Origin of the sequence: Pseudomonas linyingensis (assembly GCF_900109175.1) — a bacterium.
Classification (GTDB): Bacteria; Pseudomonadota; Gammaproteobacteria; order Pseudomonadales; family Pseudomonadaceae; genus Geopseudomonas; species Geopseudomonas linyingensis.
Genome location: NZ_FNZE01000023.1, coordinates 1 through 52824, shown reverse-complemented (window position 1 = coordinate 52824; position 52824 = coordinate 1). Strand labels below are relative to the sequence as shown.

Below are 52824 nucleotides of genomic sequence, written 5' to 3'. Positions count from 1 at the left end.
TGCCGTAGAGGCCGGCGATCTGCGAGTCGCCGGCACCGATGGTGGTGCTGCTGGCGGCGCTGGTGCTGCGTGCGCCGACGATGGTGTTGCTGCCGCTGGGCGTCGTGTCGTTGCTGAGCAGGTTGCCGCTGGGATCGACCCCGGGAGTGGCGTTGGCCACGCCGCCCTGCTCGCTGGCGGTGATGCTGTCGGCCACGGCATTGGGGTCGTTGGCGCCCGAACCCAGCACGGTGATGAACAGGCTGGCGGAGCTGGTCGCGCCCGCGCCATCGTGCATCGTGTAGTCGAAGCGCTCGAGCCCCGACTGGCCGGCGGCGAGGGCCGGATTGTTGGCTGTCGGCGTGTAGGTGTAGCTGCCGTCGGCATTCAGCAGCAGGGTGCCGTACTGGCCGATAAGCGTGGCGCCGGCGTCGGCCCCGGCGCTGAAGGTCAGCGCCTGGTCGCTGAGGGCGACCGCGCTGCTCAGGGTGACGGAGCTGACATTGCCGCTGCCATCGTAGTTGACCGCGGTTACCGTCGGCGCCGTGCCCAGGCCGGTGCCGCCAACGCTCATGCCGACGGCGATGGTGCCCTGTGGGGCACTGATGCTGATCTGGGTGCCGGCCGCATTGGTGCTGGACTGGATGTACGCGTCCTTGTATGCAGCGCTACCGCCGCTGTTGTTGGCGAAGCCGAGCAGTTGGCTGCCGTTCTGCGACAGGGTGACGTTGGCCACCGTGCCGCTCAGAGTGAAGGTCTTGGCCGTGGTGTCGATCGAGGCGATGGTGATCTGATTACCGTTGGCATCCAGCAGCGCGGTGCCTGCGTTCTTGTCGTTGTCGAGGCTGTCGCCGTCTAGGAACACGTAGTAGCCGACGCTGACGTTGCTGGGCAGCGTGGTGAAGGAAAGAATGGTCTGGGTCGCGGTGGTCGTGCCCGTGGCCGCACCCTCGATCCCCACGCCAGTGACCGCCTGGCTCTCTCCGTAGCGATCCGGGTCCGTATCGTTGCTCAGCACATTGCCGGTGGCCTGGCTGCCCAGCGGATCGCTGACGCCGTAGGCACCGGTCGTGAGCAGTGACTCCTTGGCCACGTTGTAGTCGTCGCTGGCCGTCGGGTTGTCGTTGGCGCCCTGGATGGTCACGGTCAGGGTGGTGGTCGCGCTGCCGCCGCTGCCATCCGTAATCCGGTAGGTGAAGGTGTCGCTCAGGGTGTTGGCGCTGCTGAGCAGGGCCTGCACGGCGGCATTGGCATTATCGACTACATAGGTGTAGGCGCCGTTGGCGCCGAGGGTCAGTTGGCCATACTGGCCGCTCACCACGGCGCTGCTGCCGCTGGCGATGGTGCTGGAACTGGCGGTGGCGTTGCTGGTGACGGCGGTGACCGACAGGGTGTCGCCGTTGGCATCGCTGTCGTTGTTCAGCACGTTGCCGGTGGCATCGCTGCCCGGGGTGGCATTGTCCGGGCCTCCGGCCTCGACGGCGATGGCCACGTCGGCGACCGCGACGGGGGCTACCGGGCCGGGGATCAGTGCGTTGAGCGCGCTATCGACGCGGTCGGAGGACGAGCCGACGTTCTTCAGGTTGGCGGCTTGGTCTTTCCAACCGATGTTGTCGAACCAGGCCTGGTCCACCACCAGCAGGAAGCCGAGGTTGTCGGCCACGTTGCGGTCGCCGTCCGCATTGCCGTCGGCTTGCGCGGTGGCGAGGTCGACAAAATCGGTGTCGGTCCAGAAGTAGAAACCGCGGACCACCCCGTTGCTCTTGATTGGCCGGCTGATCCAGCCGAAATACTCCTCACCGCCGATGCTGATGCCGATGGCGGCGACATCGTTGCCGCTGAACAGGTTGCTGTTGGTGTCGTCGCTGATGCTGGCGATGCCCAGGCCCGTGGCAATGAAGTCGTGGCTGTTCGACTCCTTGCCGGCCGGAGTGGTGGCGGCATTGATAGCGTAGGCGTTGCTGAAGCTGAGATTCGCCAGCTCGACCTCGATCGACTCGCCTTCGATCTGCAGCGTGGTGTGGTCATTGTCGGTCGCAAAACCCGCTGCGCTGGTGTCGGCTCCGGTGACTACGGCAGCAAAGCGTTGGCCTTCGTCTCCTGCGGTGTCCACCCCTTGGTTCAATACGTGGTCGATGTGGTGACCGTACTCCTCGATCAGAAGGCTCGATACCTTCTGTACATCCAGCACATTCAGCCAGTCACTGTTGATGAAAATGGTCGCTGCACCTTGCGGCCCTTCCGGGGTGTAGGCAGCCAACGCACCGTTCAATTGCGCGTTGTCGAGCAGCGTCAGGCTGATGTCGAGTGTGCCGCTGGCAACGGCATCGCGCAGTTGCGCGAGGTTGGCGCTCCATTGGGCGTCGGGACTGCTTTGCTCGCCGCGGAACAGGGCGAACAGTTGCTCGTCGCTCGCTTCGGCCAGATAGTTCTGGATCAGCTGCGTTGCCGTGGTTGCAGCCTCGCTCAGGGCCGCGTTGTCCTCACCCTGATGGAACAGGTTGCCGTCATCTGCCGGCAATTCGGAGGTCGCCGCTACGGGCGCGTTGCTTTCGACGGAAATCGACTGCGGTTCTGCCGCAGGTCCGTAGGCCGCCAATAGCAGGTTTTCAGACAGGGGCTCGGCCGCCTGCGGGGCCGGCTCGGCAACGGCGGTCGCGGTATCGACCACATCGGCTGCTGCGGCACCATCGAACACGAAGCGCTGCTCCAGAGCCATCGGCGTGGGGCTGCGACGAACCAGGCGATTGCCCGGGGTGGGAGCCGAAGGTTCCGAGCTGGAGGCGGTGATTGGAGTCTTGTTGTCGCCCATGTCTGAGTCCTCTTCCGTGTGTGCTACTACAGCCTGTGGCTGCCTGAGATCTGTCTGATGCCAGGCGGAGGGCCTGGCGGATCTTGAATGTGTTTCAGAGCTGGCTTGGCGGGAGAATGCGTACCCGTCCGCTCATGCCGGTGAGCAGCTCCGGAAAGCTGCCGTCGATGGCGGCAGCGACCTTGACTGACTGGCTGACCGGGTCGATGCGTGCGCCCAGGCGGGTGAAGCGGGCCGGGTAGAGCTTGCCGGTTTCGTCGATTTCGATCTCGAAGCCCAGGCCGGGCTTCAGCCAGCCCAGCCACGCGGAAGGGGCCAGAAACTCCAGCTCCAGCACGCTGTCGTCGATGATCTCCAGCAGGGCTTGGCCAGGCTGCACGTATTGCTGGTTGCGCACCTTTTGCTCGGCAATGCGGCCGGTGAATGGGGCCGGGATGCTGCACTTGGCCAGTACGGCCTGCTGGGCACCGACTTCTGCTGCGGCCTTTTCCACGGCAGATTGCGACAGGTTGAGTTCGAGCTGGCCAATCGAGTCCAATTCGGCCAGCCGACGGTTGGCTTTGTGGGTGTGTTCTGCGCCGTTCAGCTCGGCGCGCGCCTTCTGCAGCATGGCTTGCTGCATTGAACAGTCGAAGCGCACCAGCAGCTGCCCGGCCTTGAAGGGCTCGCCTTCGCGCAACGGTAGTTGGCTGATTTTGGCGCCTATCTCGGCGGCTATGGTGGTGAACTGACGGGGCATGAGCTGGGCGCGGATTTCCTGGCGCTCGATGCCCGCCCGCGCCGGCGAGAGGGCAGCATCCTCGCCGGCGCTCGCATTGGAGAGTGCCAGCAGAAGCGGCAGCAGCGACAGCATACGGTTAGAGCGTGTGCTCACGGTCACTCTCCGTCGACAGTCGGCTGGCCGAAATCACTCCAGGTGTGCTGGCTACGGATGATGTCCTGGGTCAGCTGCGCCAGCGACAGGTCATCCACACTGGCGATCTGCGGCTCTACACCGAGTGTCGATTGCAGGCGCGCTTCGGCCGCCTGGACCTGGGCCAGTGCCTGGTAGCGGCGCAGCAGGCTGAGGATGGCGGTGGTCTGATTGGCGACGGTGTCCAGCTTGCTCTGCATGTGGCTGTTCTGGCGATTCTGCATGTGCCCATTGATGCGCTGGTCGGTGCTCCAGATGGCATCGGCTCGCTCGAACTGGTTCAGCGCGTTGGCGAGGTGCTGGCGGGCCAGGTGGGTTTGCGCCAGGGTTGCCATCTGTACGGCAACGCGGCGCTGATCGGCCAGCTTGACACCGGCCTCGGCCAGCTTCAGTTGGCCGGGACCGGTGAACAGGTTGAACAGGTTGAAGGACAGTTGCAGGCCGGCCTCGTTCCAGTTGCTGTTCACCAGATACTTGTCGGTGTCGTAGTTGATGCTGTAGTTGAAGCTGAGATTGGGGAACAGGCGGACCAAGGTCTTGCGGGTTTCCTCCCGCGCAATCCGGGCGTTGTAGTGCTGCTCGCGGATGTCGGCGTTGGCGGCCATCGCCGTTTCTTCCAAGCGTGCGACCGGGATGTCCAGGGTCTGGCGGCTGACCTTGAACTCCGGCTCGGCGAGCTGCAGTCGCTGGCCGATGGGAGCGTTGATCAGGGCGGCCAGTTCGATCTGGGCGGTCGACAGTTCCTGGTCGATCGCCTCGAGCAGGCGCAGGTTTTCCAGTACCTGACGTTGGTAGCGCAGGGCATCGAGAGGGTTGCGCAGGCGCTCGGTTTCCGCCGTGCGCGAGTCGGCCAGGGCCTGTTCGGCCAGGACGAGGGTGTTCTGCACCTCGACACGCAGTTTCTGGGCGCTGGCGGCACGCCAGAAGGCGGTGCGCACGTCCTGCATCAGCACGTGCATGGCCTTGCGGCGCTTCTCGACGGCGATCAGTACGCGGTCGGCCTGCTGCCGGGTGTTGTAGTAGCCGACACCGAGATCGATGAGGTTCCAGCTGACCCCCAGGCTGCTCAGGGTGTGCGTGCGTTCTTGGGAAATGAACTGCGATGGCGACAGTTCGCCGGTTTCGTCGTTGCGGCTCTGGCTGATCTTGTCGTTGTCGCGCCAGCTGTAGCCGCTCTGGGCCAGCAGCTTGGGCAGCATGTCGTAGTGGCTGACCTCCAGCTGGCGGAAGGCCATCGCCTCTTCCATCAGGCGCGTGCGGCGCTCGAGGTTGTATTTCAGCGCGCGGGCGATGGCCTGCTCGATGGTCAGCATCCCGCTGATCGGCTCGGCTTCGGCGAGCGCTGCGCCCCGGTCGGCATTCCCCTGTTTGGCCAGTGCTTGCTCGGAGAGCTGCTGGGGACTGATGGTTGTGCATGCGGAGAGCGCGAGCGCGACCAGGATGGCAAGACTGTTTTTCTTATGGGGGGTGCCGGGCATGGCTGTAGTCCTTGGCTGCTGCGACGATCCTGTACAGGGGAGCGGCAAAATGAGCGGGTGAGTGGATTGTTCGGGGGAAAGGTGGCCAGTGTTGTGTTCAAAAAAATGACGCAGCCCCGCAGACGAGCGGTTGCTTCCAGTGCTGGCAAATTGATGCATGCCAAATATTTGGCGAAATTCTGCCAAGAAATGTGCTTCATGTCACCTGGAATGACTTGCGATTTTTCGGTGCCATTGTGTGGATTGACACGAGTTAAAAAGTGGACGTTTTAGCGCGGTGGAGTAGAGGTCGTGGCGAGCAGTTTGCAGTCGCCGAGCACCTGCCGCACCTGTTCGAGCGCTTCTACCGCTGCGATCCCTCGCGCGCCCTGCCTGGCGATACCGGCGGTCTCGGCCTGGCCATCGTGCGTTCGATCATGCAGCTGCATGGGGGCAGCGTGCGGGTCGAAAGCGGCGAGCAGGGCACCCGCTTTATTCTGGTTTTTCCGCTCGCCGAACGCTCGCATCGTAAACGGTAATTGTACAAATATTTATTTATCGTATAGGTTTTTGAGGTGACCTTACGGCTCGCCCTGCCTGTGGCAAGGCGACGAGGAGCCTGCGATGAATGATTCCACGTACCGCCAGGGGACCAGCAAAGCCTGGCTGGTTCTGCTCTGCCTGCTCAGCTCCGGCGCCCTGGCCAACTGGCAGGAGAGCCTGCCCGAGGCCCGGGTGGTCGGTGCCGGCGAGCTGCGGCTGTTCGGCCTACGCATCTACAGCGCACGGCTGTGGAGCCCCGCGCAGCCCCTGGGCGTCGATAGCCCCATCGCCCTGGAACTGACCTACCACCGTGCGATCAGCCGCGAGCAGCTGGTCGACGCCAGCGTCAGGGAGATCCGCCGCCTGTACGGCGATGCCGTGAGCGCGGTGCAGCTGGCCGGCTGGCGGGGGCAGATGCTGCAGGCGTTCGTCGACGTCGAGCCCGGCTCGCGAATCACCGGCGTGTACCTGCCGGGGCAGGGCGCGCGCTTCTATGTCGGTCGCGAGCTCAAGCACGAGGTGCGCGACCAGGACTTCGCCCGTGCCTTCTTCGCCATCTGGCTCGACCCGCGCACCCGCAATCCGGAGCTGCGCGCGCAACTGCTGGGCGCCGACGCCCGCTGAGGTAATCGCCATGCTGAAGCAACTCCTGCTGCCGCTGTGCCTGCTGCTCGCCAGTTGCGGGCAGATCGAGGTGGAGCACTATCGCGACCAGCAGCCGCAGCTCGACCTGCGCCAATACTTCAACGGCCGGGTGGATGCCTGGGGCATGTTCCAGAAACGCTCGGGGGAGGTGATCAAGCGCTTCCATGTGGTGATCAACGGTTATCCGCAGGGCGACAAGCTGATCCTCGACGAGGACTTCACCTACAGCGACGGCAGTAAGCAGAAGCGGGTGTGGACCCTGCATCCCGACGGCCCCGGTCGCTGGCGCGGCACCGCCGACGACGTGGTCGGCGAAGCGCGTGGCGAGGTGGCCGGCAACGCGCTGCGCTGGCGTTACGTGCTGAGCCTGCCGGTGGACGGCAAGGTCTATCAGGTCGACTTCGACGACTGGATGTACCTGCTCGACGAACGCACCATGGCCAACCGCTCGTTCATGACTAAGTTCGGCTTCGAGCTGGGCCAGGTGACCCTGTTCTTTCGCAAGCAGTCCGAGTGATGGACTCCTTTCCCGACGGCTATCGGGCTCTGGTGATCGGTTGCTCCGGGGCCATCGGCGGGGCGCTGCTCGACGCGCTGTGCAGCGATCCGCGTTGCGCCCTGGCGCTCGGCCTGTCGCGGCATTCGCAGCCGGCCATCGACTTTGCCGACGAGCAGAGCATCGAGGCCGCGGCCGAGGTGCTGGCAGAGCAGGGGCCGTTCCACCTGATCATCAATGCCGCCGGCATCCTGCATGGCGAGGCGTTCATGCCGGAGAAGAAGCTCGCCGACCTCAACTACGCCCAGTTGCTGGCGACCTTCCAGATCAACACCTTCGGCCCGGCGCTGGTGCTGCGCCATTTCAGCCGTCTGCTCGATCGCCGGCGCGGCGTGCTGGCCGTGCTCTCGGCCAAGGTCGGCAGCATCGAAGACAACCGGCTGGGTGGCTGGTACAGCTACCGGGCCTCGAAGGCGGCGCTCAACATGCTGCTGAAGACCGCAGCGATCGAGGTGCGGCGCAACAATCCCGGCGCGGTGCTGCTGGCCCTGCATCCAGGAACGGTGAACTCGCGGCTGTCGCAGCCGTTTCGCGGCGCCGAGATCGGTCGCGCGCCGGCGCTGGCGGCACGGCAGATGCTGGCGGTGATCGACGGCCTGGATCCGCAGGCCAGCGGGCAGTTCCATTCGTGGAGCGGCGAGCGTCTGCCCTGGTAGGCGTCCGGCCGCCTTGCGCGCCTGGCCGGGCTGCGGGGCAAGAGAGGGAGGGGCTCAAGACAGCAAGCCCCGCCGAGTGATGCGGGGCTTATGCATTGCGGAGGAGGATTACAGGTCGAAGTCGTACTCGGCGAGCTGCTTCTTCAGGCGCTTTTCTTCCAGCAGGTTGTCGATCACCCGGCGCTTGGCCAGGTTGGTCTTGCTGGTCGGCGCATCCTTGGCTTCGGCGTCTTCCGGTTCGGCATCGACGACGAAGTCTTCTTCCAGGTCGAGGTCGGTCTTGGCTTGTGCCATGTCTTGCTGCTCCACTACAGATAGAGGGCGTTTCGCGCACCTTATAGCGGCAAAGCAGAAGCGGGTAAAAGAGAATTTTTCTATCGTTCGATAGGAATTATTTTTATCTGCTCAATCGTCGGAAGTCTTGTGCTTGTACTCGCACAGATCCTCGATTCGGCAGCTGCCGCACTGCGGCTTGCGCGCCTTGCACACGTAGCGGCCATGCAGGATCAACCAGTGGTGGGCGTCGAGCAGATATTCCTTGGGCACGAACTTGACCAGCTTCTTTTCCACCTCGAGCACGGTCTTGCCCGGCGCGATGCCTGTGCGGTTGCTGACCCGGAAAATGTGGGTGTCCACCGCCATGGCCGGCTGGCGGAAGGCGGTATTGAGCACCACGTTGGCGGTCTTGCGGCCGACGCCGGGCAGCGCCTCCAGCTCCTCGCGCGTGCTCGGTACCACGCTGTCGTGCCTTTCGATCAGCAGGCGGCAGGCCTCGATGACGTTCTTCGCCTTGCTGCGGTACAGGCCGATGGTCTTGATGTACTCCTCGAGCCCCGCGACGCCCAGGGCGTGGATCGCTTCCGGAGTGTTGGCCGCCGGGAACAGCTTGGCGGTGGCCTTGTTGACGCCGACATCGGTGGCCTGGGCGGAGAGGATCACTGCCACCAGCAGCTCGAAGACGCTCTGGTACTCCAGCTCGGTGCTCGGCTCGGGGTTGTCCTCCTTCAGGCGGCGGAAGATCTCCGCACGCTTGGCGGCATTCATGGGCTTACTCCACCACGCCGGTGACGCGCACGCGGCGGCTGGGCACGGGCTCCGGCGCCGGCTGGCGTGCCTTGGCGCGGGCTTCGGCACGCTGGTCGACGATGTTCTTGCCGGCGATCATCAGGCCGAGGACGAGGAAGGCGCCCGGCGGCAGGATGGCCAGCAGGAAACCCTTGTAGTCGCTGCCCAGCAGGCTGAGCTGCCAGTTCTCGGCCAGCGGGCCGAACAGCAGCTGCATGTTGGCGAACAGTACGCCGGTGCCGAGCAGCTCGCGTGCGGCGCCGAGCACCACCAGCACCAGGCCGAAGCCGATGCCCATCATCAGGCCGTCGAACGCCGAGCGGGCGATGCCGTTCTTCGCCGCGAAGCCGTCGGCGCGGCCGAGGATCACGCAGTTGGTGGTGATCAGCGGGATGAAGATGCCGAGGATCTGGTACAGCTCGTAGGTGAACGCCTGCATCAGCAGCTCGATGCAGGTAGTCAGCGCAGCGATGATCATCACGAAGGCCGGCAGGCGCACGGCGGTCTGGGTAACCCCGCGGATCAGCGACACCGCGGCGTTGGAGCAGACCAGCACCAGCATGGTGGCCAGTGCCAGGCCGAGGGCGTTGACCGTCGAGTTGCTGGTGCCGAGCAGAGGGCACAGGCCGAGCAGCTGGACCAGGCCGGGGTTGTTCTTCCACAGGCCATTGATGGCGATCTCGCGGTAGCTCTGGCTCATTGCTCGGGCTCCTGTTCTGCGGCCGCCTGGGCGGCGGCGGGCTGACCGAGCAGCTCGGCGCGGTGGGCATCGAAGTATTGCAGGGCGTGGTGTACGGCCTTGACCACCGCGCGCGGGGTGATGGTGGCGCCGGCGAACTGGTCGAACGCGCCCTGATCCTTCTTCACGGCCCAGCCGGCCTGGTCCGGATCGGTCAGCGACTTGCCGGTGAACGCCAGCACCCAGGGACTCTTGGCCAGATCGATCTTGTCACCGAGGCCCGGGGTTTCCTTGTGGGCGAGCACGCGCACGCCGGCCAGGCGACCGTCGGCATGGATGCCGACCAGCAGGCGGATGCTGCCGCTGTAGCCGTCCGGAGCGATGGCCTGGAGGATGATGGCGCTGGGCTGGCCACCCTTGAGGGCCAGATAGGCCGGCAGCGGACGGGCGCTGCCGAGCAGCGGGTCGCTGAGCTGCAGGCTGTTGTCCAGCAGGTGGTTGTCGTAGCTGTCCGCGGGCAGGATCTCGGCCAGCGCGCGCACCTGGGCTTCGCGCTCGGCGACCTGGATGCGCTCGGCGGTGCCCTGCTGGGTGACGGCGACCACGCCGACGGTGGCGATGGCGAACAGGCCGAGGAGCAGGCTGTTCTTCAGCATCGAGCGGGGGATTTCCGGCAGCATGTCCTTACTCTCCCAGCTTGAAGCCGCGTTCCGGCTTGCGGTGGCCATAGGTGCGCGGGCGGGTGTAATAGTCGATGGTCGGCGCGGCCAGGTTCATCAGCAGCACGGCGAAGGCCACGCCGTCGGGGTAGCCGCCCCAGGCACGGATCACGTAGGCCAGCACGCCGACGCCAGCGCCGAACAGCAGGCGACCGAGCACGCTGGTGGCGCCGGACACCGGATCGGTGACGATGAAGAAGGCGCCGAGCATGGTCGCGCCGGTGAGCAGGTGGAACAACGGCGAGCCGTTGGAGTCGGAGCCGGCACCGTTCCAGAACAGCAGGCTCATCAGCGCCAGGGCGGCGAGCATGCCCGCCGGCGCGTGCCAGGTGAACACGCGCTTGTAGAGCAGGAACAGGCCGCCGGCGAGGAAGGCCAGGTTGACCGCCTCGCTGCCATAGCCGCCCACGCTGCCGAACGAGGGGTTGCTTTCCCACAGTTCGGCGATGGTCAGGCTCTTGTTGACCTTGAGCGCGTCCAGCGCGGTGGCCTGGGTCCAGGCATCCGGCAGGTTGTCGGTCAGGCCGAGGATGCGCTGCAGGCCGTCGAGCAGGCCGAGGGTCGGGTTGGCCGCCTCGAAGCCGCGCGGCGCCGGCCAGCTGGTCATTTCCACCGGGAAGGAGATCAGCGCCACCACGTAGCCGAGCATCGCCGGGTTGAACGGGTTCTGGCCGAGGCCGCCGAACAGCTGCTTGCCGAACACGATGGCGAAGCCGGTGGCCGTCAGGGTCAGCCACCAGGGCGAGTAGGGCGGCAGCGCCAGGGCCAGCAGCACGGCGGTGAGCACCGCGCTGTAGTCGCGCAGGAAGAAGCCGATCGGACGCTGGCGCAGGCGCAGCACGGCGGCTTCGCAGCCGAGGGCGACGGCGATTGCCCAGCACAGGTTGATCAGGGTGCCGAAACCGTACAGCCAGGTCAGCACCAGCACGCCGGGCAAGGTGGCCAGCAGCACCAGCTGCATGACCTGCTGGGTACGGTTGCGGCCCGTGGCGTGGGGCGAGGTGATGCGGGGCAGGGCCATTGGTGCTCCGTTGTGTGTCTTGGCTGGAGAGGGATAGGCTCCCTGGCTCCGGAATTCTGTGCACCCTCTCCCGCTGGCGGGAGAGGGTGGGGATCGGTCAGCTGCTCTGCTGCTCCGCGAGCTTGAGCTCGGCCTCGGCCAGCCGTGTGCGGGCGGCCTCCAGGGCTTCGGCAGCGGCGGATTCGTCGCGCTCCAGCTTGCGCAGGTCGGCACGGGCGAAGGCCACTTCGGTCTTCAGTGCGCGGGTGGCTTCGTCGACCGGGCGCTTGTCGGTGCGCACCAGCTCCGGCGCCGGTTTGTTCGAGGCCTCCTCGGCGCCGTGCAGGGTCTGCTCGGCGGCGGCCAGCGCGTCGCGCAGCCTGCTCAGCTCGCCCTCGTCGGCACCGGCCTTCTCGGCCTTCTTCAGTTCGGCGCGCTTCATCGCCAGTTCGACCTTGGCCTTCTTCAGCGGATCGATCTCGGCCTTGACCGGCTCGTCGGCCGGCACCGGGACGGCGGACTGCTGCTCCAGCGTGGCCAGGGCCTGCTCGGCGGCGGTCAGTTGCTCGCGCAGCTTGGCCAGTTCGGCCTGTTGGGCGTCGTCCGGCGTCTCGAGCTTCTCCAGCTTGCGGATCTGCGCCTTGAGCATGGCGGCTTCGATTTTGGCCTTCTTCAAGGCCTCGTCGCCGGCCGGCTTTGTGGTGGCTGCGGCGGCAGCCGGCGCGCTGCTCTCGGCAGCGGCCAGGGCTTTTTCCGCCTTAGCCTGCTGCTCGCGCAGCTTGGCCAGTTCGGCCTGCTGGGCGTCGTCCGGCGTCTCGACCTTCTCCAGCTTTCGGATCTTCGCCTTGAGCATGGCGGCTTCGATCTTGGCCTTCTTCAGCGCCTCGTCGCCGGCCGGCTTGGCAGCGGGGGCGGGGGCGCTGACCGGGGCGGCAGCCTGGGCATCGGCCAGCGCCTTCTGTGCGGTTTCCAGCGTGGTGCGCAGTTCGCCGACCTGGGCCTGCAGCTCCGGCGTGTCGTGCTGGGCCAGTTGCTTCTCGGCCTTCTTCAGCGCCACCTGGGCCATGCTGGCCTCAATCTTCAGGCGCTTGAGGTCCTCGTTGACGGCTGGCGCTGCGCTGGCGACGGGGGCTGCCGCGGCGGCTTCGGCCTGGGCGGCCTTGGCGCGGGCGGCCTTCTCGGCGCGGGCCTTGCGTTCCGCTTCCTTGCGTTCCTCTTCGCGGCGCAGGCGTTCCTGGCGCAGCTCGAAGCGCTGCTTGGAGTGTTCGGCCTTCTGCTGCTTCTGCTCCAGCTCGCGGATTTCCGCCTTGGCGGCACGGTAGTACTGCACCAGCGGAATGCTCGACGGACAGACATAGGCGCAGGCGCCGCACTCGATGCAGTCGAACAGGTTGTGCGCCTTGAGCTGCTCGTGTTCCTGGCCCAAGGCAAAGAAGTGCAATTGCTGCGGCAGCAGGCTGGCCGGGCAGGCCAGGGCGCAGTCGCCGCAGCGGATGCACGGCAGCGCCGGCTGCGGTGGCGGCAACTCGCTGCGGGTCGGTGCCAGCAGGCAGTTGCTGGTCTTGATCAGCGGCACGTCGAGCGCGGGCAGGGTGACGCCCATCATCGGCCCGCCCATGATCAGGCGATCGAGCTTCTGCTCGTCGAGGCCGGCGAAGGCTAGCAGGTCCTGCACCGGGGTGCCGATCAGCGCCTCGACGTTCATAGGCCGCGCCAGCGCCTCGCCGGTGAGGGTGGTGATCCGCGCGATCAACGGCTTGCCGAGCACCACGGCATCGTGGATGGCCACCGCGGTGCCGACGTTCTGGCAGAGGATGCCGATGTCCGCCGGCAGGCCACCGGCCGGTACTTCGCGGCCGGTAAGGATCTGGATCAGCTGCTTCTCGCCGCCGGACGGGTACTTGGTGGGGAACACCCGCAGCTGATAGGCGCGTTCGCTCAGGGCGGCCCTGAGTGCGGCGATGGCCTCGGGCTTGTTGTCCTCGATGCCGATCAGCACCTCGTCCGGCTGGATCAGCTGGGCGAGGATGTCGATGCCGCTGACCAGTTCGCTGGCCCTCTCGCGCATCAGCATATCGTCGGCGGTGATGTACGGCTCACACTCGGTGCCGTTGAGGATCAGGGTGTGGATCTTCTGCAGCGGCCGCGCGGTGAGCTTGACCGCGGTAGGGAAGCCGGCGCCGCCGAGGCCGTTGATGCCGGCGTCGCGGATCTTCGCCAGCAGCGCTTGCGGCGCCAGGCTGCGGAAGTCGGCGCAGGGTTCCAGCGCGCACCACTGGTCCAGGCCATCGGCCTCGATGACGATGGCCGGAGCGAGCATGCCGGAGGCGTGCGGGTAGGGCTGCGGGCCGATGAAGGTCACGGTGCCGGAGGTCGGCGCGTGCACGGCGACGCTGACGAAGCCGGCGGCGTCGGCGATCTTCTGGCCCTTAAGCACGCGCTCGCCGACCGCCACACAGGGTTCGGCGGGGGCGCCGATATGCTGGGCGAGCGGCAGGATCAGCCGCTTGGGCAGCGGCGCGACCTGGATCGGCGTGCGGTTGGAGAGCGTCTTGCGCTCCGGCGGATGGATGCCGCCGGGGATGTCCCAGGTCTTCACTGCGGCAGTCATGCGGCCTGCTCCCGGTCGGTGGCGATCAACTGGCCGGGCGGGAGCGGCAGCTCCCACTTCCAGCTCTGCACATTGCTGCCGATCTCGATCATGTCGATGCAATCCACCGGGCAGGGTTCGACGCACAGGTCGCAGCCGGTGCACTCGTCGACGATTACGGTGTGCATCTGCCGCGCGGCGCCGACGATGGCGTCCACCGGGCAGGCCTGGATGCACTTGGTGCAGCCGATGCACTCGGCCTCGCGGATGAAGGCGACCATGCGCGGCTTCTCGCCGCCGGCGGCGTCCAGCGGCTCGACCTCGACGTCGAGCAGGTCGGCCAGCGCCTGCACGGTGGCCTGGCCGCCGGGCGGGCACTTGTTGATCTTGTCGCCGTTGGCGATGGCCTCGGCGTAGGGCTTGCAGCCCGGGTAGCCGCACTGGCCGCACTGGGTCTGCGGCAGCAGGCCGTTGATCTGTTCGACGATGGGGTCGCCTTCGACCCGGAAGCGCACCGCGGCGTAGCCGAGGATGGCGCCGGCGACCAGGCAGATCGCCGCCAGGGCAACGACGGCAATGAGGACCAGACTCATAGCTTGATCAATCCGGTGAAGCCCATGAACGCCAGCGACATCAGCCCGGCGGTGATCATGCCGATGGCGGCGCCGCGAAACGGCAGCGGCACGTCGGCGATGGCGATGCGCTCGCGCAGGGCGGCGAACAGCACCAGCACCAGGGAGAAGCCCAGGCCCGCGGCGAAGCCGTTGGCGGTGGCGGTGAGGAAGGTGAACTCGGCCTTGTTGGCGTTGACCAGGGCGACGCCGAGGACGATGCAGTTGGTGGTGATCAGCGGCAGGAAGATGCCGAGCACCCGATAGAGGATCGGACTGGTCTTGTTCACCACCATCTCGGTGAACTGCACCACCACGGCGATCACCAGGATGAAGCTGATGGTCCTGAGGAACTCAAGATCCAGCGGCTTGAGCACGTACTGGTGGATCAGGTAGCTGCACATGGCGGCCAGGGTCAACACGAAGGTGGTGGCCAGCGACAGGCCGATGGCGGTTTCGATCTTCTTCGAAACCCCCATGAACGGGCAAAGGCCAAGGAACTGCACCAACACGAAGTTGTTGACCAGAATGGCGCTGACCAGGATGAGGGCGAATTCGGTCATGGGCAGAAGCGGGCTCGCGCCGTCGATGAATGAGGGGGTCTATTATCGTGGAGCGGGTTATAGCGTACAAGTCGAGCGCGTCCGAGCTTGTAATTCCTTTTGGGAATAAAGACTGCGGATCCGGCTATTTGTGCGGCTTGCAGCGTGGGCAGCGTCCGCTGCGGCCCATTGTCGCGAGCGCTGGCGCGGGCTGTACGCCAGGGCGCAAACACAAGACCCCGCCGCGGCGGGGTCTTGTTCACGGTGCGCTTATCAGTGCACGCGTTGGCCTGGCTTGGCGCCGTTGTCCGGGCTGAGCAGGAAGATCTCCTCGCCGCCCGGGCCGGCGGCCAGCACCATGCCCTCGGACAGGCCGAACTTCATCTTGCGCGGCGCCAGGTTGGCGACATACAGGGTCAGGCGGCCCTCCAGCTGGCTCGGGTCCGGGTAGGCGCTCTTGATGCCGGAGAACACGTTGCGCTTGGCGTCGCCGATGTCCAGGGTCAGGCGCAGCAGCTTGTCGGCGCCCTCGACGAACTCGCACTTCTCGATCAGTGCGATGCGCAGGTCCACCGCGGCGAAGGCGTCGAAGTTGATTTCCGCGGCCAGCGGCTCCTTGGTCAGCTCGCCGTTGCCGGTCGGGGCGGCGGCTTCGGTGGACTGGGCGGCGAGGTCTTCCTTGGAGGCTTCGATCATGGCGTCAATCTTCGCGGGTTCGATGCGGGTCATCAGTGGGGTGAACGGGTTGAGCTGATGGTCGGCCAGACGCAGCGCGTGGTCCTGCCAGCTCAGCGGGGCGACGTTGAGGAAGGCCTCGGCGGCGGTGGAGAGGTTCGGCAGCACCGGCTTGAGGAAGATCACCAGCTGGCGGAACAGGTTGACGCCGAAGGCGCAGATTTCCTGGACCTCGGCCTGCTTGCCGTCGACCTTGTTCAGCGCCCAGGGCGCCTTGTCGGCGATCCAGGCGTTGGCGCGGTCGGCCAGGTGCATGATCTCGCGCATGGCACGGCCGAAGTCGCGGTGCTCGTAGGCCTCGGCGATGCTCGGCGCGGCGGCCTGGAAGGCCTCCCACAGGGCCGGCTCGGGGTTGGCGTCGACCATCACGCCGGCGTTGCCCTTGTGGACGAAGCCGGCGCAGCGGCTAGCGATGTTGACCACCTTGCCGACCAGGTCGGAGTTGACCTTCTGCACGAAGTCCTCGAGGTTGAGGTCGAGGTCGTCCACGCCGCGCGACAGCTTGCTGGCGTAGTAGTAGCGCAGGTACTCGGGATTCAGGTGGTCCAGGTAGGTGCGCGCCTTGATGAAGGTGCCACGCGACTTGGACATCTTCTGGCCGTTGACGGTCAGGTAGCCGTGCACGCAAACCTGGGTCGGCTTGCGGTAGCCCGCGCCTTCGAGCATCGCCGGCCAGAACAGGGTGTGGAAGTTGACGATGTCCTTGCCGATGAAGTGGTACAGCTCGGCGCTGGAATCCTTGTTCCAGAAGGCGTCGAAGTCCAGCTCCGGGCGGCGCTTGCAGAGGTTCTTGAAGCTGGCCATGTAGCCGATCGGTGCGTCCAGCCAGACGTAGAAGTACTTGCCCGGCTCGTCGGGGATCTCGAAGCCGAAGTAGGGCGCGTCGCGGGAGATGTCCCACTCCTGCAGGCCGCCGTCCAGCCACTCGGCGATCTTGTTGGCCACCGCGTCCTGCAGGCTGCCGCTGCGGGTCCACTGCTTGAGCATGGCCTCGAAGTCCGGCAGCTTGAAGAAGAAGTGCTTGGAGTCGCGCAGCACCGGGGTGGCGCCGGAAATCGCCGAGCGCGGGTCCTTCAGCTCGGTCGGCTCGTAGGTGGCGCCGCACTTCTCGCAGTTGTCGCCGTACTGGTCCTCGGCGCCGCACTTCGGGCAGGTGCCCTTGATGAAGCGGTCGGCGAGGAACATGCCCTTGTCCGGGTCGAAGTACTGGGTCACCGAGCGGGTGGCGATATGCCCGGCATCGCGCAGCTTCAGGTAGATGGCGGTGGCCAGCTCGCGGTTCTCTTCTGCGTGGGTCGAGTGGAAGTTGTCGAAGTCGACCAGGAAGTCGGCGAAGTCGCCGCTGTGCTCGGCCTGCACGCCAGCGATCAGCTGTTCCGGGGTGATGCCTTCCTTCTCGGCGCGCAGCATGATCGCCGAGCCGTGGGCGTCGTCGGCGCACACGTAGATGCACTGGTTGCCGCGCAGCTTCTGGAAGCGCACCCACATGTCGGTCTGGATGTACTCGAGCATGTGACCCAGGTGGATCGAGCCGTTGGCGTAGGGCAGGGCGCTGGTGACGAGAATCTGGCGGGCTTCGGACATGATGATCGGCTGCACTGGCAAAACGAGGGAAGTCGGCAACTATATAGCCCCGGGCGGTTTTTTTCATCCGTGGGGCGGCGACGGTGCGCGGCCCGCTCAGCCCATCCCTGTAGAGGAGGCCCGACCTCGGGACGATGCTCTTGCCCAACTGGCGGGCCTGCGGCCCGCATCGCGCCTCCTACTGGAGCCAGAGCGTTTCTCCATCGCGTCGATGGTCGGTTAGGATAGCCGCCTGTTTCGCTCAACCATTTGCCCGGGAGTCACCCATGAGTGCAGTCACCCGCGCCGCCGTCGAGGCGGTCCTGCGTCAGTACATCGATCCGCATCTCGATCAGGACCCGGTCAGCGCCGGCTGTCTGCGTGACGTCAGCATCGACGGTGGCCGCGTACGCGTGCGCCTGGAACTGGGCTATGCCGCCGGGCTGTTCAAGAATGGCTGGGCCGAGCTGCTCAAGTCCGGCCTGGAAAACCTCGCCGGCGTGAGCGAGGCCTCGGTGCAGGTCGACTGTGTGATCCCGGCCCACCAGGTGCCGGCGCAGACCCCGGCGCTGGCCGGGGTGAAGAACGTCATCGCCGTGGCCTCGGGCAAGGGCGGCGTCGGCAAGTCGACCACCGCCGCCAACCTGGCGCTGGCGCTGGCCCGCGAGGGCGCGCGGGTCGGCATCCTCGACGCCGACGTCTACGGCCCCAGTCAAGGCCTGATGCTCGGCATTGCGGACGGCACCCGCCCGCAGATCAAGGACCAGCAGTGGTTCGTGCCGCTGCAGGCCCACGGCGTGCAGGTGATGTCGATGGCCTTCCTCGCCGACGAGCGCACGCCGATGGTCTGGCGCGGGCCGATGGCCTCCGGCGCGCTGCTGCAGCTGATCACCCAGAGCGCCTGGGACAATCTCGACTACCTGGTGGTGGACATGCCGCCGGGCACCGGCGACATCCAGCTGACTCTGGCGCAGAAGGTGCCGGTGGCCGGCGCGGTGATCGTCACCACCCCGCAGGACCTGGCCCTGCTGGACGCCAAGAAGGGGGTGGAGATGTTCGCCAAGGTCAACATCCCGGTGCTCGGCGTGGTGGAGAACATGGCCGTGCACATCTGCTCCAACTGCGGGCACGCCGAGCACCTGTTCGGCGAGGGCGGCGGCGCCAAGCTGGCCGAGCAGTACGGTGTCGAGGTGCTGGCATCCTTGCCGCTGGCGATGGCTATCCGCGAGCAGGCCGACAACGGCAAGCCCACCGTGGTCGCCGAGCCGGACGGTCCGATCGCCATGCTCTACCAGCAGCTGGCGCGCAAGGTCGGCGCGCGTCTGGCGCGCCAGGCCGCCAGCGCCACGGCGATGCCGAGCATCAGCATCAGCGAGGATTGATGTTCTGGCGGGCCGCTGGCCCGCATCGCCGCGAGGTCGCGCCTCCTACAGGTCCGGCGCCGCTCCTGCTCTTGTGGGAGGCCCGACCTCGGGGCGAAGCAGTTGATCTATCTGGTGGCACAGTTCCAGCGCCGGGGCCGACGTCTCCGGTCGCCCGGCCCTTTGCCCGCTGCAGGCCAGCCGGTAAGATACGCGCTCGTTTTTCGCCATATCCCCGTGTTTACCCACCCAGGCAGGACAGTCGCATGAGCATCAAATCGGACAAGTGGATTCGCCGCATGGCCCTCGAGCACGGCATGATCGAGCCCTTTGTCGAGCGTCAGGTGCGCGGTGCGGATTCCGACCGGGTGATCTCCTACGGGGTGTCCAGCTACGGCTACGACGTGCGCTGCGCCGACGAATTCAAGGTGTTCACCAACATCCACTCGGCCACCGTCGACCCGAAGAACTTCGACGAGAAGAGCTTCGTCGACGTCAAGGGCGACGTCTGCATCATCCCGCCGAACTCCTTTGCCCTGGCGCGTACCGTCGAGTACTTCCGCATCCCCCGCGACGTGCTGACCATCTGCCTGGGCAAGAGCACCTACGCGCGCTGCGGCATCATCGTCAACGTCACCCCGCTCGAGCCCGAGTGGGAAGGCCACGTGACCCTGGAGTTCTCCAACACCACCACCCTGCCAGCGAAGATCTACGCCAACGAGGGCGTGGCGCAGATGCTGTTCCTGCAGTCGGATGAAGCCTGCGAGGTGTCCTACAAGGACCGCGGCGGCAAGTACCAGGGGCAAGTTGGCGTGACCCTGCCCAAGGCCTGAGAACCTGCTCACGATCTGCTGCGCGTCGGCCATGCTGCGTTGAAATCGGTTTCGGAATGCTCATTTACTGCCAGCAAATTCCGCTTCCTCAACCGATTTCGCCTTGCCTGGCTCTAGCTCGCGAGATCGTGAACAGGTTCTGATCCGCTGCGTGCACATGAAAAAGCCGGACCTTAGCGTCCGGCTTTTTCACGTCTGCGGGTGCCTCACTCGCCGAACGGCCAGGTTTCGTCCTCGCCGAGATGGGGCTCCTGCCTGCCCAGCGCGGTGACGGCGTGGGTTTCCTCCAGCCAGATCCAGGCGTCGAACTGCTCGGCCAGCACGGCCTCGAAGTAGTGGCTTTGCCGCTCGGTCTCCGGGCGGTAGATCACCCCGATGGCGCGCTCCAGCAGGGTCGCGGACAGCGCTTCGCGTAGCTCCCCGCTCTCGTCGCCGCGCCAGTCGGTGAAGGAGGCGGGCAACCCGACCTGGAGGAACACCTGCTCCCAGCTGTCGCTGCGCGAGGGGCGTACCCGCTTGATCTGCGCCGGTTCGTCCCAGTTGCTGGCCGCCGCCACCTCGCCGCGGTCGGTGCCCATGCCGATCAGCACCGCCTCGCGCCCCCAGGCGCTGCGGCACAGCTCGCCGATGTTGAACTCGCCGGCCCAGCCCATGGCGGTGGCGGCGGCATTGCCGATGTGCGAGTTGTGCGCCCAAACCACCGCCCGGGCCTGCGGGCCGCGATGCTCCAGCAGGCGCTCCAGGGTGTCGAACATGTGCTGGTCTCGCAGGTTCCACGAGGCCGTCGAGCCGTGGTACATGGTCCGGTAGTACTGCTCGGCGGCCTGCACCACGCGGGCGTTCTGGGTGGCGTCGAAGAGGGCTTCGCCGTCGCGGCCGAGGCGCTCCAGGCGGCGTTCGAGCAGGGCGCGCAACTGCTCGACCACGGCGTCCTCGCAGGACTGCTGGCCGTGCAGGACGTTGCGCCCATACAGGGTGGGGGCGTCCTGCCAGGGCTCCAGGCAATCGTAGCGCTGGCGCGCGGCCTGGGCGGCCGGCGGGTCGGTGCGGTCCAGATAGGCCAGCACCGCGCCGATCGAGGCACCGAGGCTGTAGACGTCGAGGCCGCGGAACTCGACGCGGCGCTCGGCGGGCAGGCTGCGGTTGTAGCCGGTCAGCCACTCGCAGAAGCCGGCGACCTCGCGGTTGCGCCACATCCAGGTGGGGAAGCGCTGGAAGGCGTGCTGGTGCCAGGTCGGCGGCTGTTGCCGGCGCACCTGATGGTCGATCTGCGCCGCGTCCGGCCAGTCCGCCTCGACGGCGACGATGTTGAATCCGTGTTTTTCGATCAGCCGGCGGGTGATCGCCGCGCGGGTCCGGTAGAACTCGGAGGTGCCGTGGCTGGCCTCGCCGATCAGCACCACGCGGGCGTCGGCGTAGCGGTCGAACAGCGCGCCGAACGCGCCGCTGTCCAGCGACGGCAGCGGTTGGGCGTGGCGGCGCAGCAGGGCGATGCGCTCGTTGCCGGCGGCTGGGTTGGAATGCTCTTTCATGCGGCCTCCCGATACGCAGGCGGATCGCTGACGCATCAGGGAAAGCCTAGACGCTGTTGGACCGCTGGCGAGCTGCAGCCTTCGCGCCGACCGTCAGGCGCCTGGCGCGCCTGCCGGTCGAGCGGGCTGGTCGTGGTCAGGCGGCGCTGCTGCGGGTCTTGACCACCACCTCTACCGGCAGCGAGTGGGACACGATGTCGTACACCGGCGAAAACTGCGCCAGTTCGCGCAACACGGCGGGCGAGGCGTCCGAGTCCACCAGCATCTCGACCCGCACGCTGCGGTATCCCTTGCGCACGTTCGGGTCGAGACCGAGGAAACCGCGCAGGTCCAGGTCGCCTTGCAGTTTCGATTCGACGCCGCGGATCTCGATGCCGCGCGCGGCGGCGTGATAGACCATGGTGGTGGTCAGACAGGCGGCCAGGGCATGCAGCACGTATTCGACCGGGTTGGCGCCGCGGTCCTGGCCGAGGAGTACCGGTGGCTCGTCGGCGTCCAGCACGAAGGGCTGGGTACGGGTGCTGTCCTCCTCGCGGCAGCCGTGGAAAGCCAGGATGTTCGAGCGGTTGTAGCCGCCGTCGATCCAGCGGTTGCTGGCGCGGAACTGAAACTCGGCCAGGCCGGGGTCCTGCTTGACTGCAGCGATGGTATCGAACAGGGCGCCGACATCGACGCCGTTGACTGGCCGGGCTTGCTGCTTGGCGGTGGTTTGGCTGTTCATAACCGTCTACCTTGTTCAGGCGGCGACGGGTTGTCGTCGCTCTGCAGTCCAAGGTAGGCCTTGAGCGGGGAGCGAATAAGCGGGATTCAGGTCGTAAACGGTTCATTCGTGCCACTATCGCGAGGTCGAGTCCGTGTCGCTGGTCCAGCCACTCGAGGTGTTGATCGTCGCCCTGCCGGAAACGGCCGGCTCGGCGCTCTACGGCATGGTTGACGTGCTCTCGGCCGCCGGCACCCTGTGGCAGGAGCTGACCCGCGAGGCGGTGGGCAAGGCGGCATTTCGCGTGCGCATCCTGGGGCTGACCCGCGAACCCTTCACCTGCGGCAACGGCATCCCGGTGTGCCCGGCTGCCGCGCTGGCCGAGAATCCCGCGGCGGACATCGTGATCGTGCCGGAGATCTGGCTGGGGCCGGACGACTCCGTCGCTGGCCGCCACCCCGAGCTGATGATCTGGCTGCGCGAGCGCTTCCGCGCTGGCGCTAGCCTCTATTCGGCCTGCTCGGGGTCGATCCTGCTGGCCGAGAGTGGCCTGCTCGACGGCTGCGAAGCCACCTCGCACTGGGGCTACCAGGAGCTGTTCCGACGCCACTACCCGCAGGTGCACTTCCAGGCCGCGCCGAACCTGGCTTTCGCCGACCCTGCGGGGCGGGTGGTCACCGCCGGCGGTAGCACCTCCTGGCACGACCTGGCCCTGCACATCATCGCCCGCCATGTCGGCCCGGCCGAGGCCCTGCGTATCGCCAAGGTCTACCTGCTCAAGTGGCATGCCGAGGAGCAACTGCCCTTCGCCGCGCTGGTGCGTCGCAGCCCCCATGCCGACGCCCGTGTACGTGCCTGCGAGGAGTGGCTGGCCGAGCATTTCGATGCGCACGACGCGCTGCAGCAGGCGGTGGCGCACACGGGGATTCCCGAGCGCAGCCTCAAGCGACGCTTCAAGGCTGCCACCGGTGCGTCGCTGATTGAGCGGCTGCAGGACATCCGCGTCGAGCGTGCCAAGCGCCTGCTGGAGGAGAGCGAGCAGGCGGTGGAGGCGATCAGCTTGGAGGTCGGCTACGAGGACGCCTCGTTCTTCCGCCGTCTGTTCAAACGCCGCACCGGAGTCTCGCCCAGTCAGTATCGGCGCATGTTCCAGCCGGTGGGACGGCTGGGGTGATGGGCACTCACCCGCCTACCGTTACCCCCAGCCAGTGCCCCAACCCATAAGTGACCGCCGCCGCCCCGAGGCCGAAGGCCACCTGGCGCAGGCCCGAGTAGAGCAGGTTGCGGCCGGTGAACAGGGTGACCAGGGCGCCGATCAGGAACAGGCCGAGGCTGCTGAACAGCGCGCAGGTGACGACGGCGGCCTGGCCGTCGAGGAACAGGAACGGTAGTACCGGAATCAGGGCGCCGAGGCAGAAAACCACGAAGGAGGTGGCAGCCGCCAGCCAGGCCGAGCCGCCGAGATCGTCGGGATCGATGCCCAGTTCCTCGCGCACCAGGGTGTCCAGCGCGCGGCTCGGGTCGGCCATGATGCCCTCGGCCATGGCCCGCGCCTTGCCCTCCTCGAGCCCCTTGGCGCGGTAGATCAGTACCAGTTCCTCGGCTTCCTCGTCGGGTACGGCTTCGAGTTCGTCGCGCTCGGTGGCGATCTGCTGCTGGTACAGTTCGCGGGCGTTCTGCACCGACAGCCATTCGCCCAGCGCCATCGAGCAGGCGCCGGCGAGCAGACCGGCCAGGCCGGTGAGCAGCAGGGCGTCGGCGGAAAACGCGGCGCCGGCCACGCCCATCACCAGGCTGAAGTTCGACACCAGGCCGTCGTTGGCGCCGAGCACGGCGGCACGCAGGGCGTTGCCGCCGCCGGCGCTGTGGCGGCCTTCCAGGCTGGCGAACAGGCGACCGTTCCAGGTGCTGCGCCGGCCGCGGGCCAGTTCGCTGAGCAGGCGGGCGTGGGAGCGTTCCTGGCCGGGCATGCCGGTATCGCAGGATTCAGGCTGCTCGTCGTACTGACAGCGGTCGATCTGCTCCAGCGACGCGGCGGCACCGATCACCCAGGCCGGGCCGAGCAGGCGGGCGATGCGGATCAGCAGGCGGGTACGCCAGCCGGGTCTCAGCGCGGGTGGCGTGGCGCCGGCCTGCTGGAACTGTGCCCGCCAGAAGTTGGCATGGCGCTCCTCGATGTCGGCCAGGCGGCGGTACAGCTCGCCCAGTTCAGGCCGGCTCTCGCACTGGGCGAGGGCGCGGTACAGCGCGGCGCTGTCGATCTCGCCCTGCAGGTTGCGACGGTAGCGCTCTAGCTGGGTCTTGCGCTTGCTGGGCATGGGGCTGCATCCGCGTTGCGGGAACATCCCAGAAGATTAGCCCGGATGGGGAGAAGGACTCTGCGTGCTCCTGGATGCGCCCCCACGCGGGTGTGCTTGGGATATAGGGGCGAATGAATTCGCCCCTATATCTACCGTAGCCTGGAGCGCTCGGCGCTCTCACCTCCCCGGCGTCAGCAGCAGGCGCTGGCTGCCGTAGGCGCGCTCGAGGTTGTGCGCCTGGAACGGGAAGGTCTGGTAGCGACCCTTGAGCCAGGCGTCGATGCCGTCGGCGTAGTGCTGGCTAGCCGGGTTGCCCGACTGACCGGAGCTATTGACCGCCTGCAGCGGCTCGTCTTGGCCGAAGTCGACCACCATGCGCATGGCCGGCACCAGCCAGGTGTCGAAGTCCTTGCCCCACAGCCAGGCGGAGACGTTGAGGGTGCTGTGGTCGCCGCCGGCCGGGTAGGGGCCGCGGTCCAGGTAGTCCTTGATGGTCGCCAGGCTGGCGCGCTGGCCGGCACTCATGTACGGCGCCATGCGGGTGGCGTCGCTGTCCCACTGGTAGGTGTGCAGCTTGCCCCACTGCCAGGCGCTGCGGTTGCTGCCCAGACTGCTTTCCAGGCGGGCCACGGCGCTGGCCAGGCTGCGGGCGAGGATCGCCGGCTTGTCTTCCTTGTGCGCCGTGCGCACGTCGTCCCAGAACGGGCTGTCGACGCGGCCGAGCAGGTGGTCGGCCTGCGCCGAGTAGCTGAGCTTGGCGATCTCCACCAGGCCCTGCCAGGCCGGACTGTCCTCCGGGCCCAGCTCGTCGAGGAAGGTCTGCCGCGCGCTTTCCTGCAGGAACATGGCGTACAGCGCGGCATCGGCCGACTGCGCGCCCAGCCGGCCGTCGAAGGACTGCAGGCGCTTGAGGGCTTCCTGGGCGCGCTCGCGCTCGCCACTCGGCAGGGCGGCGATGGCCTGCGCCAGCGGCTGGGCCATGCCCGGGTCGGCGAACACCGCCTTGAGCTTGGCGGCGAACGGCGTCTGCTGGTCGTACTGCATGGCGATCATGCTGCGCGCGTCGTGGCGCGAGTTGGCGCCGGCCAGTTCGGCGATGCGCTCGGCGCGCTCGGGATAGAACCACGAGTTGGACAGCTGCACGCCGTAGCCGCCTGGCACGGTGCGCTGGTTGGCAGTGCCCAGCCAGCCCTGCGGCGGGTCCTGGTCGTAGGGATGCAGCATGGTGTCGGCGTAGCCGTCCCAGCCGTACTGGCTGTCCCAGCCGGGCGAGGGCAGCAGGCCGCGACCGCCCTTGCGGTTGGGGTAGCGGCCGGTGACCTGCCAGGCGATGTGCTGGGCGTCGGCATAGATCATGTTGAGACCGAGGGCGCGGATGTTGCGCACCGGCTCGTGGGCGGCGTCCACCGACTGGGCGCGCGACAGGTCGAAGAAGGCGTCGAGGGTCTGGTCGGCCTCGAACAGGGCGGTCTTCAGGGCGATGCCGTAGCCGCTGGTCAGGGCGATCGGCTGCAGCGGGTCCTTGCGCTCGCCGAGCACGCTGTTGAGCAGCGGGCCGTTGCGCGTTTCAACGATGGTCTCGCGCAGCGGGTGCTGGCCCTTGATGAAGAAGGTTTCCTGGCGCTCGCGCGCCAGCTGCCACTGGCCGTCGGCGAGGTATTCGAGACGGCCGCCCTGGCGGCGCACCTGCTCGAGGAACAGGTCCTGGGTGTCGCCCATGACCATGGTCATGCCCCAGGCCAGCTTGCCGTTGAAGCCGGCGACCACCGCCGGGATGCCGGCCACCGACACGCCGGCCGCCTGGTATTTCGGCGCGCGGATATGCACGAAGCTCCACAGCGAGGGCTGGGTCAGCGGCAGGTGCGGGTCGTTGGCCAACAGGCTCTTGCCGCTGCGGCTGCGCTGCGGAGCGATGGCCCAGTTGTTGGAGGCGGCCACGCCGAGCATGTTCAGCGTCGCCAGTTGGCTGGCGGCGCCATCCAGCGCGGCCAGACCGGGGATCTGCCCGGCCAGCTTGAGCCCCTTGAGCTTGTCCGCCTCATCCTGCGGCAACGGCTCGTCCGGGTAGGTCGGCAGCAGCCAGGCCAGCTTGTCGGCGCCGACCTTCTGCGCCAGCGCCAGGCCGGCGATCTCCTCCTGCAGGTTGACCGACAGGCCAAAGTTGAGCAGACAGAAGATCAGCGCCGAGTCTTCCGGCTTCCAGTATTCCGGGCGGTAGCCGGAGGCGGCCAGGTCCATCGGCAGCTTGTCGCGGTGACGGAACAGCCAGGCGTTGACGCCGCGGGCGTAGGTTTCGAAGAACTTGTGCAGACGCGGCGAGGCGTTCTTGTAGAGGATGTCGGCACTCTGGCGCAGGTTCACCGCGCGCATGAAGCGGTCGATCTCCAGCACGCCAGGCCCGGCCATCTCGGCCAGGCGGCCCTGGGCCATCAGGCGCATGCCGACCATCTGGCTGATGCGGTCGCTGGCGTGCACGTAGCCGAGGGCGAACAGGGCATCGTGGAAGCTGCGACTCTCGATCAGCGGCATGCCCAGCGCGTTGCGCCGCACCGACACCGTGTCGGCCAGACCCTTGAGCGGCTGCACACCGGAGCTGGGTGGCAGGCTGGCCTGGTAGCGGTTGTCCAGCCAGGTCTGGCAGCCGCTCAGGCTGACCAGCGTGGTCAGCACGGCAGCGCCCGCCAGCGGGGCAAGAGGACGAAACGAGCGCAGCGACATGAAGAGGCTCCTGGAGCGGGCAGGCAGGATCAGTTCAGCACAGGGCCAAGGGCCGTGCCGGAAAAGGGCGTTACGTTAGGGGGCGCGCAGGCGTCTGACAAGAGCCGTCCGGAGAGGACGGGTCGCTGCGGGTAGGAGGTGGCGCGGATATCCGGGGGCCATCGGCCGGAGTGCCGGGGGCTGTGCCGGAAGCCCGCCTGCTGGCGAGCCGCGGGACAAGCGGGCGGGGTGGCTAGCAGGCGTGGGCGAGCGGCTGCTGGAGGCCTTCGTCGAGCAGCCAGCGGGCGGCCTTGCGGGCTGCAGCCTTGTGCTGCAGTTCGAGCTCGCTGAAGTGTTTCTCGTGCTGGCGCTTTTCCACCGCCGTCAGTGCCTTCCAGCCCGCATGGGTGGGGATGCCCGAGGTGGCGTCGAACAGGGTGTGGAACACCTGGCAATACGCGTGACTGCTGAGCTGGATGTCGTAGTTGTCGAGCAGCACCTTGATGCGGATGGCGCCCTCGATCAGCGGCAACTGCTCGTCGAGCAGGCTGCCGGCGAGGATGCGCAGGTCGGCGCCCAGACGCTGCTGGCGCTCGCTCTCGGCGGCGGCAAAGGCGCGCTGCTGGGCCCACACCCGGCGCCACAGGTGCAGGGCGTAGCCGCCCAGCACCAGCACCGCGAGCAGACCGACCAGCAGTACAGCGATCGATAGTGCATTCATGGTCGGATCAGGCGCCGTGGCACTTTTTGAACTTCTTGTTGCTGCCGCACGGGCAGGGATCGTTGCGGCCGACTTCCTTCAGCGGGTTGCGCACCGGCTCCTGATGGCTGTGGTTGCAGTGCGGGCCGTGGACGTGGGGCTCATGGTGGTGGGCATGGTCATGGTCGTGGTTGCAGTCGGGGCCATGCACGTGGGCTTGCTGGTTCATCACTTACTCCGGAATGAAATCGCCGGGAACAATCTCGCCGTTGCGCGCCAGTTGGACGCGACGGCCGAACATCAGCCCGGTCTTCACTTCGCCCTCGAGGCGATAGCGGATCGGTTTGTCGGGCTTCTCCAACAGTTTGACGATGTATTTCATGTGCCGCCAGAGGTTGGTGTGCACCGGTACCTCGAATTCCTCACGTCCGTGGGCCGGAACGGTGAACCAGGTAGCGGATTCGCCGCTTGCCAGCTTCACCTCGTTGAGGAAAACGGTGTAAACGAGTCCGCGTATCGGCAGGCTCACGTCGTTGGGGTTGTCGACGCGAAAGCGCAGCCGGAACTCCTGCTCCAGCAGGCGCGCGCGAACCACCTCGACGTGAACCAGTTGCACATCGGGATCCTTGAAGCCGCCGCCCATCCAGGTCGCGCAGCCGCCGAGGCTGGCGCTGCCGAGCATGAGTAGCAGAAGGCCAAGATTTCTTATTAGTGGTGCCGGAACAAACATGCCATGACTCCATCCGATGCCCGAGTGTAACAATCACATAACGCCCTGCAACGTATTGTTGTTGCGGGAATGTTGCAGGAAAAAAACCTGCGCCATACTGCGCAGGAAAAAGGACAGGAGTGTGACGGTTGAGCAATCTTCTTGAAGTGGCCTTCGCCGGCGAGCTGGTTCCCGGTGCCGATGCGGCGCAGGTGCGGGCCAATCTGGGGCGGCTGTTCCAGGCCGATCCGCAGCGTATCGCCGCGCTGTTCTCCGGGCGGCGGATCGTCATCAAGAGCAATCTGGATGCCGAGAGTGCGGAAAAGTATCGCCTGACCCTCGAGCGCGCCGGCGCGCGGGTCGAGGTCAGTCCGGTCGGCCAGACCGAGGCGGTTGCCCCGGCATCTGTGGCTTCGGTAGTTGCGCCCCCTCAGCAAGCGGTCGCCGCGCCAGCCGAGCCGGTGACGAGCACGCCTCCCGGCGCGTTCGCTGCCCTCAAGGTGGCGCCGCGCGACGAATACATGGCGGCGTTTCGCGATGTGGCCGCGCCGGACTTCGGCCTGGCGCCGGTTGGGGCCGATCTGCAGGACCAGCGCCCCGAGCCGGTGGCGCCGGTGTTGGATCTCAGTCAACTGAGCGTGGCGCCGGTGGGCAGCGACATGGGCCAGGCCAAGGCGGCACCGGCGGCTCCGCCGCCGGATACCTCGTATCTGCAGCTGGTGGACTGAACGAGCTATCCCGCGCGGCGCTGCTTCAGAGCAGGGCCGCGCAGCACTTCTTGAACTTCTGCCCGCTGCCGCATGGACAGGGGTCGTTGCGCCCGGCCTTGAGCGTCACGGTCGGGTCGACGAAGTACCAGCGGCCATCCACCCGCACGAAATCCGAACGCTCGCGATGGGCCTGCTCGCCGGACGCATCCTGCCAGCGCGCGGTGAAGGTCACCCGGGCGCGCTCCGGCGTGCCACCGAGTGGCTGATGCTCCTCCACGGTGAGGCCCAGCCAGCGGCTTTGCGCACTCCAGGCGGCCATGGCCTCGCGCTCCAGCGCCGCCTGCTGGACCGGCAGGGTGGTGGCCACCAGATAGTCGATCAGGCCAAGCACGTAGGCGCTGTAGCGCGAGCGCATCAGCGCCTCGGCGGTCTCTGGCAGGGCGCCGGCATGGTAGCGGCCGCAGCAGTCGGCCAGGGGCAGGGTGCTGCCGCAGGGGCAGGAAGAGGTGGGCATCGGGGTAGTCGCTGCAGTCAAAAAAGAGGCGCTAGCCTAGCCGCAACGCAACGGCCTGTACCAGCTGGCACATCGGTGACGCCCCGTCTTTACTTCTAGCATCGGCAATTAAGGACCGATGCCAAGGAGAACTGCACCATGGGAATATCGCATTTGAAAGCGGCACTGCCTCTAGTCTTGGTCAGTGGTGTTCTGGCGGGTTGCGCCTCCACCACCAGTACTGGCGATGCCCCGCTCAACCAGAGGAACTGGCCCTGGTGCAGCCTGATCGGCGGCCTGGCTGGCGGTGGCCTGGGGGCCATCGAAAGCTCGGCCTGGGCCGGCGGCGGTGCGGCGGCCGGCGCGGTCCTCGGCGGCCTGTTGTGCTACGCGCAGGATGGCGATCAGGATGAGGATGGCGTGCATGATCGCCGCGACCGCTGCGCGGACACCCCGAAGGGCACCGAGGTACGCCACAACGGCTGCCCGCTGCCGCAGTATCCCGAGGCCGCCCCCGCGCCCCAACCGCCCCAGGACGAGGTCATCGTCCTCAGCGACCTGGGCGAGGTGTTGTTCGCCTTCGACTCCGCCACGCTGACCCCGGCCGCCGAAGCCACCCTGGATACCGTGGTGGAGAAGCTCCGCGGCGCCGATGTGCTGGCCATCAGGGTGGACGGCCACACCGACAGTGTCGGCAGTGATGCCTACAACCAGGGTCTTTCGGAACGCCGCGCGGCCAGCGTGGTGGACTACCTGATCGGTCAGGGCGTGGCGGCGGAGAAGCTGAGTTCGCAAGGCTTCGGCGAAAGCAAGCCGATCGAGGACAACGGCACCGACGCCGGGCGGGCGCAGAACCGTCGGGTGGAAATCCACGTCGATCGCTGATGACAGCCCACTGCAAGGCATGTCCGCGGGGGCCATTCGGCCCCTCGTTGTTTCAGTACATCGGCCAGCGCTTGGCAGCGATGTCCGCTTGCCGTTAAGGTGCGCGCTGATTCCTCGCGGGTACCTCGATGAAATTGCTGACGACCCTGGGCCGGCTGCTGGCCGTACTGTTCTGGCTGGCGGTGCTGGGCAACCTGATCGCGCCTTTCGCCGCGCCCTTCGCGTTGCTGCTCAACCTGGCCGGTGCCGGCATGCTGCTGCTGCATGTGCTGCAGCTCGGCCTGTGCCGTGATCGGCTCAAGGCCAGCACCCGACCGACCCGCGACCGCCTGCTGCTGCTGGTGTTCGGGGCTTTCTTCCTGGATGCCCTGCCGTCGGCCGAGACCGTGGTCGCTGAACTGCTCCAGGCGACCCGCGAGGCGGACGTCACGCTGGCCGAGATGCCACTCGCCGCAGTGCACACGCCGGTTGCCGAGCGCGACGCCGCCTGAGCCGGGTCTACCTTTCGGGCGATCCGTTCTGCAGCGCCGGGGCCGGCGCGCTATCATGGCTGCCCGTCCCGGTCACTGAACGTTTATCCAGCGCGCCCGCCATGCTCAGCAACGAACTCAAGTCCCAGATCCAGGGCGCCTATACCCGCTTCCTCGAGGCCAAGAGCCTCAAGCCGCGCTACGGCCAGCGCCTGATGATCGCCGAAGTGGCCAAGGGCCTCGGCGCCATCGCCACCGACGACGAAGGCAAGCGCCTCGGCGATCCGGCCGTGGTGGCCGTCGAAGCCGGCACCGGTACCGGCAAGACCGTGGCCTACGCCCTGGCGGCGATCCCCGCCGCCAAGGCCGCCGGCAAGCGCCTGGTGATCGCCACCGCCACCGTCGCCCTGCAGGAGCAGATCGTCTTCAAGGACCTGCCGGACCTGGCGCGCAACAGCGGCCTCAACTTCAGCTTCGCACTCGCCAAGGGCCGCGGCCGCTACCTGTGCCTGTCCAAGCTGGACATGCTGCTGCAGGAAGGCGAGGCCCAGGGCGCCACCGCCCAGCTGTTCGCCGAGGACGGCTTTCGCCTCGAGATCGACGAGGACAGCCACAAGCTGTTCACCCAGATGATCGAGCGCCTGGCCGGCAACCGCTGGGACGGCGACCGCGACGCCTGGCCGGAGGCCATCGAGGACGTGCAGTGGTCGCGGCTGACCACCGACCACACCCAGTGCACCGGCCGGCATTGCCCCAACTTCCAGCAGTGCGCCTTCTACAAGGCGCGCGAGGGCATGACCAAGGTCGACGTGATCGTCACCAACCACGACCTGGTGCTGGCCGACCTGGCCCTCGGCGGCGGCGCCATCCTGCCGGCGCCGAGCGAGACCCTCTACGTGTTCGACGAGGGCCACCACCTGCCCGACAAGGCCATCGGCCACTTCGCCCACTTCACCCGCCTGCGCTCCACCGCCGAGTGGTTGGAGCAGATCGCCAAGAACCTCACCCGCCTGCTGGCGCAGAACCCGCTGCCCGGCGAATTCGGCCGGCTGATCGAGGGCGTGCCGGAGCTGGCCCGCGAGATCCGCACCCAGCAACAATTCGTCTACAGCGCCTGCGAGGAAATCGGCGACTTCCGCCCCGGCGAGGACATGGAAGGCCGCGACCGCCCGCGCCACCGCTTCGTCGGCGGCGTGGTGCCCCCGCACCTGGGCGAGATGGGCATCGAACTGAAGAAGGGCTTCAACCGCCTGACCGAGGTGTTCACCCGCCTGGCCGACATCCTCAAGGAAGCCATGGACGGCGAGGGCAGCGCCGGGGTCAGCAGCTACCAGGCCGAGGAGTGGTATCCGCTGTTCGGCAGCCTGCTGGCGCGCGCGCAGAGCAACTGGGAACTGTGGACCGCCTTCACCGCCGAGGACCCCGAGGACAGCCCGCCGATGGCGCGCTGGATGACCCTGGCCGAGAGCGGCAGCTATCACGACATCGAGGTCAACGCCAGCCCGATCCTCGCCGCCGAGACCCTGCGGCGCAACCTGTGGAGCGCCGCCTACGGTGCTCTGGTGACCTCGGCCACGCTCACCGCGCTGGGCACCTTCGACCGTTTCCGCATGCGCGCCGGCCTGCCCAAGGGCGCGGTCACCGCCGTGGTGCCCAGCCCGTTCCGCTACGCCGAGGCCGGTCTCTTGCGCGTGCCCGACCTCAAGGCCGACCCGCGCGATGCCGCCGCGCACACCGCGGCGATCATCCGCGAGCTGCCGGGCATGGTCGAGGGCGCGCGCGGCAGCCTGGTGCTGTTCTCCTCGCGCAAGCAGATGCAGGACGTCTTCGATGGCCTCGAGCGCGACTGGCGCAAGCGCGTGCTGATCCAGGGCAACCTGTCCAAGCAGGAGACGCTGAACAAGCACAAGGCGCGGGTCGACGACGGCGAGACCAGCGTGCTGTTCGGCCTGGCCAGCTTCGCCGAGGGCGTCGACCTGCCCGGTGCCTACTGCGAGCACGTGCTGATCGCCAAGATCCCCTTCGCCGTGCCGGACGATCCGGTCGAGGCGGCGCTGTCCGAGTGGATCGAGGCGCGCGGCGGCAACCCGTTCATGGAGATTGCCGTGCCCGATGCCTCGCTGCGCCTGATCCAGGCCTGCGGCCGCCTGCTGCGCACCGAACAGGACACCGGCACGGTGACCCTGCTCGATCGCCGCGTGGTCACCCAGCGCTACGGCAAGGCCATCCTCAACGCCCTGCCGCCGTTCCGCCGGCAGATCGACTGAAGCCACGGGCACTCCCGCTCTTGTGGGAGGCCCGTCCTCGGGGCGAAGCTCTATAGATTATCAGGGCTCCTCGCGCGCTAGCCGCGCGGGGATGCTTCGTGCAGCCATCACCGACAGGAGTTCCCATGCACATCCACGGCTATTTCGACCTGCAGTTCGAGGCGGTGAAGGAGGCCTTCGCCGAGCTGTTCAACGACCCGCAGGAGCGCGGTGCCGCGCTGTGCATCCAGGTCGGCGGCGAAACCGTGGTCGACCTGTGGGCTGGCATGGCCGACAAGGATGGCCTCGAGCCCTGGCACACCGACACCATCCTCAACCTGTATTCGTGCACCAAGGCCTTCACCGCCGCGGCTGCGCTGCAGCTGGTGGGCGAGGGCAAGCTGGAGCTGGACGCGCCGGTCACCCGCCTATGGCCCGAATTCGGCGCCGCCGGCAAGCAACACATCACCCTGCGCCAGTTGCTCAGCCACCGCGCCGGCCTGCCGGCGATCCGCCAGCCGCTGCCGCCCGAAGCCCTCTACGACTGGGACACCATGACCGCCGCGCTGGCCGCCGAGCAGCCCTGGTGGACGCCCGGCGAGGCCCACGGCTACGCGCCGATCACCTACGGCTGGCTGCTTGGCGAACTGATCCGCCGTGCCACCGAGCGCGCGCCGGGGGAGGTGATCGTCGAGCGCACTGCCCGGTCGCTGGGTCTCGACTTCCATATCGGCCTGGCCGACAGCGAATTCCACCGCGTCGCGCACATCACCCGCGGCAAGGGCAGCCACGGCGACGCCGCCGCCCAGCGCGTGCTCAACGCGATGATGCGCGAACCCCAGGCGATGACCACCCGCGCCTTCACCAACCCGCCGTCGATCATGACCAGCACCAACAAGCCGGAATGGCGACGCATGCAGCAGCCGGCGGCCAACGGCCACGGCAATGCGCGCAGCCTGGCCGGCTTCTATGCGGGATTGTTGGACGGCAGTCTGCTCGACAGCGCCCTGCTGGCGGAAATGACCCGCGAGCACAGCCTGGGCGACGACCTCACCCTGCTGACCCGCACCCGCCTGGGTCTGGGCCTGATGCTCGAGCAGCCCGACATGCCCAACGCCACCTACGGCCTCGGTCGCCACGCCTTTGGCCACCCCGGCGCCGGCGGCTCCATCGGCTTCGCCGACCCCGAGCGCGACCTCGCCTTCGGCTTCGTCGTCAACACCCTCGGCCCGTTCGTGCTGATGGACCCGCGCGCGCAACGGCTGGCGCGGGTGGTAGGGGAGTATTTGTAGGGGGGGCTCGCTGCTGATTTCACTGCACGAGTTGATGCTTTGCCCCTAGCGTTAAGCCGAGTGGATTCCCCGTGCCCGCAGGAATGAGCCGCGCAACGCCAGGCGAGCGCGGCGGCAGTTCAAGCGTCCCTCGTGGCCATGAGCCCACCAGTCGTGTCGATGTCTCAGCGCTTGCCCATCGAACGCCGGGTGCCCTTCGGGGCCATGCCTGGGCGCTTGTCGTGGTTGCTCTTGTTGCCGCGCTGGTGCCACGGCTGCTCGTCGTTCTTCTTCGGCGCGTAGGCGTCCGGCGAGAAGGGGAAGCGGAAGGCCGGCGCCTCGGCGGCAGGAGCCTGCTCGTCCTGGTTGGGGATGGTGGCTTCGGGGGTGTTGGGTTTCGACGTCATGGCGGATCCGGGTGTTGTCGTGCGTAGGGATGCGGCGTAGTGCCTGTATACAGACTGAGCAGTATACCCGGCTGCCTGAGGATGCAGATCGGTGATCTTGGGATCGGCAGCAGGAAGATTTGAGCGAAAAAGTTATACAAGAATTTTATTTGTTTATTTTTTTGTACAATATTTTGCGTGATGAGGTTAGCATTCGTCGGAATCTTGGCCCAATCACACCGAGGCAACCGTCGGCATGCGAGTCGCATCAATCGGTCTGAATGACTATGAGCAGGGCTTGCTCTCCCAGCAGCTGAAGGTCCTGGCTGGCCGTACCGCGGCCACTTGGCTGTACATGGGCGAAGCGCAGGAAGCCGACCTTCTGATCGTGCGCGACGCCGAGCAGGCGCCGACCGCCGGTCGGGGTTTGCTGGCGCATGCCGGTATCCCGCCGAGCCGGGCAGGCGACCTGCAGCTTGAGTGGCCGCTGCGCATGTTCGCGCTGCTCGAGCTGCTGCTGGAGGCGGAAAAGCGTCTGCGGGCGGTCAGCAGCACGCACCCCTGTGCCGCCGAGCAGCTGGCCGGCTTGAAGCAGGATGGCTGGCTGCAGCTCGACGGCCGGTGCATTCTCCTGCAGCCGCGCCGGGATCGCCTGGAGGCGGCGGTCGGCAGCCTCGACGAGCTGCTCGACCTGCTCCAGCGCCCGCAACTCGACCTGATGGCCGCGCTGCATCTCGACCTGCCGCCGGACGACGGCGCTGAGCTGCCGTTCCAGGCCTCGCTGCGCAGCGTGATCTGGGCGCTGGCCCTGCGCAGCGGCGCGCAGTGCGCGCGCAACTGGAACCCGGACAGCCTGCTGTTCAGTCTGTCGGCCTGGCCGCACTTCGGTGAGTGGGAGGTCGCACCGCCGTTGCTGCGCCTCGCTGCGCTGTACACGCGCAAGCCGGTCAGCATCGCCAGTGGCTGTCAGTTGGCAGGGCTGGACGAGGCGGCGGTCAGGGGTTTTCTGCTGGCCTGCGAACTCTGCCAGGTCGGGGTGAGCATGAATTACCACGAGACGCCTGCGCCCCGGCCAGAGACTGCCGCACCGCCTGCCGGCGGGTTGCTGCAGCGTCTGCGCGAGCGTCTGGGACTCAGTTTTGCAAGGAACCGCTAATGCCGGCAAAGATCCTTTTCATCGGTCCCATGGGGGCCGGCAAGACGACCGCCATTGCGGCGGTCAGCGATGTGGCGCCGATCGCCACCGATGTGCTCAACACCGACAGAACCCAGTGCGACAAGCCGACCACCACGGTGGCCATGGACTACGGCGAGATCCAGCTGGAGGACGACATGGTCGTCCTCTACGGCATTCCCGGCCAGGAGCGTTTCGACTTCATGTGGTCGATCCTCGCCGAGGGCGCGCTGGGTGCCGTGCTGCTGCTCAATCACGAGCGGCCGCAGGCGCGGCAGGACCTGCTCGACTACCTGGATGCCTTCCCCGAACTGAGCGAGCGCGGCGCGCTGGTGGTGGCGGTCGGCCGTGCCGGTGCGACGCCGGGCCAGGCCCTGCAGCCGTACCGCGAAGCCCTCGGCGCGCGGCAGATGGCGCTGCCGGTGTTCGCCGCCGACGTGCGGCGCAAGACCGATGTGCTGCTGCTGATCGAAACCCTGATTGCCAATGCCGAAATGAATGCGTGGACCTGAATATGAGCATCCCCGTTGACGCACCCGAAGCCAAGCAGCCCCAACTGAAGGCCCTCTGCCAGCAGCAGCTGGCCGAGCTGGCGGCCACCACCGAGGGCGTGCGCGTGGCCATCGTCGCCTCGAGCGACGGTTTCCCGCTGGCCAGCCTCAACCTGGAGGCGCAGGAAAGCCGGCGCATCACCGCCATGGGCGCAGCGCTCAGTGCGCTCAGCCTGCGCATCGTCCAGGAGCTGGCCCTGTCGGGGCTGGAAGGCACGGTGATCGAGTCCGCGCAGGGGCTGGTGCTGTGCCGGCAGATCCCCAACGGCATCACCCCGATGGTCCTGCTGGTGGTGACTGGCGAGGAAGCCAACTACGGCTACGCCCAGTGGGCCGTCAAGCATGCCGCCAAGCGGCTGAGCGAATCCCTGAACGCGCTGGGCGACCGCCCGGCAAGCAACCTGTGAGTAAAGCAATGACAGCTATCAAAGACAGCCTGGATCAACTCATGAGCGTCGACGGCGCCCTGGCCTGCGCGGTGGTCGACTACAGCAGCGGCATGCTGCTGGGTGCGGCTGGCGGCGGCATCGACCTGGAGCTGGCCGCCGGCGGCAACACAGAGGTGATGCGCAGCAAGGTGAAGACCATGCAGATGCTCGGTTTGGACGACGCCATCGAGGACATCCTGATCACCCTCGGCAAGCAGTATCACCTGATCCGCCCGCTGGCCAAGTCCAGCGACCTGTTCGCCTACTACGTGCTGGACAAGTCCAAGGCCAACCTCGCCCTGGCCCGCCGCAAGCTGGTGGATGTCGGAGACGCCCTGGAAGTCTGACGCCCTCCGACCTGTTGCCCGACTCGGTGCGTCACGCCTCGCCGTAGGTGACCGATTTGCGTGCCAGGGCCAGCAACGCCTTGCTGCGCTGGTAGCGCGCCAGGCGCTCGGCCAGCGCTGGCGGCAGCTGTGCGGCGGGCTCGAAGTCCTGGCGCTGATAGAAGCCGAGCAGGTCCGGGTGACAGAACAGCCACACCGGTCCCGCTGTCCGCGCCAGGGCATGTTCGATCAGGCGGCTGGCCAGCCCCTGACGGCGCTCGGTGGGCGCGACCAGCAGACCGGTCAGCCAGTGGCCGTGGTCCACCGGAGTCAAGTTCAGCGCAGCGAGGATTTCCTGGCGCCGCGCCACCCAGGTCTGCGCCCCGTTGGGGGCGCGCATCGGCGAGCGCTGGGCACGGTAGAACTTGGTCAGCAGGGGTTGCTGCAGCGGCGCGAGCAGCTCGCAGTGGATATCGCGTGTTTCGTGCATGCGGGTGATCGCGCCTGGCGCCGTGATTCAGTCGAGCAGCTCGGCCGGTACGTTGCCGCCGTTGTCCGCCAGTTTCTGCAGCACGCTCTTGTGCAGCCACATGTTCATCTGCGCCGAGTCGGCCATCTTCTCCGGCGGGCAGCCCAATTCGCTGGCGAGCGCCTTGCGGGCCGTCAGGCTGCTGTCCATGCCGAGCAGCTTGAGCAGGTCGACGATCGAGGTTTTCCAGTTGAGCTTTTCCGGGGTGGCGGCCGCCAGCGCTTCGAGCTTGGCGACCACGTCGACCAGGGCCATGCCCGCTGTGGCTGCCGGCGCACTGGTGGCGGGTGTCGAGGCGGGCGGAGCTGATGGTTCCACTGGCGCAGCCTGCGCTTCTTCGCCAAAGCCGAGTTTGGCCAGGATCGTGCTGAACAGTCCCATGGGAATTCCTCTACCGAGTGAGTGGCGCAAGGCAGCATAGCCGCGTCCGGGCAAAGCTGCCGCACAATGAACCGAGTGGAACGACGAAAATCAGAACAGCTCGCCGATATTCACCGTCGAGCGTCGGCCGATATCCTGATGGTGGGCGGCGAGCCAGTCATGGGTGCATGCCCGGCCCTGGTCGCGCAGCATCTCCAGGAAGGGCAGGCTGGTGGTCAGTTTGGATTCGGTCGCCAGTCGCTGGGTCAGTTCGCCCATGGCGATCAGGTGGAGATTCGCCCGCATCAGGCGTCGCTCCAGGCGGCCGAGCGGCAGCAGCGAGCGTTCGGCGAACTCGTGGGCGCGGGCGATGCTGCGCATCTCGCGCAGGAAGGTGGACTGGAACGCCAGATCCTGCGAGCGGCGGCGGATCTCCTCGGGGCTGTGCGGCGTGGTGCCCTGCACCGGCGGGCTGAGCAGCACCAGCAGGATGTCCGCGCTGCTGCAGTCGTAGAGCAGCGGGAAAACCGCCGGGTTGGCGGCAAAGGCCCCATCCCAGTAGGGCTCGCCGTCGATCTCGATGGCATGGTGCAGGGTGGGCAGGCAGGCCGAGGCCAGTACGCTCGCCACGCTCAGTTCGGCGGTGCGGAACAGACGGAGCTGGCCGCTGTTGGCATTGGTGGCGGCGATGAACAGCTGCAGCGGGCTGGCGCGCAGGCGCTCGAAATCGATCTGCGTGCTGACGATGTCGCGCAGCGGATTGATGTCGAGCGGATTGAACTGTTGCGGCGACAGTTGCTGGATCCAGTACAGCATCACTCTGGCGCTGGGCGACAGGCCGCCGCTCTCGACATCGGCGCCCGCGCTGATCAGCGGCGCGCTGTGCGCCACCGCCTCCCAGAAGCGCGCCAGAGCCTGGCGTGCACCTTCGCGGCCGCCCTGCAACAGGCCATGGGCGAGCACCACGGCATTCATCGCCCCGGCGCTGGTGCCGCTGATGCCCTCGAAGTCGACGCGGCCGTCCTCGAGCAGGGCATCCAGCACGCCCCAGGTAAAGGCACCATGCGCACCGCCGCCCTGCAGGGCGAGGTTGATGGGCCGGGACTTGCGCGCGCGAAAGAACATGGCGTGACCCTGCGGTTGGAGCGGGAGTGGAGTTTGCCGAGCAAAACCCATTCCAGTGTCATGCATATGTCAGTGGCGCCGGTTTTTGCATCGCGCTCCCGCCGCAGTGCCGGGAGCGCTCGGGCTCAGACCTTCTTGACGAACTCGGACTTCAGCTTCATCGCGCCGATGCCGTCGATCTTGCAGTCGATGTCATGGTCGCCGTCGCACAGGCGGATGCCCTTGACCTTGGTGCCGACCTTGACCACCAGCGACGAACCCTTGACCTTGAGGTCCTTGATCACGGAAACGGTGTCGCCATCCTGCAGGACGTTGCCGACCGAGTCGCGGATCACCTTGTCGCCTTCGGCCGGCGTTTCGGCGGAGGCGAGGGCGGACCACTCATGGGCGCACTCCGGGCAGATCAGCGATGGGCCGTCTTCGTAGGTGTATTCGGAACCGCATTTGGGGCAGGGCGGCAGAGTGCTCATGAATGATCCTCATGTTATGGCAGGAAGAAGGCCGCAGATTATATGAGGTTTTGTCGCGCTCGACTAACACCGTGTAGCAGAAAAAGCGCGCAATCCTGCCCTGGCGGCGGACGGCTCGGTAGTCTGGCAGGCGCTCTGGCGCATGACCTTTGGTCATGTGGCGATTGCGCATCAAGACCCGGACGCTGGGCCTGAGCAGGGCGGGCCGGTCGCCCGGCGCTGGAGGACAACTCTTGCAATAGCTGGATTTTGACATTGCCCAGGCGGGTTCCGAAGATGGGCGCTCCTTGCGGTAACCCACGGAATAGAGACAAGCATGCACGCTGAAGAGAAGAGTTTGATCGATGGCCTGTTTTCCCGCCTGCGCGCCGCCGAAAGCCAGGCCGCGCCGCGCGAAGCCGAGGCCGAAGCGCTGATCAACGAGCACCTCAGCCGCCAGCCGGCGGCGCCCTATTACATGGCCCAGGCCATCGTCGTGCAGGAAAATGCCATCCAGCAGCTGGATGATCGCGTCAAGGAGCTGGAGGCGCAGATCGAAACGCTCAAGCGCAGCCAGAGCAGTGCACCGCAACAGAGCAGCGGCGGCTTCCTGTCCGGGCTGTTCGGCGGTGGTCGCAGCCAGCCGCAGGCGCAGCAGCCCGCGAGTGCTCCGGTGGCCGCGCAGCCGGCAAAATCGGGCTGGCATGAGCCGGTCGCAGGCAATCGCAACAGTTTCGGTCAGCAGTCCGGCTTCGGTCAGCAAGCCGGTTTCGGCCAGCGCGGCGGCCAGCCTCAGCAGGGCGGCGGCTTCCTCTCCGGCGCGCTGCAGACCGCTGCCGGCGTGGCTGGCGGTATGGTGTTGGGCAACATGCTGATGGACATGTTCCAGGGCGATGAGGCCGAGAAGGTCGCCGAGCAGGCGCCCGCCGAGCCGGCAGAGCAGCCTGCAGCGATGGAAGAGCCGGTCGCACCGGAAGAGAACTATGCCGACAGCGGCTTCTTCGGTGGCGGTGATGAGGGCGGTTTCTTCGGCGGCGACGACGAAGACTTCGTCTGATCGTTGCCCCCGATGAGCGAATGACGGCTCCCGTGCCTGGCACGGGGGCCGTCCTGTCCGCTTTGCGACACTTCGATGTTTCGGCGGTTTCCGGGCACGGCGCTGTGCGTCGGCGGGCCGCTAATCGCTGGTCAGGTGGTGGCATTGGACAGACAATGAAGTCGTCCCTCTTATCGCGCAGGGGAGGAGTCGAACATGCACAGAAAGCGAGAGCTGGGCACCTATCGGCGCATCCAGCAGCAGTACCCTGACTACTTCGCCGCCGTGGAGGCGCTGGGCACCGCGGTGCATAACCTGGGGTCGCTGGACGAGCGGACCGTCCAACTGGTCCAGCTCGGCGCCGCGGCCGCCAGCCACTCCGAGGGGGCGGTGCACAGCCACACGCGACGGGCGCTTGAAGCCGGCGCCAGTGCGGAGCAGATCCAACATGCCTTGCTCGCCCTGACCAGCACCATCGGCTTTCCCGCCGTGGCGGCGGCCCTGAGCTGGGCGGACGATGTGCTCGAACAGGCCTAGGCGCGGCGGCCTGTCCGCGAGCCGGATGCGCGTGTGGTCATGCCGGTGATCGCGACAGGCAAGCCTGTCCAGCGGTCCGGGTCGACACCACGCCGGCGGCATTGCGCGGCGTGATGCCGACCTGCTGCAGCGAACTCAGCCGGCGAGGCCGACGTAGACGTTCTGCACGTCGTCGTGGCCGTCGAGGGCTTCGAGGAAGGCTTCGACTTCCTCGAGGTCGGTGCCGGACAGGCTGACCGGATTCTTGGCCTTGTAGCCGAGCTGGGCGGACTGTACGGTGAAGCCGAACTCCGGCAGCGCCTTGCATACGGCGTCCAGGTCGGTCGGATCGGTGTAGAACAGGGTGGCGCCTTCCTCGGCCGGCTCGAAGTCCTGGGCGCCGGCCTCGATGGCGGCCAGTTCCGGGTCGGCGTCGCCTTCCGGGGTCGCCTCGATCATGCCCAGGTGCTCGAAGTCCCAGCTCACCGAACCGGAGGTGCCCATCTGGCCCTTGCGGAACAGCACGCGGATTTCCGCCACGGTGCGGTTCACGTTGTCGGTCAGGCACTCGACGATCACCGGCACCTGGTGCGGGGCGAAGCCCTCATACAGGGTGCGCTCGTAGTGGACCACCTCACCGGACAGCCCTGCGCCCTTCTTGATCGCGCGCTCCAGGGTCTCCTTGGGCATCGATGCCTTTTTGGCCTGATGCACCGCCAGGCGCAGCTTGGGGTTCATGTCCGGGTCGGCGCCGTTGCGCGCGGCAATCATGATTTCCTTCACCAGCTTGCCGAAGATCTTGCCCCTGGCGTTGGCGGCGGCTTCTTTAGGTTTGGCTTTCCACTGGGCGCCCATGTCGGTTCTCCGCTGTGACGGTTGAGTCCCGGGCCGGCCCGGGAACGGGAGGGCGATTCTAGCGGCTCGCGGGTGTGGTCGGACAAGCAAAATTTTTGCGCCGGGGCGGTGGTGGCGCAGGGTGAATGCCTGAAATGGCTGGCAGCTGCGCCCAGACTGGTTAAAGTTAATGACTCACCCTTTGCGCGGTTAAGGAGTCGTCATGCACACGGTATTGGTTCCCTTCGACGGTTCGGCAAGTGCCAAACGTGCCATTCAGTATCTGATCGACTTTTCCAAGGACTTTACGCAGCTCAAGGTGCATGTGCTGAATGTGCAGACCGAGCCGGTCATCTATGGCGAATACGTCACCCCGGATTTGCTCGATCAGTTGCATGCCGGTGCGCTGCAACACGCCGCCGAGGTCAATGCCGAGGCGGCGGCCATGCTCGGTGCCGCCAATATCGCCCATGAAACCCATGTGGCGACCGGCATTGTGGCGGCAGAGATCGGTCGTGCGGTCACGGACTACGGTTGCAGCGCCGTGGTCATGGGGACGCGCGGCATGGGCAGCCTCAAGAACCTGGTGCTGGGCTCGGTGGCCACCCAGGTCGTGCATGAGGTGGCGGTGCCAGTGACGCTGGTCAAGTAGTCACGCCAGTCCTGGTGGCTTCCGCGCGGCCGCGTGGGGGCCATCGCGGGCTGTTCTGCGAGTGGAGTCCGTTGCAACAGTGTGGAGGCGCGGTTGTAGGGGCGGCTGCTTTTCTTTATCCTTCAGTCATCTTTCACGAACTTCGGACAATTTCCATGCTTGAAACAACCCTCGCGCAACTGGAAGGCCTGGTAGCCGAGCTGCTGAAACAGAACCAGACCCTGACCGCCAACTGCGCACAACTCGAGCAGCAGCTGCGTCAGGCCCGGGAAGAGAACGACAGCCTGCAGATGGCCGCTCTCGAGCAGGAAGAACAGCAAAGCGCCACCCTGGCCCGCCTGCAGGCACTGGTGCAGCGTGCCGGTGTCAGTAGCGCCGCATGAAGGAGACTGGCGTCCGTGTCCTGAAGATTCTCGGGCGCGACTACTCGGTCCGGGCATCCGCCAGCGAAGAAGCGGTCCTGCAGCAGGCTGCGGCCTTGCTGCAGGAGCGCGTCAACGAGAACCAGCTGCGCTTTCCGGCTGCGGGTAGTCAGGAGTTGCTGGTGCTGACGGCGCTGAACCTGTGTGTTCCGCTGTTGGAGCAGGGTGAGCAACTGCGTGCCGTGCAGGAGCGCCTTGCCGCCAGCGTGGCGCTGATCACTCGGCAGTTGCAGGACTAGCCGGCCCAGCCTGGCCTTGCGGGTCAAACAAAAAGAGGGGCTGCCATATGGCAGCCCCTCTTTTTTGTGCAGGCGGCGCCGTGGGGCGCGCACTGTCAGTCCTGGCGGCTGGTGACTTCCAGCAGGTGGTAGCCGAACTGGGTCTTCACCGGGCCTTGCACGACATTGATCGGCGCGCTGAACACCACGGTGTCGAACTCCTTGACCATCTGGCCCGGGCCGAACGAGCCGAGGTCGCCACCCTGGCGGCTGGACGGGCAGGTCGAGTTTTCCTTGGCAACCTGGGCGAAGTCGGCACCGGCTTCGATGGCGGCTTTCAGCTCCAGGCACTTGGCTTCGCTGGCAACCAGGATGTGACGGGCAGTGGCTTTTTTGGCCATGGGGATACTCCTCTCAAAGAAGCTGTTGAGCCTACCGGAATCATCGGGCTATTCAAGCGCCAGACGTTGTCGGCGCTTCGCGCTGCCGCACGCGAGCGAGCGCGGCAAGGCGGCAGGATCAGCCGATGTTGAAGGTGCGCTTGAAGACGGTCTTGAGGCGCTGGCCGAGGCCTTCGTGCTGAGGGCATACGCCCTTGCCGAGCTTGGCGCCGACGGAGTTCTGGAATGCCAGGACCTGCTCGGTTTCGACCGGCAGCCCGCACTTCGGGCAGGCTGGGGCGCAACGGTCGCACAGCGGAAACGACCCGCGCAGGGCGTCGACCGTCATGGACAGGACCAGGAAGCCTTGGGCTGCGACGTCGTCCTTGGGATAGTCGCGTTCGAGAACATGAAAGGCGAGGGGGCGGTCAGTGGCGCCGCACATGGCGCAGGCGCAGCCATCGCTCACTTGGTGCTTGAGTGCGTTCTTGGGGTCGTGAGCGATTTCTTCGGAGGGCATGGCATCTTTTCTGGGTTGAATTATTAATATTTTAGTCTAGTGGCTGTTTTTATGCACTCTATGCCCGTAGCAGCACGCTCAGGGCGGTCGCCGGCGCGACGGGGCTCGGCCGCCAGGAAATTTGCCGTGAGTCGCTGGCGGCAGGTGGTTTCCTTCGCATACTGCTGATGAAGGTCACCGAAATCCGGCAGGGCAGGGCGGCTATGACGAGCAACGAGCAGGGCAGTAGTGAATCGCCGGAGCAGGAGGTGCTCGATCCGGTGTCGCGCATGTCGGAAATTCTGTTCGGCCTGCTCATGGTGCTGACCTTCACCGGTACCTTCAGCGTGGCCAGTGCCGGCGAAGGCACGGTGCGCGAGCTGCTGATCGCCAGCGTGGGCTGCAACCTGGCCTGGGGCCTGGTGGACGGTTGCATGCTGCTGCTCAACCGTCTTGTCGAGCTAGGTCATAACTGGCAGCTGTGGCAACACCTGCAGAAAGCGCCGCTTGGCTCCGCCCAGGCCACCGGGCTGCTCGCCGAGGCCATGCCGTATCTGGTCACCAGGGTTATGAAAGCCGAAGAGGTGCAGGCCTTGCACCAGCGTCTGCTGGAGCATCCCGCGCCGTGGACGCGCATGCTGGTCGGCTGGCACGACCTGCGTGCGGCCGTGGCGGTTTTCCTGCTGGTGTTTCTCTCCACCCTGCCGGTGGTGTTGCCGTTCGTGCTGCTCAGCGAGCCCCTGCATGCCCTGCGCGCCTCCAACGCGATTGCCCTGAGCATGCTGTTCATCATCGGCCTGGGCTACGGCCGCTTTGCCGGCGCCCGCCGTCCCTGGATCACCGCGCTGGTGTTTACCGTGCTGGGGGTTGCCCTGGTATCCGCCACCATCGCCCTGGGTGGCTGAGACCTGGCCTCGATTATGCGGGTTACTCCTTGAACCCTCTGCGTGGGTACGGGAGCGTGGGAGCGATCAATGGATGGCCTCAACGGGGCGAAGGAAGTATCGGGTGGTACGCGCCATGTATTCATTAATAAAATAATTTTATTAATTTAAACAAATTGATTGACTGGAATGTTTTTTCTAGTAAGATTGTCGGCGCGGGATGGAGCAGTCTGGTAGCTCGTCGGGCTCATAACCCGAAGGTCGTAGGTTCAAATCCTGCTCCCGCAACCAGTTTTCGAAAAAGGCCACTCAAACGAGTGGCCTTTTTTTGTGCGCGCGATTCACTCAACTCGCGGTGGATTGCGCAGCCCTCCCTCGGCAAGGAAGGGCTGCGCGGCGGCCTCAGTGCTTGTGTCTGATGGTCTTGAGCAGGTCTTCGGGGCTGATGTGACCGACGATGCTCTCGGCGCTGCCGGGCTGCGGCAGGTTGAGGATGTGGCCCTTCATCTTGCCGATGATGTGCATCTCGCACGGCTTGCAGTCGAAGGTCAGGGTCAGCACCTCGTCCTGATGTACCAGCTGCATCGGCGCGACCTTGGTTCGCACGCCGGTGACGCCCTTGGCCTGCTTGGGGCACAGGTTGAAGGAGAAGCGCAGGCAGTGCTTGGTGATCATCACCGGCACTTCGCCGCTTTCCTCGTGGGCCTCGTAGGCCGCGTCGATCAGCTGCACGCCGAAGCGGTGATAGAAGGCGCGGGCCTTCTCGTTGTATACGTTGGCCAGGAAGGTCAGGTGCGACTCGGGATACACCGGTGGCGGCACGCTGACCGGCTTGCGAGCGCTACGCGGGTGGGCGGCGATGCGCGCGGCGGTCAGCGCCTCGATGGCTTCGCGACGCAGGGCCTTGAGCTGCGAGTTGGGCACGAACAGCGCCTGCGGCGCGTCGATCTGCACGTCTTGCGCATGGTAGATGGTGGTGCCCAGCTTGCTCAGGGTGTCGCGCAGTTGCTCATGTGCCTGTTCCGGGTTCTTCGCCGGCCCGAACGGCCCGGCCAGGCTGGCCGAGGCGCTGATGCCTTCCTCGCTGGTCACGCTGAGGACGAGCTGTTCCTCGCTCAGTCGGGCCTGCCAGCTGACCGCCACGCGGCGCTCGGCGGACGTCTTCAGCAGCGCCTGCTGCCAGTTGTGGTCGAGGTTGCGGTTGAGCACGTGCTGCGGACGCAGCTGCTTGAGTTCCGCCGGCATCTCGTTGGGGACGATGCGGTACTGCCAGCGGGGCTGGCCGTCTTCCTCGAACTGGCCGAGCGCTTCGACCGTGTTGGCGCGGAAACCCACCACTTCGCGCTTGACCAGCACGTTCAGGCCATCGCCGTTGCTCAGCGGTTCGCTGGTGTTGGCGGTGAAGTCGTGTTTGCCGACCTTGACGATCTCGCCCACCGGCAGGCCGATGAACTTCGGCGACTCGAAGGCGCCGATATCGATCTTGCGCTCGCTGACGAAGTAATCCGTGCTGCCGCGGTGGAAGGTCTTTTCCGTGTTGGGCACGAAGAAGTGCTCGGTGAAGCCGCTGGAGGCGCGGGCCAACTCCGGGCGCTCGGTGAGGATCCGATCCAGCTCCTGGCGGTAGTGAGCGGTGATGTTCTTCACGTAGCTCACGTCCTTGTAGCGGCCTTCGATCTTGAACGAGCGCGCGCCGGCATCCACCAGTGCGCGCAGGTTGTCGGTCTGGTTGTTGTCCTTCATCGACAGCAGGTGCTTGTCGTAGGCGACCACGCGGCCCTGATCGTCCTTCAGGGTGTACGGCAGGCGGCAGGCCTGCGAGCAGTCGCCACGGTTGGCGCTGCGCCCGGTCTGCGCATGAGAGATGTTGCACTGCCCGGAAAACGCCACGCACAGCGCGCCATGGATGAAGAACTCGATGGCCGCGTCGACCTGCTCGCTGATCGCGCGGATCTCCTGCAGGTTGAGCTCGCGCGCCAGCACCAGCTGGGAGAAGCCCGCGTCGGAGAGAAACTTGGCCTTTTCCAGGGTGCGGATGTCGGTCTGCGTACTGGCATGCAGCTCGATCGGCGGAATGTCCATCTCGAGGATGCCCATGTCCTGCACGATCAGCGCATCGACGCCGGCGTCGTGGAGCTGCCAGATCAGCTGCCGGGCCGGCTCCAGCTCGTCGTCATGCAGGATAGTGTTGATGGTGACGAACACCTTGGCGTGGAACAGGTGGGCAAACTCCACCAGGCCGGCAATCTCCGCCACGCTGTTGCCGGCATTGTGCCGCGCACCGAAGCTGGGGCCGCCGATATACACGGCATCGGCGCCATGCAGGATGGCCTCCTTGGCGATGGACACATCCCGCGCGGGGCTCAGCAGTTCCAGGTGGTGCTTGGGTAATGACATGGGCGGACTCGCGACCGGTACGAAACGAACCGTGCATTTTAGCGGCCCGCGACGGTTTTGGAGCATCCGCGTGCCTGGGCGTGAACAAAAGGCCCGCAATCGCCCATCATGTAAGCAGTCAGATCAAGGAGGTTTCCATGCGCATTGCTTCATCCGTTGTGCGGCTTGCCGCGTTGTCGCTGGGTTGGCTATTTGTCGCGACTGCCGAGGCGAGCGAGGAGGCGCAGTTGCTGGAGTCGATCAACGGCTACCGCAGTCAGGTGCAGCGCTGTGCCGGCCAGGCGTCCGCGGAGCTGCCGCCGCTGGCGGCCGATCCGCGGCTGATCCTGCCGGCCGGCGTTAGCGGAGACTTGCAGCAGGCGCTGACCGGCACGACCTACCAGATGGTCTCTGCCCAGGCGATCAGCCTGTCCGGGCCGCGCGACGCGCCGGCGGCCATGACCGCATTGCAGGCGAACTACTGCCAGGTACTGCTGGATCCGCAGTTCGTCGATATCGGTGTCAGCCGCGCGGGGCGCGACTGGCGCATCGTGCTGGCGCGGCCGCTGCTGACCGGGCGCATGGGCGACTGGCAGGCGGAAGGGCAGAAGCTGCTCGAGGGGATCAATGCCGCCCGCGCGCAGGCGCGCCAGTGCGGCGGCCAGTCCTTCGCCGCGGCGTCGCCGCTGGCCTGGAACTCCGCGCTGGGAGCAGCGGCGGAAACCCACAGCCGGGCCATGGCTAACGGCAACTTCTTCGACCACAAGGACCGCGACGGCCGCACTCCGGGCGACCGGGCGGAACTGGCCGGCTACAGCGGCGGGCGGATCGGCGAGAACATCGCCGCCGGGCAGGACAATCCGACCCGGGTGGTCGAAGGCTGGCTGGCCAGCCCCGGTCACTGCGCCAACCTAATGAACCCGCAGTTCCGCGAGCTGGGCGCGGCCTACGCGACCGATCCGAAGAGCGATGCGGGGATCTACTGGACGGCGCTGTTCGGGGCGCCCTGAAACCGGCTCGTGGCAACCCCCGCCCTCGTGGCGGGCCGGGGCGACTAGGCGGTGCGAGGTGTTACCGCCCCGCTCCGGCGTAACGCCATCTGGGGTCACGGGTAACGGATGCCCAGGTTTTTGGGCCGTCCTCGCTACCGACTAAACAGCTAAGTTGTTGATTATAAATGGTTTTAAAAAGTTGGCACGGCGTCTGCATTATCTATTGCACAACAAAAACAAGAACGCTGAACCAACACAACAAAAACAAGACGTAACGACTCCAACACAACAAAAACAACAGGGTGGGGGCGTAGCAAACAGATTCTTTTGGAGAGGAGTTGCCCGATGGGGTTCTCCCTCGACCGGACCGAGAACAACAAAACTGCCCTGAGGCAGCTCCAGCACCGGTTGAACCCGCGAGGGTAGTGGCAATATCAGCATCCAAAGGAATACGTTTGTTGTTGAGGTCCCGTCTTGGGACTACTACCGGACCCTGGTCCGGGCGGGCTGCCAAAAACAACAACAAGCCCGTCAGAACAACAAAAACAAAGCATGACCTATTCGAAGGGGGAGCCAATGGCTCCCCCTTGTGCTTTCTGGCTTTCCGATCATGCCCGCGTTCCTGCCGGGATGCGGGGCCATCCCGCCTACTGCCGCTCGCCCAGAATGATCCGCCATTCCTCCTCGCCGACCGGCATCACCGACAGCCGACTGCCGCGCTGCACCAGGGGCAGGTTTTCCAGGCCGGGCAGCGTCTTGAGCCGGTCCAGGGAAATCAGCCGCGCCAGCTTGCGCTCGAACAGCATGTCCACCGCCTGCCAGCGCGGATTGTCTGGGGGGCTCTTGGCGTCGAAGTAGGGCGATTCCTGATCGAACTGGGTCGGGTCGGTATAGGCGGTGCGCGCCACGCGCACCACGCCGGCGATGCCGATGTCCTTGCAGCTCGCATGGTAGACCAGCACCTCGTCGCCCTCGGCCATGGCCTTGAGGAAGTTGCGCGCCTGGTAGTTGCGCACCCCGTCCCAGCGGATCGGCGTTTGCGGGGCCCTGGCGAAGTCGTCGATGCCGCATTCGGAGGGTTCGGTTTTCACCAGCCATTTGGCCATGGGGGCGGTCCTGTGCGGAGGGAGGCGGGCAATCATAATGCAGCCGGGCGGATATGCGCCTCGCCGGGCTGGACAAGCAGGCCCATCCCCCCTACAAAGACGGCCTCGCGCAGGCCGGCTGCCGGCTCATGCGCCTTGTTTTCAGCGAGAGGCAGGTGGACTTGTGAGAAAGAAGAAACCCGTGGACCCCGTTCGGCAGGCGAACAAGAATCGTGGCTACCGGATCGGCTGGCTTATCGCCCTGGCGGGCATCGTCTGTGGCTTCGTGCTGGTGGCGCTGAAGCAGGCGTGACGGCGCTGGCTGCCATGACAAGGCGCTAAGCACCTCAGGCATGTACGCAAGGAGGCGTCCCATGCTGCCCTACAATCGTCGTCTCAAACCGCTTTCGCGCCAGTTGCGCAACGACATGACCGACGCCGAGCAGCGCCTGTGGGCCTGCCTGCGGCGCAAGCAGCTGGGCGGCCTGCAGTTCTACCGCCAGAAACCGCTGGCCGGCTACATCGTCGATTTCTACTGCGCTGCCGCCCGGCTGGTCATCGAGCTGGACGGCTCCCAGCACCATGCGTCGGAAGCCATCGAATACGACCGCCAGCGCACCCGGGAACTGGAGGCGCTGGGGCTGCGGGTGATCCGCTTCGACAACCGGCAGGTGCTGCGGGAGCTGGCGGGGGTGTTGGAGGTGATTGGGGATGCGGTGGGAGTCTCAATCCCCCCCGGCCCCCCTTTTGCAAAGGGGGGGGGGCGGTGCGGTTCCTGAATCCAGGTGTAGACACCACACTACCAAGCACCACAGAACCATCCCCCCCTTTGCAAAAGGGGGGTTAGGGGGGATTCGCTTTTTGCCAGCAGACCACCACACCCGTCGCCCAACCTCCCCGTGAAGAACCAGGCCGGCCTGCAACAGGCACTTACTGCTGCGGGGCGGGGTTGCTGTCTTGCGCGGCCGACCAGATGCGGTAGCGCACCTCCACGTCGGCGGGAGCGTAGATCACCAGCGGCAGCTTGCTGTTGTAGCGCACCAGCATGGGCTCGCCGCCCACCGGCACGAAGGCCTGCTTGCGGCTGCCGTCGGGGCAGGCCATCAGCGTGCTGACCGCCGGGCCGACCTTCTCCAGTTCGTAGTAGCCGTAGCCCCAGCCTTCCACGGTCTTCTCCTGCCACTGGCCGCCCAGACGCTGGCGGTTGCAGTCCACCTCCAGGGTCTTGCCGGCGATCAGCTCCACCTTGTGGTCGGCCTCGTTCGGCTGCGCCGGCAGGTCGATCACATGGCGCTGGTAGCCCTCGGCGGCGGCAGGGAAGGGCTTGAGTGCCTCGGGCGTGGCGGCGCAGGCGGCCAGCGGTAGAGCGGCGGCGAGGGCAAACAGGGCGGGGAGACGAACAGTCATGGGCCATTTCCTTGTGCAAGGGGCTGCGGGTGAGCGGGGGAGTCCGCGTCACGGTAACAGACTGACCGGCCCGGCGTGCCGGGGTTCCATGGCGAAGCCGCGCGCGAACTGCGCCACCGCCCAGCATCCCGCCGAGCCAGCCGCGCCCTGAACCTGATGCTCCCCCCTTTTCGTCGCCGCAGAAAGCCGTAGAGTATCGACACCCGCAACCACCGCGAGAGGAACCGCCATGCCGACCTACGACTACCGCTGCGAAGCCAACGGCCAGGTGTACGAAGTCCACCACCCGATGGCCCTGAGTCCGAAGACCTGGGGCGAACTGCGCGCCGCCTGCACCCTGGCCGAAGATCCGGCGATCCCCGACGACGCCCCGGTGACCAAGCTGCTCGGCACCTCCGCCGTGGTCAACAGCCGCGCCTTGAAGAACCCCGAAGCTCCGGCCTGCGCCCGCGGCGGCTGCGCCGGCAACTGCGTCTGAACAGGTCGCCGTCGCTCGTCAGGCCTATCCCGTAAGGGTGGAAGATTCGCGCAGCGATCTTCCACCGAGGGTCTTCAGGGCTCCGCCTGCCTCGCCGCTCTCTGGCCGTCGGGCGTGCTTTCAATGCCCCCATGCCCGGGTTGGGCTATGATGCGCGCCCCCGCGCGCAGCTTGGAACATCAGACCCTCATGCCCGGCAACACCCTCTACAACGACTTGTCCGGCTATTACGACCTGATGTGCGCCGACATCGACTACCCGGCGCAAAGCCACTGCGCCCACCGGCTGCAGCAGTTGTTCGGCAATGGCGGGCGCCGGCATCTCGATCTGGCCTGTGGAACCGGGCCGCATGTCCGCCACTTCATCGACGCCGGCTATGCGAGCAGCGGTCTCGACATCAACCAGCCGATGCTCGACCGCGCCGCCCTGCGCTGCCCGGAGGCGCACTTCTCCCGCCAGGACATGTGCGCCTTCACGGCGGACGAGCCGCAGGATCTGATCACCTGCTTCCTCTACTCGATCCATTACAGCGGCGGACTCGATCGGCTGCAGGCCTGCATCGCCACCGCGCACCGCGCACTGGCCAGCGATGGGCTGTTCTGCTTCAACGCGGTCGACAAGCGCCGGATCGACAACGCCTCCTGGGTGACCCACAGCGCACGGCACGCGGACGGCCTGTTCAGCTTCAGCTCCGGCTGGAACTACTCCGGCGAGGGCGAGCGGCAGTCGCTCAGGCTGCGTATCGAACGCAGCGTGGCGGGCGAAACCCAGGTGTGGCACGACGAACACCCGATGGTCGCGGTGAACTTCGACGAGTTGCAGGCGCTGCTGCAACCGTACTTCGAGGTGCATGTGCTCGAGCACGATTACGAGAAGCTCATTCCCTGGAACGGAACCTCCGGGAATGCGCTGTTTGCCTGCGTGAAGCGCTGAGGCGAGCGCTTCCAGCCGCCGCCCGCAGCGTCACCCGGCGTAGGGTGGAAAACTCGCGCAGCGATTTTCCACCACGACCACGCCGACTCCCGCCTTACTCTCGATCGTTCCCACGCTCCTGCGTGGGAACGCCGCCCTCGACGCTCCGCGTCGACTCAGATCCAGCGGTCGATGCCGATCAGTCCAGGCTGTCCCTGATAGTCCCGAGCACTGGAGTAGCGCCAGTGCTCGGGCAGATCCACATAGCCGCGTCGCAGCGGATTCTGGTGGATGTAGTCCAGTTTCTGGCGCATGACCTCGGCGCTGTAGACCAGCTCGGCATGGCTGCCTTCCTGCCATAGCTGGTATTCCCGGTCCTGTTTGTGCGCACGCTTGCTGAAACTCAGCCGCTGCAAGGCCGACTGTGCGCCGCGCTGTTCCAGATCGTCGAGTATCCGGCGAGCGGTGTAGGACTTGAAGCTGCTGACGCATCGGGCCAGATCGGGCGCCTGGGCAAGGTAGTGCAGGTGATTTTCCATCACCACATAGCCGTACAGCCTGAGCCCCTGATGTGCCTGCTGATAGCGCCAGCAATCGAGCAGGATGTCGACCAGTGCCGGGCGGCTGAATAGTGGTAGCCACTCCATCACCGTACAGGTGAGGAAGTGCGGTTGCGCGGGATCGGTAATGACGTAGCGGCTGCGGCCCATGGGATTCGTCCGTGAATCGGTTGCTGGGTTGATCTTGCCCAGTTCCAGTGGACACCCCGTTAAGCGATAAACTGCAACGAGGTGAACCATGGCAAGACAAGCAACCCCGATGAAGCAAACCCG

General features: G+C 66.5%; 57 protein-coding genes, 1 tRNA gene and 1 pseudogene (1 of these 59 only partly in view). 27 read left to right on the top strand and 32 right to left on the bottom strand.

Annotated elements, in window-relative coordinates; genetic code table 11:
* The 3 genes from BMZ19_RS20445 to BMZ19_RS20435 all read right to left on the bottom strand — a co-directional run.
* Window positions 1–2791, bottom strand: part of the annotated coding region (locus BMZ19_RS20445) for a beta strand repeat-containing protein (RefSeq protein WP_170847820.1) (this coding region is incomplete at its 3' end). The annotated region extends 3207 nt beyond the left edge of the window; 2791 of its 5998 annotated nt are in view.
* A gap of 94 nt (window positions 2792–2885) precedes the next feature.
* Window positions 2886–3644, bottom strand: a complete 759-nt coding sequence (locus tag BMZ19_RS20440) for an efflux RND transporter periplasmic adaptor subunit (RefSeq protein ID WP_090313429.1) — start codon at window positions 3642–3644, stop codon at window positions 2886–2888.
* A gap of 23 nt (window positions 3645–3667) precedes the next feature.
* Window positions 3668–5182, bottom strand: coding sequence for a TolC family protein (locus BMZ19_RS20435; protein ID WP_090313428.1), 1515 nt, complete (start codon window positions 5180–5182; stop codon window positions 3668–3670).
* Between the two features lie 314 nt (window positions 5183–5496).
* On the opposite strand from BMZ19_RS20435, the pseudogene BMZ19_RS20430 reads away from it, so the two are divergent.
* The 4 genes and pseudogenes from BMZ19_RS20430 to BMZ19_RS20415 form a co-directional block, all read left to right on the top strand.
* Window positions 5497–5700, top strand: a pseudogene (locus tag BMZ19_RS20430) (ATP-binding protein); the annotation flags it as partial.
* 85 nt (window positions 5701–5785) lie between these two features.
* Window positions 5786–6328, top strand: a complete 543-nt coding sequence (locus BMZ19_RS20425; protein ID WP_090313427.1) for a chalcone isomerase family protein — start codon at window positions 5786–5788, stop codon at window positions 6326–6328.
* Between the two features lie 10 nt (window positions 6329–6338).
* Window positions 6339–6866, top strand: coding sequence for a DUF3833 domain-containing protein (locus tag BMZ19_RS20420; RefSeq protein WP_090313426.1), 528 nt, complete (start codon window positions 6339–6341; stop codon window positions 6864–6866).
* The gene (locus tag BMZ19_RS20415) at window positions 6866–7561 is read left to right on the top strand and encodes an SDR family NAD(P)-dependent oxidoreductase (RefSeq protein ID WP_090313425.1); all 696 of its coding nucleotides are present in this window, start codon (window positions 6866–6868) and stop codon (window positions 7559–7561) included. The genes BMZ19_RS20420 and BMZ19_RS20415 overlap by 1 nt, the downstream gene beginning before the upstream one ends.
* Before the next feature lie 108 nt (window positions 7562–7669).
* Here BMZ19_RS20415 and BMZ19_RS20410 read toward each other — a convergent pair whose 3' ends face one another.
* The 9 genes from BMZ19_RS20410 to metG all read right to left on the bottom strand — a co-directional run bounded on the left by BMZ19_RS20410 (window position 7670) and on the right by metG (window position 17086).
* A complete protein-coding gene (locus BMZ19_RS20410) occupies window positions 7670–7855 on the bottom strand; it encodes a PA3496 family putative envelope integrity protein (protein WP_090313424.1) in 186 nt (61 codons plus the stop codon).
* 111 nt (window positions 7856–7966) lie between these two features.
* Window positions 7967–8605 (bottom strand): endonuclease III, encoded by a 639-nt coding sequence (gene nth / locus BMZ19_RS20405; RefSeq protein ID WP_090313423.1) that lies wholly within the window; start codon window positions 8603–8605, stop codon window positions 7967–7969.
* A 4-nt stretch (window positions 8606–8609) separates the two neighbouring features.
* Complete coding sequence (locus BMZ19_RS20400; RefSeq protein WP_090313422.1) at window positions 8610–9326, bottom strand: electron transport complex subunit E; 717 nt, start codon at window positions 9324–9326, stop codon at window positions 8610–8612.
* Window positions 9323–9985, bottom strand: a complete 663-nt coding sequence (gene rsxG / locus BMZ19_RS20395) for an electron transport complex subunit RsxG (RefSeq protein WP_090313421.1) — start codon at window positions 9983–9985, stop codon at window positions 9323–9325. The genes BMZ19_RS20400 and rsxG overlap by 4 nt, the downstream gene beginning before the upstream one ends.
* A 4-nt stretch (window positions 9986–9989) precedes the next feature.
* Window positions 9990–11045: an electron transport complex subunit RsxD gene (rsxD, locus tag BMZ19_RS20390; protein ID WP_090313420.1), complete on the bottom strand. Its 1056-nt coding sequence runs from the start codon at window positions 11043–11045 to the stop codon at window positions 9990–9992.
* Window positions 11046–11142: 97 nt separating this feature from the next.
* Window positions 11143–13635, bottom strand: a complete 2493-nt coding sequence (gene rsxC / locus BMZ19_RS20385) for an electron transport complex subunit RsxC (protein ID WP_090313419.1) — start codon at window positions 13633–13635, stop codon at window positions 11143–11145.
* On the bottom strand, window positions 13632–14207 hold the full coding sequence (gene rsxB, locus BMZ19_RS20380) for an electron transport complex subunit RsxB (protein WP_090313418.1): 576 nt from the start codon (window positions 14205–14207) through the stop codon (window positions 13632–13634). Before rsxB ends, rsxC begins: the two co-directional genes overlap by 4 nt.
* Window positions 14204–14788, bottom strand: a complete 585-nt coding sequence (gene rsxA / locus BMZ19_RS20375; protein WP_090313417.1) for an electron transport complex subunit RsxA — start codon at window positions 14786–14788, stop codon at window positions 14204–14206. The genes rsxB and rsxA overlap by 4 nt, the downstream gene beginning before the upstream one ends.
* A 252-nt stretch (window positions 14789–15040) precedes the next feature.
* On the bottom strand, window positions 15041–17086 hold the full coding sequence (gene metG, locus BMZ19_RS20370) for a methionine--tRNA ligase (protein ID WP_090313434.1): 2046 nt from the start codon (window positions 17084–17086) through the stop codon (window positions 15041–15043).
* Window positions 17087–17352: 266 nt separating this feature from the next.
* Between metG and apbC the strand changes: the two genes are divergently transcribed.
* Both apbC and dcd read left to right on the top strand, forming a co-directional pair.
* Window positions 17353–18447, top strand: coding sequence for an iron-sulfur cluster carrier protein ApbC (apbC, locus tag BMZ19_RS20365; protein WP_090313416.1), 1095 nt, complete (start codon window positions 17353–17355; stop codon window positions 18445–18447).
* Window positions 18448–18692: 245 nt separating this feature from the next.
* Entirely contained in the window at window positions 18693–19259 is a 567-nt protein-coding gene (gene dcd / locus BMZ19_RS20360) for a dCTP deaminase (RefSeq protein ID WP_090313415.1), read from the top strand.
* A 206-nt stretch (window positions 19260–19465) separates the two neighbouring features.
* Here dcd and BMZ19_RS20355 read toward each other — a convergent pair whose 3' ends face one another.
* Both BMZ19_RS20355 and BMZ19_RS20350 read right to left on the bottom strand, forming a co-directional pair.
* Entirely contained in the window at window positions 19466–20791 is a 1326-nt protein-coding gene (locus BMZ19_RS20355; RefSeq protein ID WP_170847819.1) for an erythromycin esterase family protein, read from the bottom strand.
* 136 nt (window positions 20792–20927) lie between these two features.
* The gene (locus BMZ19_RS20350; protein WP_090313414.1) at window positions 20928–21512 is read right to left on the bottom strand and encodes an OsmC family protein; all 585 of its coding nucleotides are present in this window, start codon (window positions 21510–21512) and stop codon (window positions 20928–20930) included.
* Window positions 21513–21645: 133 nt separating this feature from the next.
* Between BMZ19_RS20350 and BMZ19_RS20345 the strand changes: the two genes are divergently transcribed.
* Window positions 21646–22665, top strand: a complete 1020-nt coding sequence (locus BMZ19_RS20345; protein WP_212633260.1) for a GlxA family transcriptional regulator — start codon at window positions 21646–21648, stop codon at window positions 22663–22665.
* Between the two features lie 7 nt (window positions 22666–22672).
* Here BMZ19_RS20345 and BMZ19_RS20340 read toward each other — a convergent pair whose 3' ends face one another.
* From BMZ19_RS20340 to BMZ19_RS20320, 5 genes are all read right to left on the bottom strand, one after another.
* Window positions 22673–23809 carry a VIT1/CCC1 transporter family protein gene (locus tag BMZ19_RS20340; RefSeq protein ID WP_090313413.1) on the bottom strand — a complete coding sequence of 379 codons (1137 nt, stop codon included), beginning with the start codon at window positions 23807–23809 and terminating at the stop codon, window positions 22673–22675.
* A 159-nt stretch (window positions 23810–23968) separates the two neighbouring features.
* The gene (locus BMZ19_RS20335) at window positions 23969–26509 is read right to left on the bottom strand and encodes a penicillin acylase family protein (protein WP_090313412.1); all 2541 of its coding nucleotides are present in this window, start codon (window positions 26507–26509) and stop codon (window positions 23969–23971) included.
* 232 nt (window positions 26510–26741) lie between these two features.
* Window positions 26742–27209: a DUF2489 domain-containing protein gene (locus tag BMZ19_RS20330; protein ID WP_090313411.1), complete on the bottom strand. Its 468-nt coding sequence runs from the start codon at window positions 27207–27209 to the stop codon at window positions 26742–26744.
* Window positions 27210–27216: 7 nt separating this feature from the next.
* Window positions 27217–27417, bottom strand: a complete 201-nt coding sequence (locus BMZ19_RS20325; RefSeq protein ID WP_090313410.1) for an SEC-C metal-binding domain-containing protein — start codon at window positions 27415–27417, stop codon at window positions 27217–27219.
* A gap of 3 nt (window positions 27418–27420) precedes the next feature.
* Window positions 27421–27870, bottom strand: a complete 450-nt coding sequence (locus tag BMZ19_RS20320; protein ID WP_425287191.1) for an LEA/WHy family protein — start codon at window positions 27868–27870, stop codon at window positions 27421–27423.
* Between the two features lie 176 nt (window positions 27871–28046).
* Here BMZ19_RS20320 and BMZ19_RS20315 point away from each other — a divergent pair, with 176 nt between their 5' ends.
* Entirely contained in the window at window positions 28047–28625 is a 579-nt protein-coding gene (locus BMZ19_RS20315) for a hypothetical protein (protein ID WP_090313408.1), read from the top strand.
* Window positions 28626–28650: 25 nt separating this feature from the next.
* On the opposite strand, the gene BMZ19_RS20310 is transcribed toward BMZ19_RS20315, so the two are convergent.
* The gene (locus BMZ19_RS20310; RefSeq protein WP_090313407.1) at window positions 28651–29121 is read right to left on the bottom strand and encodes a YchJ family protein; all 471 of its coding nucleotides are present in this window, start codon (window positions 29119–29121) and stop codon (window positions 28651–28653) included.
* A 138-nt stretch (window positions 29122–29259) separates the two neighbouring features.
* Between BMZ19_RS20310 and BMZ19_RS20305 the strand changes: the two genes are divergently transcribed.
* The 4 genes from BMZ19_RS20305 to BMZ19_RS20290 all read left to right on the top strand — a co-directional run bounded on the left by BMZ19_RS20305 (window position 29260) and on the right by BMZ19_RS20290 (window position 33993).
* Entirely contained in the window at window positions 29260–29985 is a 726-nt protein-coding gene (locus BMZ19_RS20305) for a PA1041 family peptidoglycan-binding anchor lipoprotein (protein WP_090313406.1), read from the top strand.
* Window positions 29986–30113: 128 nt separating this feature from the next.
* Window positions 30114–30476 (top strand): DUF1145 domain-containing protein, encoded by a 363-nt coding sequence (locus BMZ19_RS20300; protein WP_090313405.1) that lies wholly within the window; start codon window positions 30114–30116, stop codon window positions 30474–30476.
* A gap of 101 nt (window positions 30477–30577) precedes the next feature.
* Window positions 30578–32722 carry an ATP-dependent DNA helicase DinG gene (gene dinG / locus BMZ19_RS20295; RefSeq protein ID WP_090313404.1) on the top strand — a complete coding sequence of 715 codons (2145 nt, stop codon included), beginning with the start codon at window positions 30578–30580 and terminating at the stop codon, window positions 32720–32722.
* A 125-nt stretch (window positions 32723–32847) separates the two neighbouring features.
* Window positions 32848–33993 carry a serine hydrolase domain-containing protein gene (locus tag BMZ19_RS20290; protein WP_090313403.1) on the top strand — a complete coding sequence of 382 codons (1146 nt, stop codon included), beginning with the start codon at window positions 32848–32850 and terminating at the stop codon, window positions 33991–33993.
* A 164-nt stretch (window positions 33994–34157) separates the two neighbouring features.
* On the opposite strand, the gene BMZ19_RS20285 is transcribed toward BMZ19_RS20290, so the two are convergent.
* Window positions 34158–34379, bottom strand: coding sequence for a hypothetical protein (locus BMZ19_RS20285; protein ID WP_090313402.1), 222 nt, complete (start codon window positions 34377–34379; stop codon window positions 34158–34160).
* Between the two features lie 235 nt (window positions 34380–34614).
* On the opposite strand from BMZ19_RS20285, the gene BMZ19_RS20280 reads away from it, so the two are divergent.
* From BMZ19_RS20280 to BMZ19_RS20265, 4 genes are read left to right on the top strand one after another with little or no spacing between them, the layout of a single operon-like run.
* Window positions 34615–35514 (top strand): hypothetical protein, encoded by a 900-nt coding sequence (locus BMZ19_RS20280; protein WP_139214719.1) that lies wholly within the window; start codon window positions 34615–34617, stop codon window positions 35512–35514.
* A complete protein-coding gene (locus BMZ19_RS20275) occupies window positions 35514–36044 on the top strand; it encodes a GTP-binding protein (RefSeq protein WP_090313400.1) in 531 nt (176 codons plus the stop codon). Before BMZ19_RS20280 ends, BMZ19_RS20275 begins: the two co-directional genes overlap by 1 nt.
* A gap of 2 nt (window positions 36045–36046) precedes the next feature.
* Complete coding sequence (locus BMZ19_RS20270; RefSeq protein ID WP_090313399.1) at window positions 36047–36490, top strand: roadblock/LC7 domain-containing protein; 444 nt, start codon at window positions 36047–36049, stop codon at window positions 36488–36490.
* Between the two features lie 8 nt (window positions 36491–36498).
* Entirely contained in the window at window positions 36499–36858 is a 360-nt protein-coding gene (locus BMZ19_RS20265; protein WP_090313398.1) for a hypothetical protein, read from the top strand.
* 31 nt (window positions 36859–36889) lie between these two features.
* On the opposite strand, the gene BMZ19_RS20260 is transcribed toward BMZ19_RS20265, so the two are convergent.
* From BMZ19_RS20260 to BMZ19_RS20245, 4 genes are all read right to left on the bottom strand, one after another.
* Window positions 36890–37327 carry a GNAT family N-acetyltransferase gene (locus BMZ19_RS20260; RefSeq protein ID WP_090313397.1) on the bottom strand — a complete coding sequence of 146 codons (438 nt, stop codon included), beginning with the start codon at window positions 37325–37327 and terminating at the stop codon, window positions 36890–36892.
* Between the two features lie 27 nt (window positions 37328–37354).
* Window positions 37355–37747, bottom strand: coding sequence for a DUF3597 domain-containing protein (locus BMZ19_RS20255; protein WP_090313396.1), 393 nt, complete (start codon window positions 37745–37747; stop codon window positions 37355–37357).
* Between the two features lie 90 nt (window positions 37748–37837).
* Complete coding sequence (locus BMZ19_RS20250; protein WP_090313395.1) at window positions 37838–38851, bottom strand: patatin-like phospholipase family protein; 1014 nt, start codon at window positions 38849–38851, stop codon at window positions 37838–37840.
* Window positions 38852–38976: 125 nt separating this feature from the next.
* Complete coding sequence (locus BMZ19_RS20245) at window positions 38977–39321, bottom strand: zinc ribbon domain-containing protein YjdM (RefSeq protein WP_090313394.1); 345 nt, start codon at window positions 39319–39321, stop codon at window positions 38977–38979.
* A gap of 316 nt (window positions 39322–39637) precedes the next feature.
* On the opposite strand from BMZ19_RS20245, the gene BMZ19_RS20240 reads away from it, so the two are divergent.
* Window positions 39638–40357 carry a DUF2076 domain-containing protein gene (locus tag BMZ19_RS20240; RefSeq protein WP_090313393.1) on the top strand — a complete coding sequence of 240 codons (720 nt, stop codon included), beginning with the start codon at window positions 39638–39640 and terminating at the stop codon, window positions 40355–40357.
* Window positions 40358–40552: 195 nt separating this feature from the next.
* On the top strand, window positions 40553–40873 hold the full coding sequence (locus tag BMZ19_RS20235; protein WP_090313392.1) for a carboxymuconolactone decarboxylase family protein: 321 nt from the start codon (window positions 40553–40555) through the stop codon (window positions 40871–40873).
* A 135-nt stretch (window positions 40874–41008) separates the two neighbouring features.
* Here BMZ19_RS20235 and BMZ19_RS20230 read toward each other — a convergent pair whose 3' ends face one another.
* Complete coding sequence (locus tag BMZ19_RS20230; RefSeq protein ID WP_090313391.1) at window positions 41009–41707, bottom strand: YebC/PmpR family DNA-binding transcriptional regulator; 699 nt, start codon at window positions 41705–41707, stop codon at window positions 41009–41011.
* 202 nt (window positions 41708–41909) lie between these two features.
* Here BMZ19_RS20230 and BMZ19_RS20225 point away from each other — a divergent pair, with 202 nt between their 5' ends.
* The 3 genes from BMZ19_RS20225 (at window position 41910) to BMZ19_RS20215 (ending at window position 42999) form a co-directional block, all read left to right on the top strand.
* Window positions 41910–42338 (top strand): universal stress protein, encoded by a 429-nt coding sequence (locus BMZ19_RS20225; RefSeq protein WP_090313390.1) that lies wholly within the window; start codon window positions 41910–41912, stop codon window positions 42336–42338.
* Between the two features lie 155 nt (window positions 42339–42493).
* Window positions 42494–42721, top strand: coding sequence for a hypothetical protein (locus BMZ19_RS20220; RefSeq protein WP_090313389.1), 228 nt, complete (start codon window positions 42494–42496; stop codon window positions 42719–42721).
* Window positions 42718–42999 carry a cell division protein ZapA gene (locus BMZ19_RS20215; RefSeq protein WP_090313388.1) on the top strand — a complete coding sequence of 94 codons (282 nt, stop codon included), beginning with the start codon at window positions 42718–42720 and terminating at the stop codon, window positions 42997–42999. The genes BMZ19_RS20220 and BMZ19_RS20215 overlap by 4 nt, the downstream gene beginning before the upstream one ends.
* A 95-nt stretch (window positions 43000–43094) precedes the next feature.
* On the opposite strand, the gene BMZ19_RS20210 is transcribed toward BMZ19_RS20215, so the two are convergent.
* Together BMZ19_RS20210 and BMZ19_RS20205 are read right to left on the bottom strand one after the other, a co-directional pair.
* The gene (locus BMZ19_RS20210; protein ID WP_090313387.1) at window positions 43095–43379 is read right to left on the bottom strand and encodes a peptidylprolyl isomerase; all 285 of its coding nucleotides are present in this window, start codon (window positions 43377–43379) and stop codon (window positions 43095–43097) included.
* Window positions 43380–43497: 118 nt separating this feature from the next.
* On the bottom strand, window positions 43498–43878 hold the full coding sequence (locus BMZ19_RS20205) for a hypothetical protein (RefSeq protein ID WP_090313386.1): 381 nt from the start codon (window positions 43876–43878) through the stop codon (window positions 43498–43500).
* Window positions 43879–44081: 203 nt separating this feature from the next.
* Between BMZ19_RS20205 and BMZ19_RS20200 the strand changes: the two genes are divergently transcribed.
* Window positions 44082–44762 carry a VIT1/CCC1 transporter family protein gene (locus BMZ19_RS20200; protein ID WP_170847818.1) on the top strand — a complete coding sequence of 227 codons (681 nt, stop codon included), beginning with the start codon at window positions 44082–44084 and terminating at the stop codon, window positions 44760–44762.
* Between the two features lie 193 nt (window positions 44763–44955).
* Window positions 44956–45032 (top strand) — tRNA-Met (locus BMZ19_RS20195).
* Between the two features lie 111 nt (window positions 45033–45143).
* Here the strand turns inward: BMZ19_RS20195 and BMZ19_RS20190 are convergent.
* Window positions 45144–47138 (bottom strand): peptidase U32 family protein, encoded by a 1995-nt coding sequence (locus BMZ19_RS20190; protein WP_090313384.1) that lies wholly within the window; start codon window positions 47136–47138, stop codon window positions 45144–45146.
* 137 nt (window positions 47139–47275) lie between these two features.
* Here BMZ19_RS20190 and BMZ19_RS20185 point away from each other — a divergent pair, with 137 nt between their 5' ends.
* Complete coding sequence (locus BMZ19_RS20185; RefSeq protein WP_090313383.1) at window positions 47276–48127, top strand: CAP domain-containing protein; 852 nt, start codon at window positions 47276–47278, stop codon at window positions 48125–48127.
* Window positions 48128–48756: 629 nt separating this feature from the next.
* On the opposite strand, the gene BMZ19_RS20180 is transcribed toward BMZ19_RS20185, so the two are convergent.
* Window positions 48757–49215 carry an EVE domain-containing protein gene (locus BMZ19_RS20180; protein WP_090313382.1) on the bottom strand — a complete coding sequence of 153 codons (459 nt, stop codon included), beginning with the start codon at window positions 49213–49215 and terminating at the stop codon, window positions 48757–48759.
* Between the two features lie 353 nt (window positions 49216–49568).
* On the opposite strand from BMZ19_RS20180, the gene BMZ19_RS20175 reads away from it, so the two are divergent.
* Window positions 49569–49973, top strand: coding sequence for an endonuclease domain-containing protein (locus BMZ19_RS20175; RefSeq protein WP_090313381.1), 405 nt, complete (start codon window positions 49569–49571; stop codon window positions 49971–49973).
* A gap of 151 nt (window positions 49974–50124) precedes the next feature.
* Here BMZ19_RS20175 and eco read toward each other — a convergent pair whose 3' ends face one another.
* The gene (gene eco, locus BMZ19_RS20170; protein WP_090313380.1) at window positions 50125–50601 is read right to left on the bottom strand and encodes a serine protease inhibitor ecotin; all 477 of its coding nucleotides are present in this window, start codon (window positions 50599–50601) and stop codon (window positions 50125–50127) included.
* A gap of 229 nt (window positions 50602–50830) precedes the next feature.
* Here eco and BMZ19_RS20165 point away from each other — a divergent pair, with 229 nt between their 5' ends.
* Window positions 50831–51079: an FmdB family zinc ribbon protein gene (locus BMZ19_RS20165; RefSeq protein ID WP_090313379.1), complete on the top strand. Its 249-nt coding sequence runs from the start codon at window positions 50831–50833 to the stop codon at window positions 51077–51079.
* A gap of 189 nt (window positions 51080–51268) precedes the next feature.
* Window positions 51269–52012, top strand: a complete 744-nt coding sequence (locus tag BMZ19_RS20160; protein ID WP_170847817.1) for a class I SAM-dependent DNA methyltransferase — start codon at window positions 51269–51271, stop codon at window positions 52010–52012.
* A gap of 155 nt (window positions 52013–52167) precedes the next feature.
* Here the strand turns inward: BMZ19_RS20160 and BMZ19_RS20155 are convergent, their stop codons facing one another.
* On the bottom strand, window positions 52168–52701 hold the full coding sequence (locus tag BMZ19_RS20155) for an REP-associated tyrosine transposase (protein ID WP_090313377.1): 534 nt from the start codon (window positions 52699–52701) through the stop codon (window positions 52168–52170).
* Window positions 52702–52824: the final 123 nt, after the last annotated feature.

What these genes read in the sequence shown, in the direction of transcription:
- BMZ19_RS20155 (WP_090313377.1), bottom strand. Translation starts at nt 52,701, where the DNA reads ATGGGCCGCAGCCGCTACGTCATTACCGATCCCGCGCAACCGCACTTC.
- BMZ19_RS20160 (WP_170847817.1), top strand. Translation starts at nt 51,269, where the DNA reads ATGCCCGGCAACACCCTCTACAACGACTTGTCCGGCTATTACGACCTG.
- BMZ19_RS20300 (WP_090313405.1), top strand. Translation starts at nt 30,114, where the DNA reads ATGAAATTGCTGACGACCCTGGGCCGGCTGCTGGCCGTACTGTTCTGG.
- nth (WP_090313423.1), bottom strand. Translation starts at nt 8,605, where the DNA reads ATGAATGCCGCCAAGCGTGCGGAGATCTTCCGCCGCCTGAAGGAGGAC.
- BMZ19_RS20280 (WP_139214719.1), top strand. Translation starts at nt 34,615, where the DNA reads ATGCGAGTCGCATCAATCGGTCTGAATGACTATGAGCAGGGCTTGCTC.
- BMZ19_RS20180 (WP_090313382.1), bottom strand. Translation starts at nt 49,215, where the DNA reads ATGGCCAAATGGCTGGTGAAAACCGAACCCTCCGAATGCGGCATCGAC.
- BMZ19_RS20305 (WP_090313406.1), top strand. Translation starts at nt 29,260, where the DNA reads ATGGGAATATCGCATTTGAAAGCGGCACTGCCTCTAGTCTTGGTCAGT.
- BMZ19_RS20255 (WP_090313396.1), bottom strand. Translation starts at nt 37,747, where the DNA reads ATGGGACTGTTCAGCACGATCCTGGCCAAACTCGGCTTTGGCGAAGAA.
- rsxC (WP_090313419.1), bottom strand. Translation starts at nt 13,635, where the DNA reads ATGACTGCCGCAGTGAAGACCTGGGACATCCCCGGCGGCATCCATCCG.
- BMZ19_RS20200 (WP_170847818.1), top strand. Translation starts at nt 44,082, where the DNA reads ATGACGAGCAACGAGCAGGGCAGTAGTGAATCGCCGGAGCAGGAGGTG.
- BMZ19_RS20185 (WP_090313383.1), top strand. Translation starts at nt 47,276, where the DNA reads ATGCGCATTGCTTCATCCGTTGTGCGGCTTGCCGCGTTGTCGCTGGGT.
- BMZ19_RS20275 (WP_090313400.1), top strand. Translation starts at nt 35,514, where the DNA reads ATGCCGGCAAAGATCCTTTTCATCGGTCCCATGGGGGCCGGCAAGACG.
- BMZ19_RS20225 (WP_090313390.1), top strand. Translation starts at nt 41,910, where the DNA reads ATGCACACGGTATTGGTTCCCTTCGACGGTTCGGCAAGTGCCAAACGT.
- BMZ19_RS20355 (WP_170847819.1), bottom strand. Translation starts at nt 20,791, where the DNA reads ATGAAAGAGCATTCCAACCCAGCCGCCGGCAACGAGCGCATCGCCCTG.
- BMZ19_RS20420 (WP_090313426.1), top strand. Translation starts at nt 6,339, where the DNA reads ATGCTGAAGCAACTCCTGCTGCCGCTGTGCCTGCTGCTCGCCAGTTGC.
- BMZ19_RS20435 (WP_090313428.1), bottom strand. Translation starts at nt 5,182, where the DNA reads ATGCCCGGCACCCCCCATAAGAAAAACAGTCTTGCCATCCTGGTCGCG.
- BMZ19_RS20240 (WP_090313393.1), top strand. Translation starts at nt 39,638, where the DNA reads ATGCACGCTGAAGAGAAGAGTTTGATCGATGGCCTGTTTTCCCGCCTG.
- BMZ19_RS20340 (WP_090313413.1), bottom strand. Translation starts at nt 23,809, where the DNA reads ATGCCCAGCAAGCGCAAGACCCAGCTAGAGCGCTACCGTCGCAACCTG.
- BMZ19_RS20335 (WP_090313412.1), bottom strand. Translation starts at nt 26,509, where the DNA reads ATGTCGCTGCGCTCGTTTCGTCCTCTTGCCCCGCTGGCGGGCGCTGCC.
- BMZ19_RS20205 (WP_090313386.1), bottom strand. Translation starts at nt 43,878, where the DNA reads ATGCCCTCCGAAGAAATCGCTCACGACCCCAAGAACGCACTCAAGCAC.
- metG (WP_090313434.1), bottom strand. Translation starts at nt 17,086, where the DNA reads ATGTCCGAAGCCCGCCAGATTCTCGTCACCAGCGCCCTGCCCTACGCC.
- BMZ19_RS20285 (WP_090313402.1), bottom strand. Translation starts at nt 34,379, where the DNA reads ATGACGTCGAAACCCAACACCCCCGAAGCCACCATCCCCAACCAGGAC.
- rsxG (WP_090313421.1), bottom strand. Translation starts at nt 9,985, where the DNA reads ATGCTGCCGGAAATCCCCCGCTCGATGCTGAAGAACAGCCTGCTCCTC.
- BMZ19_RS20400 (WP_090313422.1), bottom strand. Translation starts at nt 9,326, where the DNA reads ATGAGCCAGAGCTACCGCGAGATCGCCATCAATGGCCTGTGGAAGAAC.
- BMZ19_RS20175 (WP_090313381.1), top strand. Translation starts at nt 49,569, where the DNA reads ATGCTGCCCTACAATCGTCGTCTCAAACCGCTTTCGCGCCAGTTGCGC.
- BMZ19_RS20235 (WP_090313392.1), top strand. Translation starts at nt 40,553, where the DNA reads ATGCACAGAAAGCGAGAGCTGGGCACCTATCGGCGCATCCAGCAGCAG.
- BMZ19_RS20260 (WP_090313397.1), bottom strand. Translation starts at nt 37,327, where the DNA reads ATGCACGAAACACGCGATATCCACTGCGAGCTGCTCGCGCCGCTGCAG.
- BMZ19_RS20220 (WP_090313389.1), top strand. Translation starts at nt 42,494, where the DNA reads ATGCTTGAAACAACCCTCGCGCAACTGGAAGGCCTGGTAGCCGAGCTG.
- BMZ19_RS20410 (WP_090313424.1), bottom strand. Translation starts at nt 7,855, where the DNA reads ATGGCACAAGCCAAGACCGACCTCGACCTGGAAGAAGACTTCGTCGTC.
- BMZ19_RS20350 (WP_090313414.1), bottom strand. Translation starts at nt 21,512, where the DNA reads ATGAACAGCCAAACCACCGCCAAGCAGCAAGCCCGGCCAGTCAACGGC.
- BMZ19_RS20310 (WP_090313407.1), bottom strand. Translation starts at nt 29,121, where the DNA reads ATGCCCACCTCTTCCTGCCCCTGCGGCAGCACCCTGCCCCTGGCCGAC.
- BMZ19_RS20330 (WP_090313411.1), bottom strand. Translation starts at nt 27,209, where the DNA reads ATGAATGCACTATCGATCGCTGTACTGCTGGTCGGTCTGCTCGCGGTG.
- rsxD (WP_090313420.1), bottom strand. Translation starts at nt 11,045, where the DNA reads ATGGCCCTGCCCCGCATCACCTCGCCCCACGCCACGGGCCGCAACCGT.
- BMZ19_RS20250 (WP_090313395.1), bottom strand. Translation starts at nt 38,851, where the DNA reads ATGTTCTTTCGCGCGCGCAAGTCCCGGCCCATCAACCTCGCCCTGCAG.
- BMZ19_RS20190 (WP_090313384.1), bottom strand. Translation starts at nt 47,138, where the DNA reads ATGTCATTACCCAAGCACCACCTGGAACTGCTGAGCCCCGCGCGGGAT.
- BMZ19_RS20325 (WP_090313410.1), bottom strand. Translation starts at nt 27,417, where the DNA reads ATGAACCAGCAAGCCCACGTGCATGGCCCCGACTGCAACCACGACCAT.
- BMZ19_RS20230 (WP_090313391.1), bottom strand. Translation starts at nt 41,707, where the DNA reads ATGGGCGCCCAGTGGAAAGCCAAACCTAAAGAAGCCGCCGCCAACGCC.
- apbC (WP_090313416.1), top strand. Translation starts at nt 17,353, where the DNA reads ATGAGTGCAGTCACCCGCGCCGCCGTCGAGGCGGTCCTGCGTCAGTAC.
- rsxA (WP_090313417.1), bottom strand. Translation starts at nt 14,788, where the DNA reads ATGACCGAATTCGCCCTCATCCTGGTCAGCGCCATTCTGGTCAACAAC.
- BMZ19_RS20165 (WP_090313379.1), top strand. Translation starts at nt 50,831, where the DNA reads ATGCCGACCTACGACTACCGCTGCGAAGCCAACGGCCAGGTGTACGAA.
- BMZ19_RS20440 (WP_090313429.1), bottom strand. Translation starts at nt 3,644, where the DNA reads ATGCTGTCGCTGCTGCCGCTTCTGCTGGCACTCTCCAATGCGAGCGCC.
- BMZ19_RS20265 (WP_090313398.1), top strand. Translation starts at nt 36,499, where the DNA reads ATGACAGCTATCAAAGACAGCCTGGATCAACTCATGAGCGTCGACGGC.
- dcd (WP_090313415.1), top strand. Translation starts at nt 18,693, where the DNA reads ATGAGCATCAAATCGGACAAGTGGATTCGCCGCATGGCCCTCGAGCAC.
- BMZ19_RS20215 (WP_090313388.1), top strand. Translation starts at nt 42,718, where the DNA reads ATGAAGGAGACTGGCGTCCGTGTCCTGAAGATTCTCGGGCGCGACTAC.
- eco (WP_090313380.1), bottom strand. Translation starts at nt 50,601, where the DNA reads ATGACTGTTCGTCTCCCCGCCCTGTTTGCCCTCGCCGCCGCTCTACCG.
- BMZ19_RS20290 (WP_090313403.1), top strand. Translation starts at nt 32,848, where the DNA reads ATGCACATCCACGGCTATTTCGACCTGCAGTTCGAGGCGGTGAAGGAG.
- rsxB (WP_090313418.1), bottom strand. Translation starts at nt 14,207, where the DNA reads ATGAGTCTGGTCCTCATTGCCGTCGTTGCCCTGGCGGCGATCTGCCTG.
- BMZ19_RS20245 (WP_090313394.1), bottom strand. Translation starts at nt 39,321, where the DNA reads ATGAGCACTCTGCCGCCCTGCCCCAAATGCGGTTCCGAATACACCTAC.
- BMZ19_RS20210 (WP_090313387.1), bottom strand. Translation starts at nt 43,379, where the DNA reads ATGGCCAAAAAAGCCACTGCCCGTCACATCCTGGTTGCCAGCGAAGCC.
- BMZ19_RS20320 (WP_425287191.1), bottom strand. Translation starts at nt 27,870, where the DNA reads ATGCTCGGCAGCGCCAGCCTCGGCGGCTGCGCGACCTGGATGGGCGGC.
- BMZ19_RS20425 (WP_090313427.1), top strand. Translation starts at nt 5,786, where the DNA reads ATGAATGATTCCACGTACCGCCAGGGGACCAGCAAAGCCTGGCTGGTT.
- BMZ19_RS20415 (WP_090313425.1), top strand. Translation starts at nt 6,866, where the DNA reads ATGGACTCCTTTCCCGACGGCTATCGGGCTCTGGTGATCGGTTGCTCC.
- BMZ19_RS20270 (WP_090313399.1), top strand. Translation starts at nt 36,047, where the DNA reads ATGAGCATCCCCGTTGACGCACCCGAAGCCAAGCAGCCCCAACTGAAG.
- dinG (WP_090313404.1), top strand. Translation starts at nt 30,578, where the DNA reads ATGCTCAGCAACGAACTCAAGTCCCAGATCCAGGGCGCCTATACCCGC.